Annotated in this window: 59 protein-coding genes and 1 other annotated feature (1 of these 60 running past the window's edge); of the genes, 50 read left to right on the top strand and 9 right to left on the bottom strand. The window is 41.6% G+C overall.

Annotated features, from left to right (window positions below; genetic code table 11):
• The 8 genes from murB to alaS form a co-directional block, all read left to right on the top strand.
• On the top strand, positions 1-873 hold the 3' portion of the coding sequence (gene murB / locus FD735_RS06505; protein WP_139658781.1) for a UDP-N-acetylmuramate dehydrogenase. 33 nt of this gene lie to the left of the window's left edge; only the last 873 of its 906 coding nucleotides appear in the window; its start codon lies beyond the left edge, outside the window; the stop codon is at positions 871-873.
• A 139-nt stretch (positions 874-1,012) separates the two neighbouring features.
• Entirely contained in the window at positions 1,013-2,170 is a 1,158-nt protein-coding gene (locus FD735_RS06500; RefSeq protein WP_139658780.1) for an ABC transporter ATP-binding protein, read from the top strand.
• Positions 2,151-2,957: an ABC transporter permease gene (locus FD735_RS06495; RefSeq protein WP_000754114.1), complete on the top strand. Its 807-nt coding sequence runs from the start codon at positions 2,151-2,153 to the stop codon at positions 2,955-2,957. The genes FD735_RS06500 and FD735_RS06495 overlap by 20 nt, the downstream gene beginning before the upstream one ends.
• Entirely contained in the window at positions 2,954-3,727 is a 774-nt protein-coding gene (locus FD735_RS06490) for an ABC transporter permease (protein ID WP_139658779.1), read from the top strand. The genes FD735_RS06495 and FD735_RS06490 overlap by 4 nt, the downstream gene beginning before the upstream one ends.
• Complete coding sequence (locus tag FD735_RS06485; RefSeq protein WP_139658778.1) at positions 3,724-4,794, top strand: ABC transporter substrate-binding protein; 1,071 nt, start codon at positions 3,724-3,726, stop codon at positions 4,792-4,794. The genes FD735_RS06490 and FD735_RS06485 overlap by 4 nt, the downstream gene beginning before the upstream one ends.
• Before the next feature lie 149 nt (positions 4,795-4,943).
• On the top strand, positions 4,944-5,195 hold the full coding sequence (locus FD735_RS06480; protein WP_139658777.1) for a hypothetical protein: 252 nt from the start codon (positions 4,944-4,946) through the stop codon (positions 5,193-5,195).
• Between the two features lie 254 nt (positions 5,196-5,449).
• The gene (locus tag FD735_RS06475; RefSeq protein WP_000847087.1) at positions 5,450-5,935 is read left to right on the top strand and encodes an LURP-one-related/scramblase family protein; all 486 of its coding nucleotides are present in this window, start codon (positions 5,450-5,452) and stop codon (positions 5,933-5,935) included.
• Between the two features lie 21 nt (positions 5,936-5,956).
• Positions 5,957-8,575, top strand: a complete 2,619-nt coding sequence (gene alaS / locus FD735_RS06470) for an alanine--tRNA ligase (protein WP_139658776.1) — start codon at positions 5,957-5,959, stop codon at positions 8,573-8,575.
• An 86-nt stretch (positions 8,576-8,661) separates the two neighbouring features.
• On the opposite strand, the gene FD735_RS06465 is transcribed toward alaS, so the two are convergent.
• The gene (locus tag FD735_RS06465; RefSeq protein ID WP_139658775.1) at positions 8,662-10,110 is read right to left on the bottom strand and encodes an alpha-amylase; all 1,449 of its coding nucleotides are present in this window, start codon (positions 10,108-10,110) and stop codon (positions 8,662-8,664) included.
• Positions 10,111-10,382: 272 nt separating this feature from the next.
• On the opposite strand from FD735_RS06465, the gene FD735_RS06460 reads away from it, so the two are divergent.
• The 16 genes from FD735_RS06460 (at position 10,383) to FD735_RS06385 (ending at position 28,291) form a co-directional block, all read left to right on the top strand.
• On the top strand, positions 10,383-11,546 hold the full coding sequence (locus tag FD735_RS06460) for a class I SAM-dependent rRNA methyltransferase (RefSeq protein WP_176553062.1): 1,164 nt from the start codon (positions 10,383-10,385) through the stop codon (positions 11,544-11,546).
• Positions 11,543-12,220 carry a type I 3-dehydroquinate dehydratase gene (gene aroD / locus FD735_RS06455; RefSeq protein WP_000767778.1) on the top strand — a complete coding sequence of 226 codons (678 nt, stop codon included), beginning with the start codon at positions 11,543-11,545 and terminating at the stop codon, positions 12,218-12,220. Before FD735_RS06460 ends, aroD begins: the two co-directional genes overlap by 4 nt.
• Entirely contained in the window at positions 12,210-13,064 is an 855-nt protein-coding gene (locus FD735_RS06450; protein ID WP_139658774.1) for a shikimate dehydrogenase, read from the top strand. The genes aroD and FD735_RS06450 overlap by 11 nt, the downstream gene beginning before the upstream one ends.
• Before the next feature lie 18 nt (positions 13,065-13,082).
• Positions 13,083-14,150, top strand: coding sequence for a 3-dehydroquinate synthase (aroB, locus tag FD735_RS06445; RefSeq protein WP_125414132.1), 1,068 nt, complete (start codon positions 13,083-13,085; stop codon positions 14,148-14,150).
• Between the two features lie 9 nt (positions 14,151-14,159).
• On the top strand, positions 14,160-15,326 hold the full coding sequence (aroC, locus tag FD735_RS06440) for a chorismate synthase (protein ID WP_061420721.1): 1,167 nt from the start codon (positions 14,160-14,162) through the stop codon (positions 15,324-15,326).
• 9 nt (positions 15,327-15,335) lie between these two features.
• Positions 15,336-16,439, top strand: coding sequence for a prephenate dehydrogenase (locus FD735_RS06435; RefSeq protein WP_061420722.1), 1,104 nt, complete (start codon positions 15,336-15,338; stop codon positions 16,437-16,439).
• Between the two features lie 10 nt (positions 16,440-16,449).
• Positions 16,450-16,788: a YlbF/YmcA family competence regulator gene (locus FD735_RS06430; protein WP_000065973.1), complete on the top strand. Its 339-nt coding sequence runs from the start codon at positions 16,450-16,452 to the stop codon at positions 16,786-16,788.
• 90 nt (positions 16,789-16,878) lie between these two features.
• Positions 16,879-18,162 carry a 3-phosphoshikimate 1-carboxyvinyltransferase gene (gene aroA, locus FD735_RS06425; protein ID WP_139658773.1) on the top strand — a complete coding sequence of 428 codons (1,284 nt, stop codon included), beginning with the start codon at positions 16,879-16,881 and terminating at the stop codon, positions 18,160-18,162.
• Positions 18,155-18,631: a shikimate kinase gene (locus FD735_RS06420; RefSeq protein WP_139658772.1), complete on the top strand. Its 477-nt coding sequence runs from the start codon at positions 18,155-18,157 to the stop codon at positions 18,629-18,631. Before aroA ends, FD735_RS06420 begins: the two co-directional genes overlap by 8 nt.
• Complete coding sequence (pheA, locus tag FD735_RS06415; RefSeq protein WP_139658771.1) at positions 18,628-19,476, top strand: prephenate dehydratase; 849 nt, start codon at positions 18,628-18,630, stop codon at positions 19,474-19,476. The genes FD735_RS06420 and pheA overlap by 4 nt, the downstream gene beginning before the upstream one ends.
• Positions 19,473-20,768 carry an LCP family protein gene (locus FD735_RS06410; RefSeq protein WP_139658770.1) on the top strand — a complete coding sequence of 432 codons (1,296 nt, stop codon included), beginning with the start codon at positions 19,473-19,475 and terminating at the stop codon, positions 20,766-20,768. The genes pheA and FD735_RS06410 overlap by 4 nt, the downstream gene beginning before the upstream one ends.
• A gap of 143 nt (positions 20,769-20,911) precedes the next feature.
• A complete protein-coding gene (locus FD735_RS06405; protein ID WP_139658769.1) occupies positions 20,912-21,748 on the top strand; it encodes a phosphorylcholine transferase LicD in 837 nt (278 codons plus the stop codon).
• Positions 21,745-22,713: a glycosyltransferase family 2 protein gene (locus tag FD735_RS06400; RefSeq protein WP_176553061.1), complete on the top strand. Its 969-nt coding sequence runs from the start codon at positions 21,745-21,747 to the stop codon at positions 22,711-22,713. The genes FD735_RS06405 and FD735_RS06400 overlap by 4 nt, the downstream gene beginning before the upstream one ends.
• A gap of 8 nt (positions 22,714-22,721) precedes the next feature.
• Positions 22,722-24,875: a LicD family protein gene (locus tag FD735_RS06395; RefSeq protein WP_125391219.1), complete on the top strand. Its 2,154-nt coding sequence runs from the start codon at positions 22,722-22,724 to the stop codon at positions 24,873-24,875.
• A gap of 3 nt (positions 24,876-24,878) precedes the next feature.
• A complete protein-coding gene (locus FD735_RS06390; protein ID WP_125391220.1) occupies positions 24,879-25,589 on the top strand; it encodes a LicD family protein in 711 nt (236 codons plus the stop codon).
• Positions 25,590-25,777: 188 nt separating this feature from the next.
• The gene (locus FD735_RS06385) at positions 25,778-28,291 is read left to right on the top strand and encodes an MBL fold metallo-hydrolase (RefSeq protein WP_125391221.1); all 2,514 of its coding nucleotides are present in this window, start codon (positions 25,778-25,780) and stop codon (positions 28,289-28,291) included.
• A gap of 45 nt (positions 28,292-28,336) precedes the next feature.
• On the opposite strand, the gene FD735_RS06380 is transcribed toward FD735_RS06385, so the two are convergent.
• Entirely contained in the window at positions 28,337-29,815 is a 1,479-nt protein-coding gene (locus tag FD735_RS06380; RefSeq protein WP_139658768.1) for an oligosaccharide flippase family protein, read from the bottom strand.
• A 122-nt stretch (positions 29,816-29,937) separates the two neighbouring features.
• Between FD735_RS06380 and mecA the strand changes: the two genes are divergently transcribed.
• The 11 genes from mecA to FD735_RS06320 all read left to right on the top strand — a co-directional run bounded on the left by mecA (position 29,938) and on the right by FD735_RS06320 (position 42,001).
• Positions 29,938-30,678, top strand: coding sequence for an adaptor protein MecA (gene mecA, locus FD735_RS06375; RefSeq protein ID WP_139659110.1), 741 nt, complete (start codon positions 29,938-29,940; stop codon positions 30,676-30,678).
• 148 nt (positions 30,679-30,826) lie between these two features.
• A complete protein-coding gene (locus FD735_RS06370) occupies positions 30,827-32,113 on the top strand; it encodes a homoserine dehydrogenase (RefSeq protein WP_139658767.1) in 1,287 nt (428 codons plus the stop codon).
• A 1-nt stretch (position 32,114) separates the two neighbouring features.
• A complete protein-coding gene (thrB, locus tag FD735_RS06365; RefSeq protein WP_139658766.1) occupies positions 32,115-32,984 on the top strand; it encodes a homoserine kinase in 870 nt (289 codons plus the stop codon).
• 260 nt (positions 32,985-33,244) lie between these two features.
• Positions 33,245-34,183, top strand: coding sequence for a peptide-methionine (R)-S-oxide reductase MsrB (gene msrB / locus FD735_RS06360; protein WP_139658765.1), 939 nt, complete (start codon positions 33,245-33,247; stop codon positions 34,181-34,183).
• Between the two features lie 59 nt (positions 34,184-34,242).
• Entirely contained in the window at positions 34,243-35,967 is a 1,725-nt protein-coding gene (locus FD735_RS06355; RefSeq protein ID WP_139658764.1) for an ABC transporter ATP-binding protein, read from the top strand.
• A gap of 1 nt (position 35,968) precedes the next feature.
• Entirely contained in the window at positions 35,969-37,717 is a 1,749-nt protein-coding gene (locus tag FD735_RS06350; RefSeq protein WP_139658763.1) for an ABC transporter ATP-binding protein, read from the top strand.
• A gap of 99 nt (positions 37,718-37,816) precedes the next feature.
• Complete coding sequence (locus FD735_RS06345) at positions 37,817-39,076, top strand: TRZ/ATZ family protein (protein ID WP_139658762.1); 1,260 nt, start codon at positions 37,817-37,819, stop codon at positions 39,074-39,076.
• Between the two features lie 61 nt (positions 39,077-39,137).
• Positions 39,138-39,273, top strand: a sequence feature (ribosomal protein L10 leader region).
• A 38-nt stretch (positions 39,274-39,311) separates the two neighbouring features.
• On the top strand, positions 39,312-39,812 hold the full coding sequence (gene rplJ / locus FD735_RS06335) for a 50S ribosomal protein L10 (RefSeq protein WP_001287274.1): 501 nt from the start codon (positions 39,312-39,314) through the stop codon (positions 39,810-39,812).
• Between the two features lie 74 nt (positions 39,813-39,886).
• Positions 39,887-40,255 (top strand): 50S ribosomal protein L7/L12, encoded by a 369-nt coding sequence (gene rplL, locus FD735_RS06330; RefSeq protein WP_001196964.1) that lies wholly within the window; start codon positions 39,887-39,889, stop codon positions 40,253-40,255.
• A gap of 412 nt (positions 40,256-40,667) precedes the next feature.
• Complete coding sequence (locus tag FD735_RS06325) at positions 40,668-41,570, top strand: DUF2268 domain-containing protein (RefSeq protein WP_139658761.1); 903 nt, start codon at positions 40,668-40,670, stop codon at positions 41,568-41,570.
• 62 nt (positions 41,571-41,632) lie between these two features.
• Complete coding sequence (locus FD735_RS06320; RefSeq protein ID WP_125457225.1) at positions 41,633-42,001, top strand: EXLDI protein; 369 nt, start codon at positions 41,633-41,635, stop codon at positions 41,999-42,001.
• A 160-nt stretch (positions 42,002-42,161) separates the two neighbouring features.
• Here FD735_RS06320 and FD735_RS06315 read toward each other — a convergent pair whose 3' ends face one another.
• A complete protein-coding gene (locus FD735_RS06315) occupies positions 42,162-42,647 on the bottom strand; it encodes a GNAT family N-acetyltransferase (protein WP_125457252.1) in 486 nt (161 codons plus the stop codon).
• A 31-nt stretch (positions 42,648-42,678) separates the two neighbouring features.
• The gene (gene gdhA / locus FD735_RS06310; RefSeq protein ID WP_000199520.1) at positions 42,679-44,025 is read right to left on the bottom strand and encodes an NADP-specific glutamate dehydrogenase; all 1,347 of its coding nucleotides are present in this window, start codon (positions 44,023-44,025) and stop codon (positions 42,679-42,681) included.
• Between the two features lie 205 nt (positions 44,026-44,230).
• Between gdhA and FD735_RS06305 the strand changes: the two genes are divergently transcribed.
• From FD735_RS06305 to FD735_RS06275, 7 genes are all read left to right on the top strand, one after another.
• On the top strand, positions 44,231-45,166 hold the full coding sequence (locus FD735_RS06305) for a dihydroorotate oxidase (RefSeq protein ID WP_139658760.1): 936 nt from the start codon (positions 44,231-44,233) through the stop codon (positions 45,164-45,166).
• A 32-nt stretch (positions 45,167-45,198) separates the two neighbouring features.
• Positions 45,199-46,236: a DNA polymerase III subunit delta gene (gene holA / locus FD735_RS06300; RefSeq protein WP_139659109.1), complete on the top strand. Its 1,038-nt coding sequence runs from the start codon at positions 45,199-45,201 to the stop codon at positions 46,234-46,236.
• Between the two features lie 69 nt (positions 46,237-46,305).
• Positions 46,306-46,911 (top strand): superoxide dismutase SodA, encoded by a 606-nt coding sequence (gene sodA / locus FD735_RS06295; protein ID WP_139658759.1) that lies wholly within the window; start codon positions 46,306-46,308, stop codon positions 46,909-46,911.
• Positions 46,912-47,065: 154 nt separating this feature from the next.
• A complete protein-coding gene (locus FD735_RS06290) occupies positions 47,066-47,596 on the top strand; it encodes a YutD family protein (RefSeq protein ID WP_001224366.1) in 531 nt (176 codons plus the stop codon).
• Between the two features lie 20 nt (positions 47,597-47,616).
• Complete coding sequence (gene rlmN, locus FD735_RS06285) at positions 47,617-48,702, top strand: 23S rRNA (adenine(2503)-C(2))-methyltransferase RlmN (protein ID WP_000804762.1); 1,086 nt, start codon at positions 47,617-47,619, stop codon at positions 48,700-48,702.
• A gap of 1 nt (position 48,703) precedes the next feature.
• Positions 48,704-49,183 carry a VanZ family protein gene (locus FD735_RS06280; RefSeq protein WP_000163106.1) on the top strand — a complete coding sequence of 160 codons (480 nt, stop codon included), beginning with the start codon at positions 48,704-48,706 and terminating at the stop codon, positions 49,181-49,183.
• Between the two features lies 1 nt (position 49,184).
• Entirely contained in the window at positions 49,185-50,726 is a 1,542-nt protein-coding gene (locus tag FD735_RS06275) for an ABC-F family ATP-binding cassette domain-containing protein (protein WP_084880811.1), read from the top strand.
• A 42-nt stretch (positions 50,727-50,768) separates the two neighbouring features.
• On the opposite strand, the gene FD735_RS06270 is transcribed toward FD735_RS06275, so the two are convergent.
• Complete coding sequence (locus FD735_RS06270; RefSeq protein WP_000600214.1) at positions 50,769-51,008, bottom strand: zinc-ribbon domain-containing protein; 240 nt, start codon at positions 51,006-51,008, stop codon at positions 50,769-50,771.
• 27 nt (positions 51,009-51,035) lie between these two features.
• Positions 51,036-51,842, bottom strand: a complete 807-nt coding sequence (locus FD735_RS06265) for a peptidylprolyl isomerase (RefSeq protein ID WP_000731941.1) — start codon at positions 51,840-51,842, stop codon at positions 51,036-51,038.
• Between the two features lie 217 nt (positions 51,843-52,059).
• Between FD735_RS06265 and rpsP the strand changes: the two genes are divergently transcribed.
• The 7 genes from rpsP (at position 52,060) to FD735_RS06230 (ending at position 55,462) form a co-directional block, all read left to right on the top strand.
• A complete protein-coding gene (rpsP, locus tag FD735_RS06260) occupies positions 52,060-52,332 on the top strand; it encodes a 30S ribosomal protein S16 (protein ID WP_000268760.1) in 273 nt (90 codons plus the stop codon).
• Between the two features lie 19 nt (positions 52,333-52,351).
• Positions 52,352-52,591, top strand: a complete 240-nt coding sequence (kphA, locus tag FD735_RS06255) for an RNA-binding protein KphA (protein WP_000379617.1) — start codon at positions 52,352-52,354, stop codon at positions 52,589-52,591.
• Between the two features lie 43 nt (positions 52,592-52,634).
• Entirely contained in the window at positions 52,635-52,967 is a 333-nt protein-coding gene (locus FD735_RS06250; protein WP_000654125.1) for a MazG nucleotide pyrophosphohydrolase domain-containing protein, read from the top strand.
• A gap of 98 nt (positions 52,968-53,065) precedes the next feature.
• Entirely contained in the window at positions 53,066-53,854 is a 789-nt protein-coding gene (locus FD735_RS06245; protein ID WP_070567582.1) for an alpha/beta hydrolase, read from the top strand.
• Positions 53,855-53,884: 30 nt separating this feature from the next.
• Positions 53,885-54,403, top strand: a complete 519-nt coding sequence (gene rimM / locus FD735_RS06240; protein WP_139658758.1) for a ribosome maturation factor RimM — start codon at positions 53,885-53,887, stop codon at positions 54,401-54,403.
• A complete protein-coding gene (gene trmD, locus FD735_RS06235; RefSeq protein ID WP_139659108.1) occupies positions 54,393-55,112 on the top strand; it encodes a tRNA (guanosine(37)-N1)-methyltransferase TrmD in 720 nt (239 codons plus the stop codon). The genes rimM and trmD overlap by 11 nt, the downstream gene beginning before the upstream one ends.
• A gap of 11 nt (positions 55,113-55,123) precedes the next feature.
• Positions 55,124-55,462, top strand: coding sequence for an ATP cone domain-containing protein (locus FD735_RS06230; protein WP_001196045.1), 339 nt, complete (start codon positions 55,124-55,126; stop codon positions 55,460-55,462).
• A gap of 27 nt (positions 55,463-55,489) precedes the next feature.
• Here the strand turns inward: FD735_RS06230 and FD735_RS06225 are convergent, their stop codons facing one another.
• Positions 55,490-55,810 (bottom strand): hypothetical protein, encoded by a 321-nt coding sequence (locus FD735_RS06225; RefSeq protein ID WP_001250030.1) that lies wholly within the window; start codon positions 55,808-55,810, stop codon positions 55,490-55,492.
• Between the two features lie 103 nt (positions 55,811-55,913).
• Here FD735_RS06225 and FD735_RS06220 point away from each other — a divergent pair, with 103 nt between their 5' ends.
• Entirely contained in the window at positions 55,914-56,132 is a 219-nt protein-coding gene (locus FD735_RS06220; protein WP_049490154.1) for a YdbC family protein, read from the top strand.
• 33 nt (positions 56,133-56,165) lie between these two features.
• Here the strand turns inward: FD735_RS06220 and FD735_RS06215 are convergent, their stop codons facing one another.
• Both FD735_RS06215 and FD735_RS06210 read right to left on the bottom strand, forming a co-directional pair.
• Positions 56,166-56,723, bottom strand: coding sequence for a TetR/AcrR family transcriptional regulator (locus tag FD735_RS06215; RefSeq protein WP_139658757.1), 558 nt, complete (start codon positions 56,721-56,723; stop codon positions 56,166-56,168).
• Positions 56,724-57,114: 391 nt separating this feature from the next.
• A complete protein-coding gene (locus FD735_RS06210; protein WP_139658756.1) occupies positions 57,115-57,651 on the bottom strand; it encodes a biotin transporter BioY in 537 nt (178 codons plus the stop codon).
• Between the last annotated feature and the right edge of the window lie 20 nt (positions 57,652-57,671).

The following is a 57,671-nucleotide window of genomic DNA, read 5'->3' as shown; positions in this document are numbered from 1 at the left end:
GAAGGAATCGATATTCGTTTTAAGGAACCTTTGAAGACCTATACCTATACAAAGGTAGGAGGTCGAGCGGATTATCTAGTTTTGCCACGCAATCGCTATGAGATGGCCCGTGTCGTCCAATTTGCCAATCAAGAGAGTATTCCCTGGATGGTGCTTGGGAATGCCAGCAATATCATTGTTCGTGAAGGTGGAATCCGTGGTTTTGTCATCTTGTGTGATAAGCTTAATAACGTTTCGGTTGATGGCTATACCATCGAAGCAGAAGCTGGAGCTAACTTGATTGAAACGACACGTATTGCCCTCCGTCATAGTTTGACTGGTTTTGAGTTTGCTTGTGGGATTCCAGGGAGCGTCGGTGGAGCTGTCTTTATGAATGCGGGTGCCTACGGAGGAGAGATTGCTCATATCTTGCAGTCTTGTCAAGTTTTGACCAAGGAAGGGGAAATCGAGACCTTGTCAGTCAAGGACTTGGCTTTTGGTTACCGTCATTCAGCTATTCAGGATTCTGGGGCCATTGTCTTGTCAGCTAAATTTGCCTTAGCTCCAGGAAATCATCAGGTTATCAAGCAAGAAATGGATCGCTTGACGCACCTACGTGAACTCAAACAACCTCTAGAATACCCATCATGTGGGTCAGTCTTTAAGCGTCCAGTGGGGCATTTTGCAGGACAGTTGATTTCAGAGGCTGGCTTGAAAGGCTATCGTATCGGTGGTGTGGAAGTATCTGAAAAACACGCAGGTTTCATGATCAATGTTGCTGACGGAACGGCCAAAGACTATGAAGACTTGATCCAATCTGTTATCGAAAAAGTCAAGGAACACTCAGGTGTCACTCTTGAAAGAGAAGTCCGAATCTTGGGTGAACACGAATAACATTATTTTTACATAGCATTCAAAGATTGGGATTTTATCGCTAAATGAGGTTTAGGTCATTTTATTTCCTACGCTTGTGTCTAGCATTCTAACAAGGTCCCAATCTGTTAATTTATGAAGAAGAAGGAATTTAGAGGAATTGAAAAAACCAATTATTGAATTCAAAAACGTCTCTAAAGTTTTTGAAGACAGCAACACCAAGGTTCTCAAAGATATTAACTTTGAGTTGGAAGAAGGGAAATTTTACACTCTTTTGGGCGCATCTGGTTCAGGAAAGTCAACCATCCTGAACATCATTGCAGGTTTACTGGATGCGACGACAGGAGATATTTTGCTGGATGGGGTACGGATCAACGACATTCCAACCAACAAGCGAGACGTCCATACGGTCTTCCAATCCTATGCCTTGTTTCCACATATGAATGTGTTTGAAAATGTTGCCTTTCCACTCCGTTTGCGTAAGGTCGATAAGAAAGAAATCGAAAAACGTGTGCTAGAAGTTCTCAAAATGGTACAGTTGGAAGGTTTCGAGAAACGTTCCATTCGTAAGCTTTCGGGAGGACAACGTCAACGTGTGGCGATTGCGCGTGCGATTATCAACCAACCACGTGTGGTCCTCTTGGATGAACCTCTGTCAGCCCTTGACCTGAAGTTGCGAACCGACATGCAGTACGAATTGCGTGAATTGCAACAACGATTGGGTATTACCTTTGTTTTCGTTACCCACGATCAGGAAGAAGCCCTTGCTATGAGTGACTGGATTTTCGTTATGAATGATGGCGAGATTGTCCAGTCTGGAACACCAGTGGACATCTATGATGAGCCAATCAACCACTTTGTTGCTACCTTTATCGGCGAGTCCAACATCTTGCCAGGAACTATGATTGAAGACTACTTAGTCGAGTTCAATGGCAAACGCTTTGAAGCGGTTGATGGAGGGATGAAGCCAAATGAGCCAGTTGAGGTTGTCATTCGTCCAGAGGACTTGCGCATTACCCTTCCTGAAGAAGGCAAGCTCCAAGTCAAGGTTGATACCCAGCTTTTCCGTGGGGTTCACTATGAGATCATCGCCTATGACGGACTCGGAAATGAATGGATGATCCACTCGACTCGTAAGGCCATCGTTGGCGAGGAAATCGGTCTGGACTTTGAACCAGAAGATATCCATATCATGCGTCTCAACGAAACCGAAGAAGAGTTCGATGCTCGTATCGAAGAGTACGTAGAAATCGAAGAGCAAGAAGCAGGTCTGATTAACGCGATCGAGGAGGAAAGAGATGAAGAAAACAACCTCTAAACTCTTTGTAGTGCCCTATATGCTTTGGATCGCCCTCTTTGTTCTCGCACCCTTGGTCCTGATTTTTGGACAATCCTTTTTCAACATTGAAGGCCAGTTTAGTTTAGAAAACTATAAATCCTACTTTGCATCACAAAACTTGACCTATCTCAAAATGAGCTTCAACTCTGTGCTTTATGCAGGGATTGTCACCTTGGTAACACTGCTCATCAGCTATCCAACAGCCCTCTTTTTGACCCGTCTCAAGCACCGTCAGCTCTGGCTCATGCTGATTATCTTGCCAACCTGGATCAATTTGCTCCTCAAGGCCTATGCCTTTATTGGGATTTTTGGTCAAAATGGCTCTATTAATCAATTTTTGGAATTTATCGGAATCGGTTCACAGCAGTTGCTCTTTACGGATTTCTCCTTTATCTTTGTCGCAAGCTACATCGAGCTTCCCTTTATGATTTTGCCGATTTTCAATGTCTTGGATGATATGGATAACAATCTCATCAATGCCAGCTATGACCTCGGTGCGACCAAGTGGGAGACCTTCCGCCATGTCATCTTCCCTCTATCGATGAATGGAGTGAGAAGTGGAGTTCAGTCGGTCTTTATCCCCAGTTTGAGTCTCTTCATGCTGACACGTTTGATTGGTGGGAACCGTGTTATCACGCTGGGAACGGCCATTGAGCAGAACTTCCTGACCAATGACAACTACGGTATGGGTTCTACCATCGGTGTAATCCTCATCCTGACCATGTTCATCACCATGTGGGTGACCAAGGAAAGGAGAGAACGATGAAAAAATTTGCCAATCTCTACCTAGCCTTTGTCTTTATCGTCCTTTATTTGCCAATTTTTTACTTGATTGGCTATGCCTTTAATGCAGGGGATGATATGAACAGTTTTACCGGCTTTAGCTTGAGCCATTTTAAAACTATGTTTGGTGATGGTCGTCTCATGTTGATCCTCACCCAAACCTTTTTCTTGGCCTTTCTGTCTGCCTTGATTGCGACCGTTATCGGGACTTTCGGAGCTATTTACATCTACCAGTCTCGTAAGAAATACCAAGAAGCCTTTTTATCACTCAATAATATCCTCATGGTTGCGCCTGACGTTATGATTGGTGCTAGCTTCTTGATCCTCTTTACACAGCTTAAGTTTTCACTCGGCTTTTTGACGGTTTTATCTAGTCACGTGGCCTTTTCCATCCCTATCGTGGTCTTGATGGTCTTGCCTCGTCTCAAGGAAATGAATGATGATATGATTCACGCGGCTTATGACCTTGGTGCCAGCCAGTTTCAGATGTTTAAGGAAATCATGCTTCCTTACCTGACACCGTCTATCATTGCAGGTTATTTCATGGCCTTTACTTACTCGCTGGATGACTTTGCCGTGACCTTCTTTGTAACGGGAAATGGCTTTTCAACCCTGTCAGTCGAGATTTACTCTCGCGCTCGTAAGGGGATTTCGTTAGAGATCAATGCACTGTCTGCACTTGTCTTTCTCTTTAGTATTATCCTAGTTGTTGGCTATTACTTTATCTCACGTGAGAAGGAGGAGCAAGCATGAAAAAACTCTATTCATTTTTAGCAGGAATTGTAGCGATTATCCTTGTCTTATGGGGGATTGCGACTCATCTAGATAGTAAAATCAATAGCCGAGACAGTCAGAAATTGGTTATCTACAACTGGGGGGACTATATCGATCCCGAACTCTTGGAGAAATTCACCGAAGAAACAGGAATCCAAGTCCAGTACGAGACCTTTGATTCCAACGAAGCTATGTATACCAAAATCAAGCAGGGTGGAACAACCTATGATATTGCTATTCCTAGTGAGTACATGATTAACAAAATGAAGGATGAGGACCTCTTAGTCCCTCTGGATTATTCAAAAATTGAAGGAATCGAAAATATCGGACCTGAGTTCCTCAACCAGTCTTTTGACCCGGGCAATAAATTCTCCATCCCTTACTTCTGGGGGACCTTGGGAATTGTCTACAATGAAAACATGGTAGATGAGGCGCCTGAGCATTGGGATGACCTCTGGAAGCCAGAATATAAGGATTCCATCATGCTTTTTGATGGAGCACGTGAGGTGTTGGGACTCGGGCTTAACTCACTCGGTTACAGTCTCAACTCCAAGGATCCTCAGCAGCTGGAAGAAACAGTGGATAAGCTCTACAAATTGACTCCAAATATCAAGGCCATTGTGGCAGACGAGATGAAGGGTTACATGATTCAGAACAACGCTGCTATCGGTGTGACCTTCTCAGGGGAAGCCAGCCAGATGTTGGAGAAAAATCCTAACCTCAAGTATGTCGTTCCGACTGAGGCCAGCAATCTCTGGTTTGATAACATGGTCATTCCAAAAACCGTGAAAAACCAAGATGCGGCCTATGCCTTTATCAACTTTATGTTGAAACCCGAAAATGCTCTGAAAAATGCGGAGTATGTAGGTTACTCAACACCAAACCTACCAGCTAAGGAAATGCTCCCAGAGGAGACTCGTGAGGACAAATCCTTCTATCCAGACGCTGATACCATGAAACACCTAGAAGTTTATGAAAAGTTTGACCATAAATGGACAGGAAAATACAGCGACCTCTTCCTACAATTTAAAATGTATCGGAAGTAGGAGTAGATACAAAGAAAACGAATCAGTCAAGCTGGTTCGTTTTCTTAATAGAAGTTAACTTTTACAGCCTTATCTTTTTCTATTCTAGTTGCTTATTTGCTTGTCTAGTAGTATACTAAGTTTATACGAATAGAAAGCGGTAACAAATCATGAAAATGTCTACTTTTTTCAAAAAAAGTTACTGGCCAACCTTTTTAATTGTTAACGAAACAATTATACTATTTCATTTAAAGGATGGCTTGGATCGGCAATATCTAACAACGGATTCCATATATTTGGTGATAGGTTACTTTATATTTGCAAATGTTTTCATAGCTATCTTTAGCAATTCAAAAACTTGGAATAAAAGTTGGGATAAAAAGAAAAATGGCAGTAAGAAAAAATATATCCTGAAAAAGTAATCAGGGATGTAGGGAATCATTCCTAGTTGACGCAGAACCCAAAAAACGATATAATAATAAAGTTGAGAATTGATTTTCAATCATCTTAGTCCAGAGAAATGGCGGTGCTGCGAGCCATCTAAGGTAGGAAGTCATGCTACTCAATCATACAATTGCATAAGAATAAGAGAATGACAAGTTCATTGAATGAAGGTGGTACCGCGGTTTTTCGCCCTTCGTGATGTGAGCTTGTCTTTTGATTTTTGGAGGTGTTTATGAAGACATTTCTTGTCAAACAAAAGTTTCGTCTTGGAGGCGAACGCTTCGATATCAAGGATGATAGAGGAGTAGTGAACTATCAGGTGGAGGGATCATTTTTCCAAATTCCTAAGACCTTTACCATCTATGACGCCTATGGTGAGCAAGTCAGTGAGATTAGTAAAGAATTTTTCACTTTGCTTCCTCGCTTTACTATCCAGTTACGAAACGGTTCCAATTTCGTCATTCGCAAGAAGTTGACCTTCTGGCGAGATAAGTATGAGTTTGACAATCTAGGGCTTCGTATCGAGGGCAATATCTGGGATTTGAATTTCAAATTGCTGGATGACCGCGACCAAGTGATTGCCGAGATTCGGAAAGAAATTTTCCATTTGACCTCAACCTACACCGTAACCGTCTATGAAGACTCGTATGCAGATTTGGTCATTTCCCTTTGTGTCGCGATTGACTATGTGGAGATGCTGGAAAGCCAATCAAATTAAACAAGTAAATAAGGAGATATTATGAAACAACTATCTAGTGCTCAAGTTCGCCAAATGTGGCTAGATTTCTGGGCAAGCAAAGGTCACTCTGTAGAACCATCAGTGAGCTTGGTTCCAGTAAACGATCCAACTCTTTTGTGGATCAACTCTGGGGTAGCAACCCTTAAGAAATACTTTGACGGAACCATTATCCCTGAAAACCCACGTATTACCAATGCGCAAAAAGCAATCCGTACCAACGACATCGAAAATGTCGGGAAAACGGCTCGCCACCATACCATGTTTGAAATGCTGGGGAACTTCTCTATCGGTGATTACTTCCGTGATGAAGCTATTACTTGGGCTTATGAGCTTTTAACAAGCCCTGAATGGTTTGACTTCCCAGCTGAAAAACTCTACATGACCTACTATCCAGATGATAAAGATTCTTACAACCGCTGGATTGAAGTAGGAGTGGACCCAAGCCACTTGATCCCAATCGAAGACAACTTCTGGGAAATCGGTGCGGGACCTTCTGGACCAGATACAGAGATCTTCTTTGACCGTGGAGAAGCCTTTGACCCAGAAAATATCGGTATTCGTCTGCTTGCAGAGGATATCGAAAACGACCGTTACATCGAAATCTGGAACATCGTTTTGTCACAATTTAACGCTGACCCTGCTGTACCTCGTAGTGAGTACAAGGAATTGCCACACAAGAATATTGATACGGGTGCTGGTTTGGAGCGTTTGGTGGCCGTTATCCAAGGGGCTAAGACAAACTTTGAAACAGACCTCTTCATGCCAATCATCCGTGAAGTTGAGAAATTGTCTGGTAAGGTTTATGACCAAGATGGCGACAACATGAGCTTCAAGGTCATTGCTGACCATATCCGTTCTCTTTCATTTGCCATCGGTGATGGTGCCCTTCCTGGAAATGAAGGTCGTGGCTACGTCCTTCGTCGTCTTCTCCGTCGTGCTTCTATGCACGGTCAAAAATTGGGTATCAACGAGCCTTTCCTTTACAAACTCGTTCCAACTGTTGGAAAAATCATGGAAAGCTACTACCCAGAAGTGCTTGAAAAACGTGACTTTATCGAGAAAATCGTGAAGAGCGAAGAAGAGTCATTTGCTCGTACCCTTCACTCAGGTCAACACTTTGCTGAAACCATTGTAGCTGACTTGAAAGAAAAAGGTCAATCTGTTATCGCTGGGCAAGATGTCTTCAAACTCTACGATACATACGGATTCCCAGTAGAATTGACTGAAGAAATCGCTGAAGAAGCCGGTATGACGGTAGACCGCGAAGGATTTGAAGCAGCCATGAAAGAGCAGCAAGAACGTGCGCGTGCGTCAGCTGTCAAAGGTGGCTCAATGGGAATGCAAAATGAGACCCTTCAAAACATCACAGTGGAAAGTGTCTTCAACTACAATGCCAGTCAATTGCCTTCTAAGTTGGTGGCTATCGTAGCGGACAATGCTGAAGTAGAAGCTGTATCTGAAGGAACTGCCTCTCTGATCTTTGCAGAGACTCCATTCTACGCTGAAATGGGTGGACAAGTAGCTGACCACGGTCAAATCTTGGATGCTAAAGGAAATGTCGTAGCGACTGTAACGGACGTGCAAAAAGCACCAAACGGACAAGCTCTTCATACTGTCGAAGTTCTTGCACCACTTGCTTTGAATCAAGAATATACCTTGGCAATCGATACTAATCGCCGTCATCGTGTCATGAAGAACCACACAGCCACTCACTTGCTCCATGCGGCTCTTCACAATATCCTTGGCCACCATGCGACACAAGCAGGATCTCTGAACGAAGTTGAATTTCTTCGCTTTGACTTCACTCACTTCCAAGCCGTGACTCCAGAAGAATTGCGCGCCATTGAACAGCAAGTCAACGAAAAAATCTGGGAAGCAATTGCTGTAGAAACTGTTGAGACAGATATTGACACGGCTAAAGAAATGGGAGCTATGGCCCTCTTTGGTGAGAAATACGGTAAGGAAGTCCGTGTTGTAACCATTGGTGACTACTCAGTGGAACTTTGTGGTGGTACCCACGTTGGCAACACTTCTGAGATTGGTCTCTTCAAGATTGTCAAAGAAGAAGGAATCGGTTCAGGTACCCGCCGTATCTTGGCAGTAACTGGTAAGGAAGCCTTTGAAGCTTATCGTGAACAAGAAGACGCTCTGAAAGCCGTCGCAGCAACCTTGAAAGCACCTCAACTCAAGGAAGTTCCTCATAAGGTTGAAGGACTTCAAGAACAACTTCGTCAGCTTCAAAAAGAAAATGCAGAATTGAAAGAAAAAGCCGCAGCTGCAGCTGCAGGTGATGTCTTCAAGGATGTGAAGGAAGTCAACGGACACCGTTACATTGCTAGTCAAGTTTCTGTATCAGATGCCGGTGCCCTTCGTACCTTTGCGGATAACTGGAAACAAAAAGACTACTCTGATGTGCTTGTCCTAGTTGCCGCTATCGGTGACAAAGTCAATGTTCTTGTAGCTAGCAAGACAAAAGATGTGCATGCAGGAAATCTTGTCAAAGAATTGGCTCCAATCGTCGATGGACGTGGTGGTGGTAAACCAGACATGGCCATGGCAGGAGGAAGCAACCAAGCGAAAATTCAAGAACTCTTGGATGCAGTAGCAGGTAAATTGTAAGACAATAAAGATCTATCCATTTGGGTAGGTCTTTTTGCCTACTTAAAAAGCCAAATCCGCTTGGATTTGACTTGTAACTGATAGGTTTATTTTGTTGCCCAAACACTGACTGAACCCGCTGCTACTGGAAATTCTCCATAACCTTCAGCGTTGATTGTAACTTGTGCTGGATGATTTTCAAGGAGGTCAACAAAGGTTTGGTCAGCCCATTCTTGCCCGACAAACATAGATTTGCTGTTTTCTTGGTCATTTGAGATGAGGACAGCGATTGGAGATTGATGTTCAGCACCTGAACGAACCCAACCGATACAGTTGGCATCGTCAAAGTAGTCTGTTTGCTCCCCATATGCCCTGTCTTTTCGGATGGCTAGGAGACGATCAAGAACTTCTCTGAAATCTTGTTGAGCAAATTGCCCTGAAATGCCGTAATAGTCTCCGTAAAAGACACATGGAAGACCATCTTGGCGTAATAGAATGAGGGCATAGGCTACTGGCTTGAACCATTCTTCAACAGTAGACTCAAGGGCTTGTCCTCGTTGGGTATCATGGTTGTCAACGAAAGTGACTGCTTTGTCAGGCTTGAGTTCAACCAAGCTATCTGTGAAAATGTTACGAAGGTCGTAACTTGCTCCAGCTTGACTGGCTTCAAAGAGGTTCTGGTGGAGACGAACATCGACAAGATCAAAGCGTTCTTCTGTTTTCTCGAGATAGTCTAGATTGGCTTCCTTGTCTGGATTCCAAAATTCACCAAAAACATAGAAATCTTGACCGTATTTTTCCTTCATATCACGGATGAAATTGCCCATAAAGAAGGAGTCGATGTGCTTAACGGCATCCAAGCGGAAACCAGCAACACCAGTCGTTTCCATGAACCAGTCAGCCCAGTCATAGATGTTTTGGATGACTTCAGGATGCTTAAAGTCTAGGTCAGCATACATGAGGTAGTCGTAGTTACCGTTTTCGTTATCGACCAATTCCTCATTTGCCCAGCCTTTATTGTCTCCCTGGATCAGGTAAATGCCAGACTTACGTCGCTTGGCATCGTAGTCCGTACCTGTGAAGTGGTACCAGTGCCAGTGGAAGTCATTGTAGGTATCTTGGCGACCATCGAAGGTGAAGTGAGTCCAGCCGTTGATAGTAAAGGGCTCGCTTAGTTGAACGGTACGGTCCTCAGGGTCCACTTCAATAACCTGAAAGGCTTCCATATGATCGGCAGCAGCCTTGTGATTGAGCACCACATCGGCCATAGGTTGAATTCCCTGTGCCTTTAGGGTTTGAATGGCTTGAAGATAATCTTCTTTAAACCCATACTTGGTACGGACAGTCCCTTTTTGCTGAAATTCTCCTAGGTCAAAAAGATCGTAAACACCATAGCCGACATCTTTTTCGTTGGTTGCCTTGAAGGCAGGTGGCATCCAGACATGGCTGATACCAAGGTTTGCTAGGTGCTCTGCATCATTTGTCAGTCGCGTCCAGTGTTGGCCGTCGTGAGGCAAATACCATTCAAAGTATTGCATAAGTGTCTGATTTTGCATTGTTTTTCCTCTTGCTTATCAATGTTGTGTTTTATTCTACCATAAAGTTTAGAACTAGGCAAACGTTTGCGCAAGATTCTATACTCATTTCTGTTTTTGTCTATTTTTAGCGAATAGAATCTCTCTTTCCATCACAAGGGAGAGGATGTTTTGGTGAAAAAGTAAATGGAATAAACTTATTTTAACAAAAATGACACTCAGTAAACTAAAGTACAACTGGTTAAACGGTTTCTTTTTTGAGAATTGTCACAAAATTTGCTATAATAGTAACTATGAATAGAATTAGGGTCAGCAGACGTGTTGAAAAAAAGCTAGCTAAGGGTCTAGTTCTTTTGGAAGCAAGTGATTTAACAGATATTGATCTGACGGATCAGGCAGTAGAAGTTCTTAGTCAAGACGGGAAGTTTTTAGGGAGTGCCTATCTTTCTCAGCAGAACAAGGGCATTGGCTGGTTGGTCAGCAAGGAAAAGGTTGGTTTCAACCAATCCTTCTTTGAAACTCTGTTTCGTAAGGCTAAGGAAGCTAGAAAGCCTTATTATCAAGATGACTTGACTACTGCCTTTCGCCTTTTTAACCAAGAGGGGGATGGTTTTGGTGGTCTGACTGTTGATCTCTATGGAGATTATGCTGTCTTTTCTTGGTACAACTCCTTTGTTTACCAGATTCGTAAGCTGATCGTAAAGGCTTTTAAGGAAGTTTTTCCTGAGGTCTTGGGGGCTTATGAAAAGATTCGTTTTAAAGGTCAAAACTACGAGTCTGCCTATGTTTATGGTGAGGAAGCGCCAGATTACTTTACTGTTCTTGAGAATGGCGTGCTCTATCAAGTCTTTATGAATGATGGCTTGATGACCGGGATTTTCCTAGACCAGCATGAGGTTCGTGGGAGTCTGGTTGACGGTCTAGCCATGGGCAAATCCTTGCTCAATATGTTTTCCTATACGGCGGCCTTTTCAGTTGCTGCAGCTATGGGAGGTGCCAGTGAGACGACTTCAGTTGACTTGGCCAAACGGTCTAGAGAGCTGTCAGAAGCTCATTTTCAGGCAAATGGACTCAGCACGGACAATCATCGTTTTATTGTCATGGACGTCTTTGAATACTTCAAGTATGCCAAGAGAAAAGGCTTGACCTATGATGTGATTGTTCTTGATCCGCCGAGCTTTGCCCGCAATAAAAAACAAACATTCTCTGTAGCTAAGGACTATCACAAGTTGATTTCCCAGAGTCTAGAGATTTTAAATCCGGGAGGCATTATCATTGCCAGTACCAATGCTGCCAATGTTTCCCGCCAGAAATTTACAGAACAAATTGATAAAGGTTTTGCAGGAAGAAGGTATCAGGTCTTGAACCAATACGGTCTTCCAGCAGACTTTGCCTATAATAAAAAAGATGAAAGCAGTAATTACCTCAAGGTGATTAGTATGAAGGTTAGTAGATGAAATTAATCGTTTCAGTAATGCCAAGAAGTTTAGAAGAAGCGCAAGAACTGGATGCCACTAGGTATGAAGATGCCGATATCATTGAGTGGCGTGCGGACTTTCTTACAAAGGACGCTATTTTACAGGTAGCACCCGCTATCTTTGAAAAATTTGCAGGACGCGAACTTGTCTTTACCCTTCGGACCCGCGCTGAGGGAGGAGAAATCGAACTTTCCTCAGAAGAGTATGTTCAAATCATCAAGGAAGTTACTCAGCTCTATCAGCCGGATTATGTAGATTTTGAGTATTTCAGCTACAAGGATGTTTTTGAGGAAATGTTGGATTTTCCAAATCTTGTTTTGAGTTACCATAATTTCCAGGAGACACCTGAAAACATGATGGAAATTTTGTCTGAGTTGACCAGTCTCTCTCCGAAAGTGGTCAAGGTATCAGTTATGGCCCATACGGAGCAGGATGTTTTAGACCTGATGAACTACACTCGAGGATTTAAGACACTCAACCCTGAGCAAGAGTACGTGACCATTTCCATGGGGAAAATGGGCAAGGTATCCCGTATTACTTCAGATGTGACGGGTTCAAGTTGGTCATTTGCTAGTCTGGATGAAGCGAGTGCCCCAGGTCAGATTTCGCTATCAAACATGAAGAAAATCAGGGAGATTTTGGATGAAGCTTGATGGCTATACGCGTTTAGCTGCAGTTGTTGCCAATCCCATTAAACACTCTATTTCACCCTTTATTCACAATAGGGCCTTTGAGGCGACAGCTATTAATGGTGCCTATGTAGCTTGGGAGATTGAAGCGGGTGATTTGGCAGAAACAGTCGCCAATATTCGCCGTTACCAGATGTTTGGCATCAACCTGTCTATGCCTTACAAGGAGCAAGTGATTCCTTATCTGGATGAGTTGAGTGATGAGGCTCGTTTGATTGGGGCAGTCAATACTGTAGTCAATCATAATGGCACTTTAATTGGATATAATACAGATGGCAAGGGATTTTTTAAGAGCTTGCCTTCTTTTACAATCTCAGATAAGAAAATGACCATTCTGGGAGCAGGTGGTGCGGCCAAATCCATTTTGGCGCAGGCTATTTTGGATGGGGCCAGTCAGATTTCAGTCTTTGTTCGTTCAGCTTCTATAGAAAAAACAAGACCTTACCTAGATAAGTTGCAGGAGCAAACAGGCTTTAAAGTGGACTTGTATGCTTTAGAAGATCTTTCTGAACTGCAATCAAGGATTGCCGAGTCGGACCTGCTCGTCAATGCGACTAGTGTAGGGATGGATGGCAAATCATCGCCAGTTCCAGAAAGCATCAATTTGCCAGAGAATCTCTTGGTTGCAGATATCATTTACCAACCCTTTGAGACGCCATTTTTGAATTGGGCTAGAAGTCAGGGAAATCCAGCCGTCAATGGCCTGGGGATGTTGCTCTATCAAGCTGCTGAAGCTTTTCAACTGTGGACAGGTAAAGTAATGCCGACAGATGAGATTTGGCAGTCCTTAACAGAAAAATATAAATAGTGAAAAGGAGACCCTCCTATGAAAATCAGAATCGATATTCCGCATCATCCTTATGATATTCAGATTGAAAAAGGTTGTCTAGCTCAGGCTGGTCAATGGTTGCGAGAACTCTGGCAACCTCAAAAAGTGGTTATTGTAACCGACAACCATGTAGCCTCTCTCTATGCAGAGAGGGTTAAACTCAGCCTAGAAGATGCTGGTTTTCAGGTAGCTGTTTTTGACTTTTTAGAAGGCGAAGAAAGAAAGAATTTAACAACTGTTCAGAAGGTCTATGAATTTCTAGTCAAGCAAGGTCTGACTCGTAGCGATGGGATTGTGGTTCTTGGTGGAGGTGTCGTTGGGGACCTAGCTGGTTTTGTGGCCTCTACTTATATGCGGGGCATTCACTTTGTTCAGATTCCGACTAGTTTGACTGCCCAGGTTGATTCTTCTATCGGTGGAAAGACAGGGGTCAATACTCCTTTTGCTAAAAATATGGTGGGTACCTTTGCCCAACCAGATGGGGTTCTGATTGACCCGCTTGTCCTTGAAACACTCGGGAAAAGAGAGTTGATTGAGGGAATGGGTGAGGTTATCAAGTACGGCTTGATTGAGGATCCAGAACTATGGGCTCTCTTGATGGAGCTAGATGGTTCTGTAGAGAGCATTTTGGAGCATGCAGAGACCTTGATTGAACATTCTTGTCAGGTGAAGCGCAAGATGGTGGTTGAGGATGAGTTAGACAATGGTGTTCGCCTCTACCTCAACTTTGGACACACTATTGGTCATGCCATCGAAGCGACTGCTGGTTATGGCAAGGTCATGCATGGAGAAGCTGTGGCCATGGGGATGGTACAGATTTCCAAGGTTGCTGAGGAAAAAGGTCTTATGCCAGAAGGAATAACCCAGTCCATTACAGAGATGTGTCAGAAATTTGGACTACCTGTTGAGTATGAAAACTGGGATGTAGACAAGCTCTATCAGGCACTTACTCATGATAAGAAAGCACGTGGCAATACCTTGAAATTGGTCTTGGTACCAGAGCTTGGTTCAGCGACCATTCACCCAGTTTCTCTGGAAGAGATGAAAGACTACTTGGTAAAATAAGGAGAACGTATGAGATATTTAACTGCAGGAGAATCACACGGTCCTCGTTTGACGGCTATCATTGAAGGAATTCCCGCTGGACTTCCTTTGACAGCTGAGGATATTAATGGAGACCTTAAACGCCGTCAGGGTGGCTATGGTCGTGGTGGCCGTATGAAAATTGAGAGTGACCAGGTTGTCTTTACTTCAGGTGTTCGCCACGGGAAGACGACAGGGGCTCCTATTACCATGGATGTCATCAATAAGGACCACCAAAAATGGCTGGATATCATGTCTGCAGAGGACATTGAAGACCGCCTTAAAAGCAAACGAAAAATTACCCATCCTCGCCCAGGTCATGCCGATTTAGTTGGGGGCATCAAGTACCGTTTTGATGATTTGAGAAATTCTTTGGAGCGTTCATCAGCTCGTGAAACCACCATGAGAGTGGCAGTTGGGGCAGTAGCTAAACGTCTCTTAGCTGAACTGGATATGGAGATTGCTAACCATGTCGTGGTCTTTGGTGGCAAGGAAATCGATGTTCCTGAAAATCTGACAGTCGCTGAGATTAAGGAACGAGCTGCCCAGTCTGAAGTTTCTATTGTCAACCGAGAGCGGGAACAGGAAATCAAGGACTATATTGACCAAATCAAACGTGACGGTGATACCATTGGTGGGGTTGTGGAGACAGTCGTCGGAGGTGTTCCAGTTGGTCTTGGTTCCTATGTCCAATGGGACAGAAAATTGGATGCGCGATTGGCACAAGCAGTTGTTTCTATCAATGCCTTTAAAGGGGTGGAATTTGGTCTCGGATTTGAAGCTGGTTACCGAAAAGGCAGCCAGGTTATGGATGAAATTCTCTGGTCTAAAGAAGACGGCTATACTCGTCGTACCAATAATCTAGGTGGTTTCGAAGGTGGTATGACCAATGGGCAACCAATTGTTGTTCGTGGTGTTATGAAACCCATTCCCACTCTTTACAAACCATTGATGAGTGTGGATATCGAAACCCACGAACCTTACAAGGCAACCGTGGAGAGAAGTGATCCGACCGCCCTTCCAGCTGCAGGTGTGGTCATGGAAGCCGTTGTTGCCACCGTTTTGGCGCAGGAAATTCTTGAAAAATTCTCATCAGATAATCTTGAAGAATTAAAAGAGGCAGTTGCCAAGCACCGAGACTATACAAAGAACTATTAAGGAGTCCTTATGGCAAAAACCATCTATATCGCAGGTCTCGGTTTGATTGGTGCTTCGATGGCACTCGGTATCAAGCGTGATCATCCGGATTATGAAATTTTGGGTTATAATCGCAGTCAGGCTTCGAGAGATATTGCCTTGGAGCGGGGGATGATTGACCGTGCGACGGATGATTTTGCCAGTTTCGCTCCCCTAGCAGATGTCATCATCTTGACCTTGCCAATCAAACAGACCATTGCTTTTATTAAGGAGCTGGCAAACTTAGACTTGAAGGAAGGCGTCATTATCTCGGATGCCGGCTCGACCAAGTCAGCCATTGTGGAAGCAGCGGAGAAGTATTTAGCTGGCAAGCCTGTTCGCTTTGTTGGGGCCCATCCCATGGCTGGTAGCCACAAGACAGGGGCTGCTTCTGCGGATGTTAATCTCTTCGAAAATGCCTATTATATCTTTACGCCTTCGAGTCTGACAAGTCCTGGCACGCTTGAGGAAATGAAGGATCTGCTTTCAGGCCTTCATGCTCGTTTTATCGAGATTGATGCCAAGGAGCATGATCGGGTGACTTCTCAGATTAGTCATTTTCCTCATATTCTGGCTTCCAGCCTCATGGAGCAGACAGCGGTCTATGCACAAGAACATGAGATGGCAAGGCGCTTTGCGGCGGGTGGTTTTCGAGATATGACTCGCATTGCGGAAAGCGAGCCAGGTATGTGGACTTCCATTCTCTTGTCCAATCGTGAGACTATTCTAGATCGGATTGAGGATTTCAAGGAGCGCCTAGATGAGGTTGGACAAGCCATCAGCAAGGGAGATGAAGAGCAAATCTGGAACTTTTTCAATCAAGCGCGTGAGCAACGTCAGGCCATGGAAATCCATAAACGTGGAGGCGTGGACAGTTCTTATGACCTCTATGTTGATGTTCCCGACGAGGAAGATGTTATCTTGCGGATTTTGGAATTGCTACGTGGAACTTCCTTGGTCAATATCCACATCAACGAAGAAAATCGTGAGGATATTCACGGGATTCTACAAATTTCCTTTAAAAATGCTCAAGATTTAGAACGAGCGGAACGCTTAATTACAGAAAATACAGACTATACAGTCGTCATCAAATAAGGAGAAAATCATGTCAAATATTTACGATAGTGCAAACGAACTTAGCCGCGGGTTACGTGAATTACCAGAATACAAGGCGGTTAAGGCAGCAAAAGATGCCATCCAAGCTGATGAACAAGCTAGCAAGATTTTTGCAGACTACCTCGCTTTCCAGCAAGAAATCCAAGTCATGGCGCAAACGGGACAAATGCCAGACGCCTCTTTCCAAGAAAAGATGCAGTCTTTCAGCAAACAAATCCAAGAGAACGCTCTTTTGTCAGATTTCTTTGCCAAACAGCAACAATTGTCCATTTACCTTTCAGACATTGAAAAAATTGTCTTTGAACCTGTTTCAGAATTATTGAAATAGTATTTTATCTGTATAAAAGCCAGAAATTTCAGGAATTTCTGGCTTTTTTGTGATAAAATAAGAAAAAGTATTGCAAGTATGAGGTCAACTATGAAACTAAAAACAAACATTCGCCACTTACATGGCAGTATCCGGGTTCCAGGTGACAAGTCTATTAGCCATCGTTCGATTATTTTTGGAAGTTTGGCTGAGGGCGAGACTAAGGTTTATGATATTTTGCGTGGAGAGGATGTACTTTCAACCATGCAGGTTTTTCGTGACCTTGGTGTTGAAATTGAGGACAAAGATGGGGTTGTTACCATTCAAGGTGTTGGAATGGATGGCTTAAAAGCTCCGCAAAACGCCTTGGATATGGGGAATTCTGGAACCTCGATTCGCCTGATCTCAGGTGTCCTTGCTGGTGCAGACTTCGAAGTAGAGATGTTTGGAGATGATAGTCTTTCCAAACGTCCTATGGATCGCGTGACGATTCCACTGAAAAAAATGGGCGTTAGCATCTCAGGGCAAACTGAGCGAGACCTGCCCCCTCTTCGCCTAAAAGGGACGAAAAATTTAAAACCGATTCACTATGAGTTGCCAATCGCCTCTGCGCAAGTCAAGTCTGCCTTGATATTTGCAGCCTTGCAGGCTCAGGGGGAGTCCGTTATTATCGAGAAAGAATGTACTCGTAACCACACCGAAGATATGTTGCAGCAATTTGGTGGCCATTTAAGTGTGGATGGCAAGAAAATCACAGTTCAAGGGCCGCAAAAACTGATCGGACAAAAGGTAGTTGTTCCAGGAGATATTTCCAGTGCAGCCTTTTGGTTGGTCGCTGGTTTGATTGTTCCAAACTCTCGTGTGGTGCTGCAGAATGTGGGCATCAATGAAACGCGTACTGGTATTATTGATGTCATTCGTGCTATGGGTGGGAAATTGGAAATAACTGAAATCGATCCAGTCGCTAAATCAGCAACCCTGACTGTCGAGTCTTCAGACTTAAAAGGAACAGAGATTGGTGGAGCCTTGATTCCCCGTTTGATTGATGAATTACCCATTATTGCCCTTCTAGCGACACAAGCGCAAGGTGTAACAGTCATTAAGGATGCTGAAGAACTTAAGGTCAAGGAAACCGACCGCATTCAGGTGGTGGCTGACGCCTTAAATAGCATGGGGGCGAATATCACTCCTACAGAAGACGGGATGATTATCAAAGGGAAATCCTCCCTTCATGGCGCTAGAGTCAATACGTTTGGTGACCACCGAATTGGAATGATGACAGCCATCGCAGCCCTCTTGGTTGCGGATGGAGAAGTGGAACTTGATCGTGCTGAAGCCATCAATACCAGCTATCCTAGCTTCTTCGATGATTTGGAGAGCTTGATTCATGGCTAAGGTATTACTCGGATTTATGGGGGCAGGCAAGTCGACAATAGCCAGAGGATTGGACCCAGACTACATCGATATGGATGCCTTAATCGAGGAACGTTTGGGCATGTCCATTGCGGATTTCTTCGCTGAAAAAGGAGAAGTGGCATTTCGTCAAATAGAGTCAGAAGTCCTAGCTGACTTACTAAAAACGGACCGAGTTGTGTCAACTGGCGGAGGAGTTATCATTTCTCAGAGAAATCGTGACTTGCTCAAAACCAATCCTGATAACATCTACCTAAAAACAGATTTTGAAACCCTCTACCAACGTATCGCAGCTGATAAGGACAATCAACGGCCACTTTTTCTCAACAACAGTAAGGAAGAGTTGCGAGAGATTTTTCAAGAAAGACAGGCTTGGTATGAGGAAGTAGCCAGTCGTGTTCTAGATGTAACCAAGCTAAGCCCAGAGGAAATTATAGAGGAACTGAGATGAAAATTGCCTATCTAGGTCCCAAGGGATCATTTTCACACCACGTTGTGCAGACTGCTTTTCCTAATGAGGAATTACAAGCCTTTGCCAATATCACAGATGTCATCAAGGCCTATGAACAAGGCTTGGTGGACTATTCGGTGGTGCCAGTTGAAAATTCTATCGAGGGTAGCGTTCATGAAAGCTTGGATTACCTTTTTCACCAGGCTTGCATCCAAGCAGTTGCAGAAATCGTTCAACCCATTCACCAGCAGTTGATGGTAGTTCCAGGTCAGTCAAAAATTGAGAAAATCTTTTCCCATCCTCAGGCTCTGGCTCAAGGAAAGAAATTCATCGATGAACACTATCCCGAGGCTCAAATCGAGGTGACTGCTAGTACAGCCTATGCGGCTCGCTTTATTTCGGAACATCCAGACCAACCTTATGCAGCTATTGCTCCTAAAAGTTCAGCTGAAGAATATGGCTTGGAATTAATTGCAGAGGATATTCAGGAAATGGAAGCCAATTTCACACGTTTTTGGGTGTTAGGGGCAGAGATACCGAAGATTCCTTTGAACTCGCAAGCTGAAAAAATGAGTTTGGCCTTGACCTTGCCAGACAACTTACCTGGTGCTCTTTACAAGGCACTTTCGACCTTTGCTTGGAGAGGGATTGACTTAACAAAGATTGAAAGTCGCCCCCTTAAAACAGCCTTAGGAGAATACTTTTTCATTATCGATGTAGACTATAGTGACAAAGAACTGGTTCATTTTGCAAGACAAGAACTAGAAGCCATTGGGATCCAGCACAAGATACTGGGAACCTACCCGATTTTTACCATAACTGATATAGAAAAGGAGAGTCAATGAGCAAAGAAAATCCTTTAAGTCATCATGAGCAGTTACGTTATGACTATCTCTTCAAAAATATCCATTACCTCAACGACCGTGAACGGAGGGAGTTTGATTATCTGCAACAGAAGATGGCAGGTCTCAAGTCTGAAGTTCACCATTTCTACCAAGAAGAAAAAGAAGAAACTTGGGGTAGAGATATTGATCTTCCGACTTATGGCAGTAGAAGTCGGTCTAAGAAACGTGAAAAGGTAGCTCCTCAACCTAAAGTCAAAAAGAAAAAGAGAAGAATTGGCTTCAAACGAATACTGACTTGGTTCTTGCTGTTGATTACCTGTGTGGCTGCAGGGATGATTTTCATGTTTCTTCGAGGGTTCCAGTCAGCAGCCAATCCAACAAATAAGCCAGCTGACGCCAAGGCAGCTCAAGTAGAGGTCTTTAACGGTCAGGATACCAAAGATGGTGTGAATATTTTAGTGATGGGGACAGATGGCCGTATCGGTCAAAATAGTGCAGAAACCCGTACCGACACAATCATGGTACTGAATGTCAGTGGATCGGATAAGAAGATCAAACTAGTCAGCTTTATGCGTGACAACTTAGTTTATATCGACGGGTACAGTAAGATTGTAAATGGCCAGAAACAGACGGATAACAAACTAAATGTTGCCTATGAACTTGGGGAACAAGAAGGGCAAAAAGGTGCTGAAATGGTCCGCAAGGTTCTAAAAGACAACTTTGATTTGGATATTAAGTACTATGCCCTGGTCGACTTCCAGGCCTTTGCAACAGCTATTGATACCCTCTTCCCTGACGGAGTAACGATTGATGCCCAATTCTCAACATTGAATGGTCAACCTTTGACAGAAGCCACAGTTGGAGATGACCTTCATGCAACAGAGACAGAATCGCCAACCCAAACCATCAAAGTTGGAAAACAGCAGATGAATGGATCCACCTTGCTCAACTACGCTCGCTTCCGTGATGATGATGAGGGAGACTATGGCCGTACCAAACGTCAACAACAAGTGATGTCAGCTGTTCTTGAGCAAATCAAAGATCCAACCAAGCTCTTTACGGGATCAGAGGCACTTGGAAAAGTCTTTGGCATGACATCAACAAATCTACCATATAGCTTCTTGTTGACCAATGGTTTATCTGTCCTAGAAGGTGCTCAAAATGGCATTGAAAGACTCACCGTCCCAGAACTTGGTGACTGGGTGGACGCTTATGATATCTATGGTGGACAAGGACTTCTAGTTGATCAAAATAAATACCAGACCAAACTCGCCCAAATGGGAATGAGATAGAATACTATAAAAAAATCAAAGTTTGAATCACCAGTGAAAAAGTGGTTTAGGCTTTGATTTTTCTTAGTATCTGATGGATTTTTAGGGCTTTTTTATGGTATAATAAAACGATATAACTCGTTATTGGACAGAAGAGGAGAGACATGAGTGATTTGAAAGCGATTCAGGCTCGTAGTCTGGAAATGGCTGAATATTTCGTCGCATTTTGTAAAGAACATGATTTGTTGTGCTATCTCTGTGGTGGAGGAGCTATTGGTGCCCTTCGTAACAAAGGTTTCATTCCTTGGGATGATGATTTGGACTTTTTCATGCCACGTAAGGACTATGAAAAATTAGCAGAACTGTGGCCACGTTATGCAGACGAGCGTTATTTCTTGTTAAAGAGTAACAAAGATTTTGTAGACCGTAACCTTTTTATTACCATTCGTGATAAGGAAACCACTTGTATCAAGCCTTATCAGAAGGATTTGGATTTGCCACACGGTTTGGCCTTGGATGTTTTACCTTTAGATTATTATCCTAAAAATTCAGCTGAGCGTAAGAAACAAGTTCGTTGGGCCCTGATTTATTCACTCTTTTGTGCGCAAACTATCCCAGAAAAGCATGGTGCAGTCATGAAATGGGGAAGTCGTATCTTACTCGGCCTGACTCCAAAATCTCTACGTTATCGCATTTGGAAAAAAGCTGAAAAAGAAATGACCAAGTATGGTCTGGCTGAGAGCGATGGAATTACGGAATTATGCTCAGGTCCCGGCTACATGCGAAACAAGTACCCAATCGCATCCTTTGAAGACAATCTTTTCTTGCCATTTGAAGGAACTGAGATGCCCATTCCAGTCGGCTATGATGCCTATCTCAGCACTGCTTTTGGGGACTATATGACACCGCCACCAGCGGACAAGCAAGTACCGCATCATGACGCCATTATAGCAGACATGGACAAAAGCTACACAGAGTATAAGGGAGAATATGGAGCATGATGGGAGAAAAAATAAGCGTTATCGTTCCAGTCTATAATGTAGAAGCCTATTTGGAAAAGTGTGTAGAATCCATTTTAAAACAGACCTATACCAACTTGGAAATTCTTCTTGTCAATGATGGTTCGACGGATAATAGTGGAGAACTGTGTGATCAATTAGCTCAAAGAGATCAACGGATTCGTGTCATTCACAAGGAAAACGGTGGCTTGTCTGATGCTCGAAATAGAGGGATTGAAGAGGCAAGTTCTGATTTGATCGGTTTTATCGATAGTGATGACTACATTGACGAAGATATGTATGAGACTCTTTACCGCCAAATGCTAGAATCCAATGCTGATCTTTCTATGTGTGGACATTATGATGTTTATCACCAAATTCCGGAAAAGCAGGTTGCAACGATTCAGACTTGGAAATTAACTCCCCAAAAGGCCATTAAAATGGTCATGGAAGCTAAGATTCTCTCGGTCACAGCTGTCAACAAACTTTATAAAAAAGAACTCTTTGAACAACTACGATTTGAAATTGGCAAAATAGCAGAGGATGCCTTTATTATGATCGCCTTGATTCATCAATGTCGCAAGGTTGTTGCAACAAATGAAAAAAAATACTACTATGTTCACCGTGAAAATAGTATCACGACTCAAAAATTCTCCTTGAAATTCTTAAACGTTATTGAGGCTTATGAGCAAAACGCAAATATTATCAGAGAGAATTACCCTGAACTAGCAGATGTTGCAACCATGCGTTTAAACTGGGCTTACTTCTATGTATTGGATAGGCTCTTGGTTGATGCAGATTTCAAGGATAAGGTCTTAGAATACCGTTTAATTGCCTATCTAAAGAAAAACACAAAGAACATTCTTTCAGATAGTCGTTTTACAAGAGCAAGAAAAATGAGCTTTTTAGCTTTGTGCCTGAGTCGAAAATTGTATACGAAAATCTTGCTTGCACAAACTAAGCGTTAGGAGAAACAATGATTTCATTTATTGAAAAATACTATTTTAAAATCAATCTGCTGTTTTTATCAGTTATATCTTTTTACTGTATGGCAGGCTTGATTGTTCCACTGCAATCAATCTCAGCCAATAAATTTGTCACTCTATGCATGACCCTCATGGGTGTTTTGTTGGGATTTTATAATTTCTTTATCAAAAAAGCCTATCTGACTGTCAGAAAAATTGAGTATTTGATTCTCTTTTTTCTAATGAATATCCTGACTGCGATCTTAGTTGTAAAATATGGATTTTCAACAAACATAAAGAACTTAGTTGTCTTTTTCATCTATTTCTTTGCAATCTATCCAGTCTTTCAATCTTTTACTGTGAAAAAAGCACGTGCCCTCTTTGATGTCTTCTTCTCAGTTATCACTGTTGCAAATACTATAGGTGTACTTGTATCAATTTGGCAATTCTTCATGTTGCAGGGTTACCGCGTATTTGATTACAAGGGGTTATTGATCCGCCAAGGATTTGTAGAGTCTCGTCTATTTGGTATTCTAGCCAGTCCCAACTATCTCTCTATTATTTCTCTGATGGTGGTTATTTACTTGTGGATGCGCTTGTCAATCTACAAACCAGTACTTAAAACTCTGGCTATTTCATCGATTCTGCTTAATTTTGCTTACATTGTACTGTCTGGTTCCAGAACAACCTACATCTGTTTGCTAGTAGTTGCCCTCTTATATGCTTTGATGACGGCTAACTGGACTAAAAAAAGCAAGTCACTTCTTACTGTTCTAGTAATAGTAGGATTGGTATTTGTTGGCTATAATGGTATCAAATATAGTAGTGACATTTACTTAAAAGCTCACTCAGCTCAAATCCAAAAGAACCGAGAAAACGGACAAAATGGAGACAACAATCTTTCTCTTGAGAGAACTGACACCAGTGAAGAGAATATCTCCAATAACCGTTTTGCCATTTGGCAGTCAACAGCTTCCTTTATCCCTAGACGTCCTCTGTTTGGATATTCAGGAGGAAACTGGTATGAGTTAGGTAAAGAATATGATGCTTCAGCCTACATCATCAAACAACATTACCTTACTCACAACGGCTACCTTGAGTTGTTATTCTATGATGGTATCACAGGTTTTATCCCTATGGCCATCTTTATGCTTTCCTTCATCGTTTCAAGTCTCAAGAAATATAAAAAAGACCTTCAAGAAGGTCGCCGCAATCATGAATTGATTACCATTCTCTTGATGACTGTAGTTATTCTCATCTCTAATTTGTTCTTGAGTTCAACCTTCTATGGAATTTCTCTACAGGGTTGTATCTTGTTTGTGATTTCAGGTTACTATTTCTCTGTTCTCTATAAAAAAAGAGACGGCTATAGAAAACTAGATGAAGCGGAGATCAAAGAAGTTGAACTAGGTGTCATGGATTATATCCACAATCTCTGTCAAAAAGAGAATATCAACTATTCACTGGCTTATGGAACCTTGCTGGGAGCAGTGAGACACAAGGGATACATTCCTTGGGATGACGATATTGATATCTCTTTGAAACGCGATGAATACGATAAATTGTATCAAGCTATTTTGCAAGATAATGATCCTGTCTACAAGGTTGTTTCTTGGGAAAATGACGCTCGGTATCCTTACCCATTTTACCGAGTCTATGACGCGCGAACAGTCTACGATAACAACTACATCGAAAATGATATCGATTTAGGAATTTGTGTGGATGTGTTCCCATTTGACTATTATGCTGATGTTAACAAGGACATGGTAAAACTAGATACTTACCGTCGTTTATCAGTCTATACCCTTTATGGCATCCATAATAAGAATGCGAAATTCAAGAATATCGTCCGATATATACTTGTCCTTGTATTTCGTCTGACTCGTGTCAAAACTTGGAACCAAAAGATGAACATCCTATCTATGCAAGAAAAAGATGGAGACTTCATTGACTACCTCATGGAGAACAAAAGAGTTTCTACGAAGTTTGACAAGTCCTTCTTGGATACAACGATTGACAGTCCATTTGAAGATAGAGTTTACAAAATTCCTGCGGCTTATCAGCAAATCCTTTCTGCCATCTACGGGGATGATTTTATGGAAATTCCTCCTCTAGAAAAACGAGTGAAGCACGATGACTTCCTTGCATACATAAAGGAGGGATAGGACGTGTTACAATGGTTAAAAAGAAGTTTAGCCAGTCTCTTAGGAGATAAGAAAGACCTGGTTAAAAACCTACCTATTATCAAAAGTTTAAATCAAAAAGCCAATATCGATTTGGATTCCAAGAGAAGTAATCTGCTCAAAGAAAATTTTGAAGATATTCTAAAGGCCATCTATCAATCGAATCTGAAATCCTATGATATCTGGTTAGATTTTGGAACTTTACTTGGTTTCTACAGAGAAAATGATCTGATTCCGCATGATTTAGATATGGACTTTGGGATTATTATCCCAGACTACGAAGCCTTTTTAAAGGATGAGAAAGTTCTTTTTGAGAAAGGCTTTGTCAGAACAAAAGAGTTCTATTACAATGATAAACTTGTAGAATTATCCTATAGTTACAAGGGCCTCAATGTTGATTTTATTGTCTATGATAAAAAAGAGGGGAGCATTTCCTCAGACACTATTTTCTACATGACAAACCCCTTGGGAAATCCTACAAGATATGAAGTTTACCACTATGAATTGCCGTTTACAGCACTAAGTGAATGCAGTTTTAAAGAGATTCTAGTAAAAGTTCCAGAAAATACAAGAGAATACATCAGTCACTTGTATGGGGAGGATTTTGAAATCCCTAATACTCATTACAACTGGAAAGAAAATCCAATTTACAAACAAAGAGATGCTAAATTGGCTAAAGTACTTTTGAAAAAGTAAACTTAGAAATACAAGAAAAGAGGGGATGGTGAAGTTCTTCCTTGTTAACTCTAGTCCCTATTCTAGTGTGACAATCAGACTTCTCGTTCCCTCTTTTTGTCTTATATTGACGGAAAGAAGCTAGAAAAGTTACTACCAGGATGAATCTTCCATCCTAGTTTCCGCTACCAAAGAAAGAAGTGGTTTAGATGAAAAAGAAACAGATAAAAGAAACACTTGTATTTACTTCCCTATTCTTGTTGCTCGTATCTGGACTATTTATACCAGCAGTTCAGGCAGATACTTCAAGCAACCGAATCCATTTTATCAATACCAAAGGAGTATCAGGAAGTGATGCCATCATTCTTGAGAGTAATGGTCATTATGCCTTGATTGACATGGGTGAAGACTATGATTTTCCAGATGGCAGTAATCCGCGTTATCCAAGTCGTGTAGGAATTAGTATAAACAATGAGTATGTATTAGAAGACAGACTGTTCAGACATATGCAACAGCTCGGTATTAAGAAGCTTGACTTTATTCTAGGAACTCATGTTCATAGCGATCACATTGGTTCTGCGGATGAAGTTCTTAAACGTTATCTTGTAGATAGATTTTATTTGAAGAGATACTCAGATGAGCGCATCACATCAAAATGGCGATTGTGGGACAATCTTTTCAATTATGACAATGCTGTTAAGACAGCTCTAGAGCGAGGTGTAACTCTTGTGCAAGACATCACTGAGAAGGAAAGTCACTTCACTCTAGGGGACATGGATATTCAGCTTTATAACTATAAAAACGAATATGACAGTAACGGCAAACTCAAGAGAGTCTATGATGACAATTCCAATTCTCTTGTGGCAGTAGTAACTGTAGAAGGGAAAAAGATCTATCTCGGTGGTGACTTAGATAATGCTGAGGGGGCAGAGGATAAATTAGGTCCGGAGATTGGAAAAGTCGATATGATGAAATGGAACCATCACTATGATGCTCAAATTTCAAATACGATTCCTTTCTTAGACTCTCTATCTCCTAGTATGGTAGTTCATACATCTGCAGCAGATGCTAATCTTGCTACAACAAGAGACTATCTTAAGAAACATGGTATCGAAGTTGTTCACGCTTATAGCCAAACGAAAGATGCAACTGTGTTTGACATCAGTCAACGTGGATTCGCCAACATATCAAATGATTTTCCTGATATTCCTTCGGCAAGAAAGGTTTGGTATAAAGAAGATGGTTACTGGAAATATCGTTTATCAGATAATCAGATGGCTATCGGTTGGCAACGAATTGATGGATTTTACTATTTCTTTAATGGTCAAGGACAAATGCAGGCAGGTAAATGGCTTCATTTGAACGACTCTCGTGAAAAAACTGATGGTAACTGGTATTATTTGAACAACAATGGACAAATGCAAGATACTGGTTGGTTTAATCAAGATGGTACTTGGTATTACATCACATCAAGTGGAGCAAGAAGTTACAGTCAGTTAATTGAAATTGATGGTCAGAAATATCTATTTGACAAAGAAGGTAAGATGCTGACAGGTCCTCAGGTTTATAATGGTAAGAAACTATTCTTTGCTAGTAGTGGTGCCCTACAGTCGGAAAGAAAAGCATCATCTTGGCAAAAGATTGCCTCAAATTGGTACTATTATGATGAGGATAGTATTCTAACTGTTGGTAAAAAAGACATCAAGGGTACAACTTATTACTTTGACAAAGAAGGTATTATGCAAACTGGCTGGGTGTTGGTAGATGGCCACTGGAACTATTTTGCGAACTCTGGCGCCATGCAAACTGGCTGGGTTAAGGACAAAGAAATTTGGTTCTATCTTGATAAAGACGGCAATATGCTAACTGGAAATCAAGAAATCAATGGCTCTCGTTACTATTTCAAGGCAAGTGGTGCCATGCAAACTGGTTGGCAATGGCAGGATAAGGGTTGGCAGTATTATACTAGCTCTGGTACCATGAAGACGGGTTGGTTAAAATTGGGCGAATCTTGGTATTACCTGGATCCAGAAACTGGTATCATGGCAGTCGGATCGCAAGAAATTAATGGAAAGAACTACTTCTTCAGCTCTGCAGGTACTATGCAAGTTGGATGGCAGAGGTCAAATGATTCTTGGCATTATTACGCTACGTCTGGCGCACTCCAAACTGGTTGGTTGAAAGATGGTGATGCCTGGTATTATCTTGAAGGTAAGGAAGGCGTTATGTTAATCGGCCTCCATCAAGTAGATGGTAAGCAATATTACTTTAGCAAATCTGGAGCCATGCAAACTGGCTGGAAATGGTTTGATAATCATTACCGTTACTTTGAATCAAATGGAGCCATGAAAACTGGTTGGATAAAAGACAAAGGTGTCTGGTATTATCTAAATCCTGAAGATGGTATCATGTTGGTTGGCCTTCATAAAGTAAATGGTGATCATCATTACTTTGATGAATCAGGAGCAATGCAGACAGGTTGGAAACAGCTTGATGGTAATTGGTACTATTTCCAAGCTGATGGTTCTTTGTTGAAGAACGCAACAACACCTGATGGTTACAAAGTAAACGAAGAAGGTATCTGGAAACAGGCTGTTGTTGCTGTAAATAGCGATGCAGTCAAGCCAGAACAGAAACAAGAAGCTAATTCCTCTATTGTTGAACAACCTAAACAAGATTCAAATCTAGAAGCCAACGCTTCTGAAAAGAAAGAAAAAGAATAAAGAAGAAATCCCCTACTGGCAACTAATTTATCAGTAGGGGATTTTTTAATTTCGTTTTAATTTAGCAAGTACAAGGTTCAGTGCATAGTGGAGTGTTTTGTCTTTGGTGATAAAGAGGGTCAAGAGGTAATAGATACCACAAGTTGCTACGGTAGACAGAACCATGAGAACCATATTGAAGTTGACCGTATAAGAGTTGATTTGGAAAATCATCTTGAAAATATAGAAGATTGGGATAAAACCAAGGGATATGAGGCTATAGCGTGTTAAGGTTATAAAAATTTCTTTTAAACTAATCAGTTGGTGTTTCTTGATAAAATGAATTTCAAGTAAAACAACGATAGTTTCTGCGATAATGGTCGTAGCGATGTAATACTCAGGTGCAAAAATATTATTGAAATACAAGATGCTATTTAATAGTATATTGGTACCACCACCAAGGAAGTAGAAGGCAGTTAAGCGATTTTCATGGTCGTTGATAAAGATAATCTGTTTACCAAGAATCAACTCTATAGCCCAAATGATGGTACGAAAAGCGAAGACGCTAGTTACGATACCCGCTTCAAGATATTTTTCAGAAGAATAAATAACAGTTGCGTACCGTCCCAATATCATAATCCCGATGCTAGTTGGAACCATAAGGAAATAGAATAAGGATGCCGCTTGATTCACGAGATAATTATAGGACTTGTAATCCTTTTTACCAAGATAATAGCCAAGGCGAGGAATACTGACGTTGATAGCTCCACTCAATACACTAGCAATCAACATGACAATACTATAGGCAATTGTATAATAAGAAATGTAGTTTTCATCTGGTCCCTTGGTGATAAACATTCTATCTAGCAAGGTATAAAGCATATTAGCGTTTGCTAAGAGAAGCATAGTGAAGAGCGGTTTAGAAGCTTTAGCAAGTTCTACGAAACCAATCTTAACAAAAGAAACTTCTCTCTTAATCCAAAGAAAACTGAGCAGGTAGTTGAGGATAGTGGTCGCTGTCATAACGATAGCATAAGGAACAATATCATCTGCCGTTTTAACGAAGGCGAAGATAGCGACCAGCATGGTAATTCGAATAATTAATGTTTTGTAGAGGATGAAGGCATAGTTTTCATAAGCCTCGTTCATCCATTCGATATTGAGAAATTGGAAGAGTGCTTGGGCCCCTAGGATGTAGTAGAGGACCTTCAGATTCTCAATGCTGGTGTCAAAGAAGATAATGAGGAAGTAGATACCTGTCGTCAGAAGAGAGGTGAAAACCGAGATATAAAACAACTTAGAAAAGACGTAGTTGATTTTATTCTTGTCATCCTTGACCTTACTGATAGCTCGAATCCCGTAGTTGTATATTCCAAAGGCTGCAAGTGGAATAACGAAACTTGCCCAAGTATTGGCCGTATTGAAATAACCGTAATTGGATTTGCTGAGAATCCGCGTCAGATAAGGATTGGTTATCAGTGGAAAAACGATATTGAGAATATTGACCAGCAAGCTGGCCAAGGCATTTACTTTTATATTTTTCATTGAACTTTCTTTCTTAAATCTAAAATCATATCTAGTATTATATCACATTCTCGCTTCATTCTTTTGATAAAATCGTAAAAATCTAGTATAATAGATAGACTGAAAGTATGAGGTTACTAGATATGAAGATGAAACAAATTAGTGATACAACACTGAAAATCACAATGACTTTAGATGATTTGATGGATCGGGGAATGGAGATTGCAGACTTTCTCGTTCCTCAGGAAAAAACCGAAGAGTTTTTCTATGCTATTTTAGATGAGTTAGAGATGCCAGACAATTTCTTGGATAGTGGCATGCTGAGTTTCCGCGTGACGCCAAAACCTGATAAGGTCGACGTCTTTGTGACCAAGTCCAAGATTGACCAAAATTTGGATTTTGAAGATTTGGCGGATCTACCAGACATGGAAGAATTAGCCCAAATGTCGCCAGATGAATTTCTCAAAACCTTGGAAAAGAGCATTGCAGATAAGACCAAGGACGATATTGAGGCCATCCAATCTCTAGAGCAGGTCGAAGCAAAGGAAGAAGAGCAAGAGCAGGCAGACAAGGAGACGGAGAATAAGAAAGAACCTTATATCTACTATATCCTACGCTTTGCAAGCCTTGCTGACTTAGTTGCTTTTGCAAAGACGGTTAACTACCAGATGGAAACATCTGAACTCTATAAGATGAATGACCACTATTATTTGACAATCTTAGTTGATGTGGAGAATCATCCTAGTCCGTATCCAGCCTGGCTCTTGGCTCGTATGCGTGAGTTTGCAGACGACAGTGATATCAGTCGTTCGGTTTTACAAGAGTATGGTCACATCTTGATCAATCACGACGCTGTGTTCGGTCTTCAAAAAATTAATTCATAGTTTTTAGAAATCAATTTTTACTTATCAGAAAAGGCGAATCATGGGATTCGTTTTTTCTTTACTAGACTGAAATAGTGATTTACTATAATAGGAATTTTCATAAAATTCTGTTATAATGGCTATATCAGAAAATTTCTAGGAGACAAACATGACAGTTAAAATTGCTTTACTTGGATTTGGTACCGTTGCAAGTGGTGTGCCATTCCTCCTAAAGGAAAATGGAGAAAAAATCGTTCAGTCAGCTCATTCGGAGATTGAAGTAGCTAAGGTATTGGTCAAGGATGAAGATGAAAAGAACCGCTTGCTTGCAGCAGGAAATGACTTTAACTTTGTAACCAATGTAGATGATATTTTAGCAGACAAGGACATTACTATCGTAGTGGAATTGATGGGGCGTATCAAACCAGCTAAAACCTTTATCACTCGTGCCTTAGAAGCTGGGAAACACGTTGTTACTGCCAACAAGGACCTTTTGGCTGTCCATGGTGCAGAATTGTTAGAAATTGCTAAAGAGCATAATGTAGCACTTTACTACGAAGCAGCAGTTGCTGGTGGGATTCCAATTCTTCGCACTCTAGCAAATTCATTGGCTTCTGACAAAATTACGCGCGTTCTTGGTGTCGTTAATGGAACTTCTAACTTCATGATGACCAAGATGGTGGAAGAAGGCTGGTCTTATGATGATGCTCTGGCTGAAGCTCAAAGACTTGGTTTTGCAGAAAGCGACCCTACAAATGACGTGGATGGGATTGACGCAGCCTACAAGATGGTGATTTTGAGCCAATTTGCTTTTGGTATGAAGGTTGCTTTTGACGATGTAGCACACAAGGGAATCCGCAACATCACACCAGAAGACGTAGCTGTAGCCCAAGACCTGGGCTATGTAGTGAAATTGGTTGGTTCTATCGAGGAAACTCCTTCTGGTATTGCTGCGGAAGTAACTCCAACCTTCCTTCCTAAAGCACATCCACTTGCCAGTGTGAATGGGGTAATGAACGCTGTTTTTGTAGAATCTATCGGTATCGGTGAGTCTATGTACTACGGACCAGGTGCGGGTCAAAAACCAACTGCAACAAGTGTTGTGGCGGATATCGTCCGTATCGTTCGTCGCTTGAATGATGGTACCATTGGTAAAGACTTCAACGAATACAGCCGTGACTTGGTCTTGGCTAATCCAGAAGATGTCAAAGCAAACTACTACTTCTCAATCTTGGCTCCAGACTCAAAAGGTCAGGTCTTGAAATTGGCTGAAATCTTTAATGCTCAAGATATTTCCTTCAAGCAAATCCTCCAAGATGGCAAAAAGGGTGACAAGGCGCGTGTAGTGATTATCACTCATAAGATTAATAAAGCGCAGCTTGAGAATGTTTCAGCTGAGTTGGCCAAAGCTTCAGAATTTGACCTCTTGAATACCTTCAAGGTGTTAGGAGAATAGGATGAAGATTATTGTACCTGCAACCAGTGCCAATATTGGGCCAGGTTTTGATTCGGTCGGTGTAGCTGTAACCAAGTATCTTCAAATTGAGGTCTGTGAAGAACGGGATGAGTGGTTGATTGAACACCAGATTGGTAAATGGATTCCCCATGACGAGCGTAATCTTTTGCTTAGGATTGCCTTGCAAATTGCGCCTGACTTGCAACCGAGACGTTTGAAAATGACCAGCGATGTTCCCTTGGCGCGTGGTTTGGGTTCTTCTAGCTCTGTTATCGTTGCTGGGATTGAACTAGCTAATCAACTGGGCAAGCTCAACTTATCTAACCACGACAAATTGCAGTTGGCGACCAAGATTGAAGGGCATCCTGACAATGTGGCTCCAGCAATTTACGGCAATCTCGTTATTGCAAGTTCTGTTGAAGGGCATGTTTCAGCAATTGTGTCTGACTTCCCGGAGTGTGATTTTCTAGCTTATATTCCCAACTATGAATTGCGCACTCGCGACAGCCGTGGTGTCTTACCTAAAAAATTGTCCTATAAGGAAGCTGTTGCGGCTAGTTCTATCGCCAATGTGGCCGTTGCATCCTTGTTAGCAGGAGATATGGTGACAGCTGGTCAAGCAATCGAGGGGGACCTCTTCCACGAGCGTTATCGTCAAAGTCTGGTCCGTGAATTTGCGACGATTAAGCAAGTAGCTAAAGAGAATGGTGCCTATGCGACCTACCTCTCTGGAGCAGGGCCGACAGTGATGGTCTTGGCTTCTCATGACAAGATGCCGAAGATTAAAGCTGAATTGCAAAAGCAGCCTTTCAAAGGCAAACTTCATGATTTGAAAGTTGATACCCAAGGTGTCCGTGTCGAAACAAAGTAAAGAAATAGAAGATAGGATGGGGAAACTCTCGACCAGAGGGCTTCCTGTCCTTTTTTTGAAAAGAAGTTTATACTCAATGAAAAATCAAAGAGCAAATTAGGAAGCTAGCCACAGGTTGCTCAAAACATGGTTTTGAGGTTGTGGATAGAACTGACGAAGTTAGCTCAAAATACTGTTTTGAGGTTGCAGATGTAAGCTGACGTGGTTTGAAGAGATTTTCGAAGAGTATTGGTTAAAAATTTGATAAAGGAGAAATAAAGATGGCAGAAATTTATCTAGCAGGTGGTTGTTTTTGGGGCCTAGAGGAGTATTTTTCACGAATTTCAGGCGTATTAACAACCAGTGTCGGCTACGCTAATGGCCAAGTCGAAACAACCAATTACCAGTTGCTCAAGGAAACAGACCATGCAGAGACTGTTCAAGTGATTTATGATGAGAAAGCAGTGTCACTTAGAGAGATTTTGCTTTATTATTTCCGTGTCATTGATCCCTTGTCTATTAACCAACAAGGGAATGACCGTGGTCGCCAATATCGAACGGGAATCTATTATCAGGATGAAGCAGACTTGCCAGCTATCTACACAGTGGTGCAGGAGCAGGAGCGTATGCTGGGTCGAAAGATTGCAGTAGAGGTGGAGAAACTTCGTCACTACATTTTGGCTGAAGACTACCATCAAGACTATCTCAAGAAGAATCCTTCCGGTTATTGTCATATCGATGTGACCGATGCTGAGAAGCCATTGATTGACGCAGCCAACTATGAAAAACCTAGTCAAGAGGTGTTGAAGGAAAGCTTAACTGAAGAGTCTTACCGTGTTACGCAAGAAGCTGCTACAGAGGCTCCATTTAGTAATGCTTATGACCAGACCTTTGAAGAAGGGATTTATGTAGACATCACGACGGGTGAACCGCTTTTTTTCGCTAAGGATAAGTTTGCCTCAGGTTGTGGTTGGCCAAGTTTTAGTCGTCCGATTTCTAAGGAATTGATTCACTATTACAAAGATCTGAGTCATGGAATGGAGCGAATCGAGGTTCGTTCTCGGTCAGGAAATGCTCACTTGGGTCATGTTTTCACAGATGGACCTCGGGAGTTAGGTGGCCTGCGTTACTGTATTAATTCTGCTTCCTTACGCTTTATAGCCAAGGATGAGATGGAAAAAGCAGGATATGGCTATCTATTACCTTGCTTAAACAAATAAAACTGAGAGGGTGGGGCTTCCCACTTTCTTCATTTCTAGAATATGAATAGAAGGGATTTATGAAACACTTACTATCTTACTTCAAATCCTATATCAAGGAATCAATTTTAGCACCCTTGTTCAAGTTACTTGAAGCTGTTTTTGAACTCTTGGTTCCCATGGTGATTGCTGAGATTGTTGACCAATCCTTGCCCCAGAGAAATCAAGGACATCTCTGGATGCAGATTGGCCTGCTCCTTGTCTTTGCAGTGATTGGCGTTTTAGTGGCCTTGATTGCTCAATTCTATTCAGCAAAGGCAGCGGTAGGTTTTGCCAAGGAATTGACAAACGACCTCTATCGTCATATTCTTTCCTTACCCAAGGACAGCAGAGATCGTTTGACAACTTCTAGCTTGGTGACTCGCTTGACTTCGGATACCTACCAGATTCAGACTGGTATCAATCAATTCCTGCGCCTCTTTTTGCGAGCGCCTATTATCGTTTTTGGAGCCATTTTTATGGCCTATCGCATCTCGGCTGAGCTGACTTTCTGGTTCTTAGTTATGGTTGTCATTTTGACGATTGTCATTGTCGGTCTCTCTCGACTGGTCAATCCTCTCTACAGCAGTCTCAGAAAGAAAACGGATCAGCTGGTTAAGGAAACGCGTCAGCAATTACAAGGCATGCGAGTTATTCGTGCTTTTGGTCAGGAAAAACGAGAGTTACAGATTTTTCAAACCCTTAACCAAGTTTATGCTAGATTGCAAGAAAAGACGGGTTTCTGGTCTAGTTTGTTAACACCTCTGACCTATCTGATTGTTAATGGAACTCTTCTCGTCATCATCTGGCAGGGATATATTTTAATTCAAGGAGGTTTACTCAGTCAAGGTGCCCTGATTGCTCTTATCAACTACCTCTTGCAGATTTTGGTGGAATTGGTTAAGCTCGCCATGCTGATCAATTCCCTCAACCAGTCCTACATCTCAGCCAAGCGAATCGAGGAAGTCTTTGACGAGGCTCCAGAGGATATCCATTCAGAATTAGAAGAAAAGCAAGTTACCGGTGATCGGGTTTTGCAAGTCAAAGAATTAACCTTTACCTATCCTGATGCGGCCCAGCCTTCTCTGAGAAACATTTCCTTTGATATGAATCAAGGGCAAATCCTTGGTATCATCGGAGGAACTGGTTCTGGTAAGTCAAGCTTGGTGCAAGTCTTACTTGGTCTTTATACAGCAGACAAGGGGAGCATTGACCTTTATCGAAATGGACGTAGTCCTCTTAATCTTGAGCAGTGGCGGTCTTGGATTGCCTATGTGCCCCAAAAGGTCGAACTCTTTAAGGGAACTATTCGTTCCAACTTGACTCTAGGTTTCAATCAAGAAGTGTCTGATCAGCAACTCTGGCAGGCCTTGGAGATTGCGCAAGCTAAGGGTTTTGTCAGTGAAAAGGAAGGACTTTTGGATGCCCTAGTTGAGGGAGGAGGGCGAAATTTCTCAGGCGGACAAAAACAAAGGCTATCTATTGCCCGAGCAGTCTTGCGTCAAGCTCCATTTCTCATCCTAGATGATGCGACCTCGGCCCTCGACACCATCACCGAGTCCAAGCTCTTGAAAGCTATTAGAGAAAATCTGCCAAATACGAGCTTAATCTTGATTTCTCAACGGACTTCGACACTTCAGATGGCTGACCAGATTCTCCTTTTGGAAAAAGGTGAGCTCCTAGCTGTTGGCAAGCACGAGGACTTGATGAAAACTAGCCAAGTCTATCGCGAAATCAATGCATCTCAACATGGAAAGGAGGACTAGCATGAGACGACAAACCGCAAACCAGACGCTCAAACGTTTAGCCGTAGATTTAGTAAGCCATCCATTTCTCCTTTTCCTTGCCTTTCTAGGAACTATTGCCCAAGTTGCTTTATCGATCTACCTACCTATTCTAATTGGGCAGGTCATTGACCAAGTCCTAGTGACTGGTTCTTCACCAGTTTTTTGGCAGATTTTTCTCCAGATGATCTTGGTGGTGATAGGAAATACTCTGGTACAATGGGCTAATCCTCTTCTTTATAATCGCCTAATCTTCTCTTATACCAGAGACTTGCGAGAGCGAATTATCCATAAGCTCCATCGTTTACCGATTGCTTTTGTGGACCGGCAGGGCAGTGGAGAGATGGTTAGTCGTGTGACCACAGACATAGAACAGCTGGCAGCCGGCTTAACCATGATTTTCAATCAATTTTTCATTGGTGTCTTGATGATTTTGGTTAGTATTCTAGCCATGCTCCAAATTCATCTCCTTATGACCCTCTTGGTCTTGCTGTTGACGCCCCTGTCCATGGTGATTTCACGCTTTATTGCCAAACGGTCCTATCATCTCTTTCAGAAGCAAACAGAGACCAGGGGGATTCAGACTCAGTTGATTGAAGAATCACTTAGCCAGCAGACTATTATCCAGTCCTTCAATGCTCAAACAGAGTTTATCAAAAAACTGCATGAGGCGAATGCCAACTACGCAGGTTATTCTCAGTCAGCTATCTTTTATTCATCAACGGTTAATCCTTCGACTCGCTTTGTTAATGCACTCATCTATGCTCTTCTTGCTGGAGTGGGAGCCTATCGTATCATGATGGGGTCCACCTTGACCATCGGACGTTTAGTGACTTTTTTGAATTACGTCCAACAGTACACCAAGCCCTTTAATGATATTTCTTCTGTTTTAGCCGAGTTGCAAAGTGCTCTCGCTTGTGCAGAGCGCGTCTATGCTGTATTAGAAAGTCCTGAGGTTGCTGAAACAGGTAAAGAAGTCTTGACCAGTGACCAAGTCAAGGGCGCCATTTCCTTTAAGCATGTTTCTTTTGGATACAATCCTGAAAGGATCTTGATTAAGGATTTGTCTATCGATATCCCAGCTGGTAGCAAGGTGGCTATCGTTGGTCCGACAGGTGCTGGTAAGTCAACTCTTATCAATCTCCTCATGCGTTTTTATCCTATTAACTCGGGAGATATCTTGCTAGACGGTCGTTCCATTTACGACTATACCCGAGCGTCATTGAGACAGCAGTTTGGCATGGTACTCCAAGAAACCTGGCTCAAGCAAGGAACCGTTCATGACAATATTGCCTTTGGGAATCCTGATGCTAGTCGGGAGCAGGTGATTGCTGCTGCCAAAGCTGCTAACGCAGACTTTTTTATCCAACAGTTACCACAAAGCTATGATACCAAGCTAGAAAATGCAGGAGAATCCCTCTCTGTCGGACAAGCCCAGCTCTTGACCATCGCCCGAGTCTTTCTAGCTATTCCAAAGATTCTTATCTTAGACGAGGCGACTTCTTCCATCGATACACGGACAGAAGTGCTAGTACAGGATGCCTTTGCCAAACTCATGAAGGGGCGCACAAGCTTTATCATTGCTCACCGTTTGTCAACCATTCAGGATGCGGATTTAATTCTTGTCTTGGTAGATGGAGATATTGTTGAGTATGGTAACCATCAGGACCTCATGGCTAGAAAGGGCAAGTATTACCAAATGCAAAAAGCTGCGGCTTTTAGCTCTGAATAATCCTTTCTATTTTAAAATCTTATGAACGAAAAAAGTTGCCTTCGGGTGACTTTTTTGTTACAATAGCTAGAAAAATCAGGGTCTTAGAAGGAGAAAACAATGAAAGTCTATCAGCATGTAAATATCGTGACTTGTGACAAAGATTTCCATGTTTATTTGAATGGTGTCTTAGCCGTTAAGGACTCTCAAATCGTCTATGTCGGCCAAGAGGAGCCTGAGATTTTAGAGCAAGCTGAGCAGATTATAGACTATCAGGGAGCCTGGATTATGCCTGGTTTGGTTAATTGCCATACCCATTCTGCTATGACAGGTTTGCGAGGGATCCGGGATGATAGTAATCTCCACGAATGGCTCAATGACTATATCTGGCCAGCAGAAGCAGGATTTACTCCCGACATGACTACCAAGGCGGTCAAAGAGGCTCTGACGGAGATGCTCCAGTCAGGGACAACAAGCTTCAACGATATGTATAATCCCAATGGTGTGGATATTGAGAGAATTTATCAGGCAGTCAAGGCATCTAAGATGCGTTGTTATTTCTCACCGACCCTCTTTTCTTCAGAGACAGAAACAACTGCTGAGACTATAAGCAGAACACGAGCCATCATAGAAGAAATCTTAGGATATGAAAATCCAAATTTCAAAGTTATGGTAGCTCCTCATTCTCCCTATAGCTGTAGTAGAGACTTGCTGGAAGCGAGCTTAGAAATGGCAAAAGAGCTAAATATCCCTCTCCATATCCATGTGGCTGAGACCAAGGAGGAATCAGGAATTATCCTCAAACGCTATGGCAAACGTCCCCTCGCCTGTCTAGAAGAACTGGGTTATTTAGATCATCCGTCTGTCTTTGCTCATGGGGTCGAGTTAAACGATCGAGAAGTTGAACGCTTGGCAACTTCTCATGTGGCTATCGCCCATAATCCTATTAGTAACCTCAAACTGGCCTCAGGAATCGCTCCCATCCTCCAACTGCAAAAAGCAGGAGTAGCAGTGGGGATTGCGACTGACTCAGTTGCTTCCAATAATAATCTAGATATGTTTGAGGAAGGACGGACTGCAGCCCTTCTTCAAAAGATGAAAAGTGGAGATGCCAGCCAATTTCCTATTGAAACAGCCCTCAAAGCTCTGACGATAGAGGGTGCTAAGGTTCTTGGAATGGAAAAGCAGATAGGAAGCCTAGAAGTTGGCAAGCAGGCAGATTTTCTGGTCATTCAACCACAAGGAAAAATCCATCTTCAACCTCAGAAAAATATGCTCTCTCATCTGGTTTATGCTGTCAAATCCAGTGATGTTGATGATGTTTATATCGCTGGAGAACAGGTGGTTAAGCAAGGCAAAGTTTTGACAGTAGAGATTTAAAAAAATTTAAAAAAAGTTTGCAAAAATCTTGCATTCTTTTTTTGTCTATGCTATACTTATAGACGGTTTGAAAAAACTGCCTAAGACAGTAGGGGAGCTCGACTCATAAAGATCCTACCGAGGACAAAACGTATCATGTAAAAAGAAGCGTATTGTACTTTCGTGTCTAGGTTTGGGCGCGTTTTTCTTTTGGAAAAATTCCCCAAGCAAAATAATTACGGAGGTGAACACACTAATGAGTGAAGCAATTATTGCTAAAAAAGCGGAACTAGTTGACGTAGTAGCTGAAAAAATGAAAGCTGCTGCATCTATCGTCGTTGTAGACGCTCGTGGTTTGACAGTTGAGCAAGATACAGTTCTTCGTCGTGAGCTTCGTGGAAGCGAAGTTGAGTATAAAGTCATTAAAAACTCAATCTTGCGTCGTGCAGCTGAAAAAGCTGGTCTTGAAGATCTTGCATCAGTATTTGTTGGACCATCTGCAGTAGCATTTTCTAACGAAGATGTTATCGCACCAGCGAAAATCTTGAACGACTTTGCTAAAAACGCTGAAGCACTTGAAATCAAAGGTGGTGCAATCGAAGGCGCTGTCGCATCTAAAGAAGAAATCGTTGCTCTTGCAACTCTTCCAAACCGCGAAGGACTTCTTTCTATGCTCCTTTCTGTACTTCAAGCGCCAGTGCGCAACGTTGCTCTTGCAGTCAAAGCGGTTGCAGACAACAAAGAAGACGCAGCTTAATCTTAAGCTACGCAGCGTAGCCTAGCTACGGAAAAACGATTATAAAATTAAAAACTTATTTGGAGGAAATAACAATGGCATTGAACATTGAAAACATTATTGCTGAAATTAAAGAAGCTTCAATCCTTGAATTGAACGACCTTGTAAAAGCTATCGAAGAAGAATTTGGTGTAACTGCAGCTGCTCCTGTAGCTGTTGCTGCAGCTGGTGCTGCTGACGCTGGTGCTGCTAAAGACTCATTTGACGTTGAGTTGACAGCTGCTGGTGACAAAAAAGTTGGCGTTATCAAAGTTGTACGTGAAATCACTGGTCTTGGACTTAAAGAAGCTAAAGAACTTGTTGATGGTGCACCAGGTGTCATCAAAGAAGGCGTTCCAACTGCAGAAGCTGAAGAAATCAAAGCTAAATTGGAAGAAGCTGGAGCTTCAGTTACTCTTAAATAATAGAGCGACTACATTAGTAGCTTAAAAAACATATAAAACCGCTATTCTTAGGAGTAGCGGTTTTTTCTTTTGGTTCAAGAAGGGGCAAAAAAGGGGCGAACTAATTATATAGTTTATCTAGGAGACAAACAAGTTTTGAATAATAGGCTTTCCATAAAAAATGATACAAGTTTTTACCCTTCAGGATTTATTTTTTTCTAGTATCATCATTCCTATGAACAGTAGAAAAGTAAGTTTTTAATTTATTGATACTCTGGATATTATAATCTCAGTATTAAAGAACTTTATTGAAGGTAATTTTCGAACGGTTTGAGGTAATTTCAATGAAATTTTAATAGATATTTTAATTTTCTTCTTGACTCTGACCTTAGGGAAGGGATTATACTAATAATAGATAAGAAAGGAGATTATTATGCAAATCAATATGATTCGTTCAGATAAAGTTTACCAAGAGATACTCGAGCTTCCTTTAGAAAAGAGAGAAGGCTGTTTTCGAGCGAAAATATTAGCACCTTTTGCAACCAAATACCAAACGCAACACATCCCTCTGAAAGCAAAGTATCCTGGAGGATTTGACGCTCTATTCCTACTTGGTTTTATGAATCAGTTACCCTCAACTCTCTCAGAAAAGGATAGACCAGCTATAGACGCTCTGAGCTCTGATCAACTCTGGCAAAATTGTCAAGATACCATCAAGAGGAGTATTGGGCTTTTTGAGCAGGCTGGCTATGACTTAGAGGTTGAGGATTACCATTTTACTATTTTATTGGGCAATCCAGAAAAACCTATGCTACAGCTCAATAAGGGTTATAGCGGAGATGGCGGAATTCCAGGCTACCTCATGCTTAGTCTGCTACCAAATGACTATACTTTACCACGTGTGCAGGCTGCGTTGGCTCATGAGTGCAATCACAATGTCCGCTTTCAATTTGTCAAATGGAATCAGCAGACGACACTAGCAGACTGGGTAGTCAGTGAAGGCTTGGCAGAGTCTTTTGCGGCTGAGCTCTATGGTAAGGATCTCATTGGGCCTTGGGTTACTTCAACCAGTCCAGAGCAGTTAGAAGAGATTAAGCCCATCATCTCCAGTCAGCTTCAGCTAACGGGGATGGCGGAAATGGCTCCTTATCTATACGGTGATGAAATCGCGAAGATACAGGGTCAAATTCCGGTTGGTATGCCCTATGCTGCGGGCTATGCTTACGGCTATCATCTGATACAAGCTTATCTGAAAAGGACAGGCAAGAGCATTGTTGAGGCCACAGTAACACCAACAGAAGAGATTTTAGAGGCGACGAAAGACTTTTGGAAATGACACTTTTGTTTGAAAATTTGCCAGAACATGATATAATGTAGGTGATTTCAGGAGGTGATAGTATGCACTATAAAAGAATTGAATTGAAGCTGACAGATCAAGGAATTCATGAGCGTAAGATTTTTCAAGGTGTTAAGATTTTCAGCCGTAGCAAGTTATCTAAAGATCAGAAAAGCATTCTAACACAGAAGATTTACCTGACACCGAAGCAAAACATCGTTTACTATCAACGGACAGATATCAACTATGACCAGAACTGGCAGCATAATAAGGACTATTACGAACTAGTTTATGGTCAGTTGGACAGAGAGACTGTTTTTAAGGTTTGTCAAGATTTTGACGAACTAAGTCCTTTTCTGGAAAATGAGCTGCTTGAGAAGCTAAAAGAAAAGCAGTCTGCAGGCAAATTTTTTGAAAAATTAGATATATAAAAATCCGGCTGCTTTTATAAGCAGTCGGATTTATTCTAGTGTGATAGTGCTGAAACAATACCTTTACTATCATAGCCTTGGCTACATTTTTAAAAGTTGTTTTAGCTGTCTTGAGGAGCTTGATACTGATGTCCTCAAGTCGACCATAGTATACTGCCATCTATTCACCTGATGAGAGAGATTTTATCATCCAGATATTCATAGCTGGGTGGCCGGCGGCGTTAGAAAGTGGTTGTTGCAATGCTGTAAAACCATAGTGTTGATAGATGGCCACAGCCGTAACCAGCTCAGTAGAGGTTTCTAGATAAAGCTGTTCATAACCAGCTAGACGGGCTTCCTGGAATATGCGCTTTATCAACCTACTGGAATAACCTTTGCCACGACTGTTTTTAGTGACATACAGTTTTTGTAATTCAGCAATCTTATCGGACACTGGTGCAAAGCCACCACAGCCTACCAGCTGATCTTCATCTTCCAGAACAAAGTAAGCTGCTCTCTCTTGCTGTTGATAATAGTCGGCCAAATGATCTAGATGAGAATCAAAGTAGACAGTTCCTGGTTTGTCAAGCCCGAATTCTTCAAGGCTAGCTCGAATGAGTTGTGCTACAGCTGGATTGTCTTTTACTTCCATTGGCCGTAAGTTCATCATTTGTCCTCCGATAGGATGTATTGACTAATTAAACAATACCTTGTGCAATCATAGCGTTTGCTACGTTTTCGAAGGCAGCGATATTTGCTCCTGCAAGGTAGTCGGTACCAAGTCCGTATGTTTCAGCAGTTGTTTTAGCTGTGTTGAAGATGTTGGTCATGATGTCTTTGAGGCGTCCATCAACTTCTTCACGAGTCCATGAAAGGCGAAGGCTGTTTTGGCTCATTTCAAGCGCTGATACAGCTACACCACCAGCGTTGGCAGCTTTGGCAGGTCCGTAAAGGATTCCGTTTTCTTTGTAGACTTTAATCGCATCAAGGTCACTAGGCATGTTAGCACCTTCAGATACACAGATAACGCCTTGAGCAACCAAACGTTTAGCTGCTTCACCGTTGATTTCGTTTTGAGTCGCACATGGAAGAGCGATGTCGTAGTTTCCAGCGTAAGTCCATACAGAACCTTCATGGTAAGTAGCAGTTGCTTTCTCAGCTGCGTACTCAGTCAAACGAGCACGGCGTTTTTCTTTAACATCAACCAAAAGATCAAAGTCAATACCATTTTCGTCGATGACATAACCGTTTGAGTCAGATACAGAGATAACAGTTGCACCAAGTTCAGTCGCTTTTTGAAGAGCGTATTGAGCTACGTTACCAGAACCTGAAATAACCACTTTCTTACCAGCAAAACTGTTACCATTAGCTTTGAGCATTTCTTCAGTGTAGTAAACCAATCCATAACCAGTTGCTTCTGGACGAATCAAGCTACCACCAAATCCAAGAGGTTTACCAGTCAAGACACCAGCATCAAATTGGTTGAGGCGTTTGTATTGTCCGTAAAGGTAACCAATCTCACGTCCACCGACACCGATATCACCAGCAGGTACGTCAAGTGATGGTCCGATGTATTTTTGCAATTCTGTCATAAAGCTTTGGCAGAAGCGCATCACTTCAGCGTCAGTCTTTCCTTTAGGATCGAAGTCTGATCCCCCTTTACCTCCACCGATTGGAAGTCCAGTCAAGACGTTTTTAAAGATTTGTTCGAAGCCGAGGAATTTCAAGATCCCTTGGTTTACAGTTGGGTGGAAACGAAGTCCGCCTTTATATGGTCCAACAGCTGAGTTGAATTGAACACGGTAACCACGGTTGACTTGGACTTTACCTTCACGGTCAACCCAAGGAACACGGAAAGAAATCACGCGCTCAGGCTCAGTGATACGTGCCAAGATGTTTTCTTCGATATACTCGGGATGTTTTTCAAATACAGGTTCCAAAGTGCTGAAGAATTCTTCAACCGCCTGGAGAAATTCAGCCTCATGCCCGTTACGAGCTTTCACAGTTGCAAACACGCTTTGGATATAGTCTTTAGCAGATGTCATATCGTTCTCCTTTTTGTTGTTATATTTTATTACATGAGCCATTATAGCAGAATTTTTTTTGAGTGTAAAGAAAAAAACAGAAATTTTCTAAAAATTCTTTCAATTTACAAAACCGAACGTTTTATATAGAAATTAGTTTCTCAAAGAGAAAATCTTAAAGTATGGTATAATATTAGAAATAAAAGGAATCTGGAGGATCAGAATCATGGTATCAACGAAAACACAAATAGCTGGCTTTGAGTTTGACAATTGCTTGATGAATGCAGCGGGTGTGGCTTGTATGACGATAGAAGAGCTTGAAGGGGTCAAAAACTCAGCGGCGGGTACTTTTGTTACGAAGACTGCGACCTTGGACTTTCGTCAGGGCAATCCTGAGCCACGCTACCAGGATGTTCCACTTGGTTCTATCAACTCCATGGGCTTACCAAATAATGGCTTAGACTACTATCTGGACTATCTTTTGGACTTGCAGGAAAAAGAGCCAAACCGAACTTTCTTACTATCTTTAGTTGGCATGTCTCCAGAAGAAACACATGCCATCTTGAAAAAAGTTCAAGAGAGTGAATTCAAAGGACTGACAGAGCTTAATCTCTCTTGTCCAAACGTTCCAGGAAAACCTCAGATTGCCTATGATTTTGAAACAACAGACCGTATCTTGTCAGAGGTATTTGCCTACTTTACCAAACCTCTTGGAATCAAGTTGCCACCATATTTTGATATTGTCCACTTTGACCAAGCGGCAGCTATTTTTAACAAGTATCCACTCAAATTTGTTAACTGTGTTAACTCTATCGGGAATGGTCTCTATATCGAAGATGAGTCTGTCGTTATTCGCCCTAAAAACGGTTTTGGAGGCATTGGTGGAGAGTATATCAAACCGACTGCTCTAGCGAATGTGCACGCCTTTTACCAACGTTTAAATCCCCAAATCCAAATCATCGGAACGGGTGGCGTTCTTACGGGTCGTGATGCCTTTGAACATATCCTCTGCGGTGCGAGTATGGTGCAAGTAGGGACCACTCTTCACAAAGAAGGTATCAGTGCTTTTGAACGCATTACCAATGAACTAAAAGCAATCATGGCGGAAAAAGGATACGAGAGCCTAGAAGATTTCCGTGGGAAATTGCGCTATATTGATTAAGTTTAATAAAAAATCAGAAGAAAGGAGAGATGATGCTTGCCATTGAAGACAGTCAGACGTTGACTTTATCAAATCTATCTAGCTTGAATCTATTTACAGGGACAGATCAGGGCCAGTTTGAAGTTATGAAGAGTCAAGTGTTGAAACAGATTGGTTATGATCCAGCTGATCTCAATTTTGCTTACTTTGATATGAAAGAAGTAGCTTATAAAGACTTAGAGTTGGAGCTGGTCAGTCTCCCTTTATTTGCGGATGAGAAAATCGTGATATTAGACCATTTTGTCGATATCACAACAGCCAAGAAACGCTTTTTAGCAGATGATGAGCTCAAGTCGTTTGAGGCATACCTTGATAACCCTTCGCCAACAACCAAGTTATTGATATTTGCAGAAGGAAAGCTAGATAGTAAGAGACGGCTGGTCAAATTGCTCAAACGAGATGCGACTGTATTTGATGCTATTGAACCCAAGGAACAAGAACTGCGCCAGTATTTCCAAAAATGGAGTCAGACACAAGGTCTGCAGTTTGTGGGGCAATCCTTTGAAAATCTACTTCTCAAATCTGGTTTTCAATTTAGTGAAATCCAGAAAAACCTCCTTTTTTTACAGTCTTATAAATCAGACGGCGTGATTGAGGAGAAGGATATTGTCGAAGCTATTCCTAAGACTCTGCAGGACAATATTTTTGATTTGACTCAGTTTATTTTAGCTAAGAAAATTGATCAGGCCCGTGACTTGGTTAGAGACTTGACATTGCAAGGGGAAGATGAAATCAAGCTCATAGCTGTCATGTTAGGACAGTTCCGCACCTTTACCCAAGTGAAGATTTTATCAGAATCTGGTCAGACGGAATCGCAGATCGCAAGCAGTCTGGGAACTTACTTGGGGCGCAACCCTAATCCTTATCAAATCAAGTTTGCATTGAGAGATTCGAGAGGGATTTCCTTGGCCTTTCTCAAGCGAGCGATTTTTTATTTAATTGAAACGGACTACCAGATTAAGACAGGTGTCTATGAAAAAGGGTACCTGTTTGAAAAGGCACTTTTGCAGATCGCGGCAGAAGCAAATTGAGCAAAAAACTTGAAAAAAGAGGATGATTGCGTTATCATTTTCTTATAGAAAGAAAAAGAGGTATTACAGATGGCTATTATCTTACCAGACCTTCCATACGCATACGATGCTTTGGAACCATACATCGATGCAGAAACAATGCACTTGCACCATGACAAACACCACCAAACTTATGTAAACAATGCAAATGCAGCTCTTGAAAAACACCCTGAAATTGGTGAAGACCTTGAAACCTTGCTTGCTGATGTAGAATCTATCCCAGCTGATATCCGTCAAGCACTTATCAACAATGGTGGTGGACACTTGAACCATGCTCTTTTCTGGGAATTGATGACTCCTGAAAAAACTGCTCCATCAGCAGAACTTGCAGCAGCAATCGACGCAACATTTGGTTCATTTGAAGAATTCCAAGCAGCCTTTACAGCAGCAGCTACAACTCGCTTCGGTTCTGGATGGGCATGGTTGGTTGTCAACAAAGAAGGGAAGCTTGAAGTAACTTCAACAGCAAACCAAGACACGCCAATCTCAGAAGGTAAAAAACCAATCTTGGGATTGGACGTTTGGGAACATGCTTACTACGTGAAGTACCGCAACGTGCGTCCTGACTACATCAAAGCTTTCTTCTCAGTGATTAACTGGAACAAAGTAGACGAGCTCTACGCAGCAGCAAAATAATGAATAGGAAGGGAAGAGTCATTCTTCTCTTTTTTGCTTTATATGGCAGAAGTCTGACAAAATCGTCAGACTTTTTTCATTTTTATGAGAAACGTGCTAACTGCTAGAAATTATGGTAAAATAGAGTGTTAAGTAATCGTGGAAAAGGAAGACTATGCGTAAAGAAATTGCACCTGAATTATACAACTATAACAAGTTTCCTGGCCCAGAATTTCATGTAAATGGGGATAAGGTTGAGACTGAAGGGATTGCATTTACCTTGGTTGAAAATATCAAGGATGCTTTCGATGTGACAGTCTTTAATCAACGCTTTTCAGAGGTGTTGACCAAGTTTGATTATGTCGTGGGGGACTGGAGCAATGAACAGCTCCGTCTACGTGGCTTTTATAAAGATGACCGAACAGAGGAAAAAATTGAAAAAATCAGTCGCTTACAGGATTATCTTTTAGAGTATTGTAGTTATGGTTGTGCTTATTTTGTCCTAGAAAATCAAGCACCGAAACGGGCTTCATTTGACAAAAAAATGCGTAAAAAAGAGGAGGAAAACCTTCCTAGAAGAGGCAAGAAACCTTCGCAAAATAAGAGAAAACCAAATGCCGATAAGCGAAATAGACGTCGTCATAAGGACCAAAAGTCTCAGAAAGAGGACAAGGGACAGCGCCATTTTGTCATTCGTCAGAAATAGATAGAGAATAAGGAGAAGAGATGAAACCGTCTATTTATAGTTTAACACGTCAAACCATGCAAGAATGGGTATTAGAACAAGGAGAAAAGAAATTCCGAGCAGATCAAATCTGGGAATGGCTTTACCGTAAACGTGTCCAGTCATTTGAAGAAATGACCAACCTTTCCAAGGATTTGATTGCTAAGCTCAATGACCAGTTTGTGGTAAATCCTTTGAAACAACGGATTGTACAAGAGTCAGCTGACGGTACTGTTAAGTATCTTTTCGAGTTGCCAGATGGCATGTTGATTGAGACAGTACTCATGCGTCAACACTACGGTTTGTCAGTCTGTGTGACCACTCAGGTCGGTTGTAATATCGGTTGTACCTTCTGTGCGTCAGGCTTGATTAAAAAGCAACGTGATCTTAATAACGGGGAAATCGTAGCGCAGATTATGCTGGTTCAGAAATACTTTGATGAGCGTGGTCAGGACGAACGTGTCAGCCATATCGTTGTCATGGGAATTGGTGAACCATTTGATAACTACAACAATGTTTTGAATTTTGTCCGTACCATCAATGATGACAAGGGAATGGCTATCGGTGCTCGTCACATCACGGTTTCAACCTCAGGTTTGGCCCATAAAATTCGTGACTTTGCTAATGAAGGCGTACAGGTCAATCTGGCTGTTTCTCTTCACGCACCAAACAATGAATTGCGTTCAAGCATCATGAAGATCAACCGTGCCTTTCCGATTGAAAAGCTCTTTGCAGCTATTGAGTACTATATCGAAACAACCAATCGTCGTGTAACTTTTGAATACATCATGCTCAATGAAGTCAACGATGGTGTAGAACAAGCCTTGGAATTGGCTGAATTGCTCAAAAACATCAAGAAATTGTCATATGTCAACTTGATTCCCTATAACCCAGTTAGTGAACATGACCAATATAGCCGTAGTCCTAAAGAGCGCGTGATGGCCTTCTACGATACCCTCAAGAAAAAAGGGGTCAACTGTGTTGTTCGTCAAGAGCATGGTACAGATATTGATGCAGCTTGTGGACAATTACGCTCCAATACAATGAAACGTGACCGCCAGAAGGCAGTCGCAGCGGTAAATCCATAAAATGACTAAAAAAAGAGAATTAATCTTAAGATTGGGAGTGGCTGTTTACAGCCTATGCATTGTCTGTTTTTGCTTCACTCCCCAGCCTCAACTTCCTACAGGAGTGGAAACTCCAGGTATTCAAACTTTTGGACGCCTGGTTTTTCTTTTAACTCCCTTAAACTCCCTTTGGAATCTGGGTGAAGTGACTAGTTTGGGACAAGTCCTTTGGATCTTTTTGCAGAATATTTTAAATGTCTTCTTGCTTTTCCCGCTGATTTTCCAACTTCTCTATCTTATGCCTGGTCTAAGAAATACTAAGAAAGTGATTTTGTTCAGTTTTTTACTAAGTCTAGGAATTGAGTGTACGCAACTAGTTTTAGATTTTTTCTTCGACTTTAATCGCGTCTTTGAGATTGATGATTTGTGGACCAATACCTTGGGAGGCTATTTGGCTTGGCTCCTCTATAAAGGACTGCATAAAAACAAGATAAGGAATTAGAATGAGTATTTTAGAAGTTAAAAATTTGAGTCACGGTTTTGGTGATCGTGCAATTTTTGAAGATGTCTCCTTCCGTCTCCTCAAGGGAGAACATATCGGCTTAGTCGGTGCCAATGGTGAAGGAAAATCAACCTTTATGAGTATCGTGACTGGTAAGATGTTACCTGACGAAGGAAAGGTGGAGTGGTCTAAGTATGTGACTGCTGGCTATCTGGATCAGCATGCTGTGCTAAAGGAAGGTCAAACTGTGCGTGATGTCTTGCGTACAGCCTTTGATGAGCTATTTAAAGCAGAAACTCGTATCAATGAGCTCTATATGGAAATGGCAGAGGACGGAGCGGATATTGATGCACTGATGGAAGAAGTTGGCGAACTCCAAGACCGTTTGGAGAGTCGAGATTTCTATACTTTGGATGCTAAGATTGATGAAGTGGCGCGTGCCCTCGGTGTCATGGACTATGGTATAGATACAGACGTAACAGCCTTGTCAGGTGGACAAAGAACCAAGGTACTCTTGGCTAAACTTCTCCTTGAAAAGCCTGATATCTTGTTGCTGGACGAGCCAACCAACTATCTGGATGCCGAACACATTGACTGGCTCAAGCGTTATCTCCAAAACTATGAGAATGCTTTTGTCCTTATTTCGCATGATATTCCTTTCCTCAACGACGTGATCAATATCGTTTATCATGTGGAAAATCAACAGTTGACACGTTACTCTGGTGACTACTACCAGTTCCAAGAAGTCTATGCCATGAAGAAATCTCAGCTAGAGGCGGCTTACGAACGTCAGCAGAAAGAGATAGCGGACCTCAAGGACTTTGTCGCTCGAAACAAAGCGCGTGTTGCAACACGAAACATGGCCATGTCCCGTCAAAAGAAACTCGACAAGATGGATATCATTCAACTCCAAAGCGAGAAACCAAAGCCATCCTTTGATTTCAAACCAGCTCGTACGCCAGGGCGTTTTATCTTCCAAGCCAAGGACTTGCAGATTGGTTATGACCGTCCTCTGACCAAACCCTTAAATCTTACCTTTGAACGCAATCAAAAGGTTGCAATAATTGGAGCCAATGGTATCGGGAAAACAACTCTCCTGAAGTCTCTCTTGGGCATTATCCCACCAATCGCTGGAGAAGTCGAACGTGGCGACTACCTAGAACTTGGTTATTTTGAGCAAGAAGTAGAAGGTGGCAATCGTCAAACACCTCTTGAAGCTGTTTGGAATGCTTTTCCTGCACTTAACCAAGCAGAAGTCCGTGCGGCCCTTGCTCGTTGTGGTTTGACAACTAAGCATATCGAAAGCCAGATTCAGGTCTTATCAGGTGGAGAACAAGCCAAGGTACGCTTCTGTCTCTTGATGAACCGTGAAAACAACGTTTTAGTGCTGGATGAGCCGACCAACCACCTAGATGTGGATGCTAAGGAAGAACTCAAACGGGCGCTTAAAGAATACAAAGGAAGCATTCTTATGGTTTGTCACGAACCAGACTTCTATGAAGGCTGGATGGACCAAATCTGGGACTTTAACAAGCTAACTTAAAAGCAGTAAAAAAGCCAAGTCGAAATGACTTGGCCTTTTTGACTAGTAATTTAAATAGTTTTCAACTTCAGATTTCTCAATTTCTTTACCGTAGTGGCAAATCGGACAAGAAACGAAGTAACTCTTACCATAAGGGAAAAGTGGAATCCAGTAGAGGGTGAACTTGCGTCCAGTTTCTACAATCTCCCAAGTGTCAACATTGTTACAGTGACCACATTCGATCGCAGTTTGCGTATGTCCCAAATCTTTCTGATAACCTTTAGAACCCCAAAATAAAATCATGTCATCGTCTCCTTATCTGTTGATGGCTTATTTTTTGCTGAAGTCGTAGTCTTTCACGACTTCTATACTATCAATGGTGATAGCAGACGTTGGTTTGTCTTTCTCATCTTTTTCAGCTTTGGCAATCTTGTCAACAACATCCATACCATCAATGACTTGACCAAAGACGGGGTGTTTGCCGTCTAGACTTGGATTTCCACCTTCTTTATAGGCTTCAATGATTTTCTTTGGATACTTGCTTGTAGGGAGTTTAGCTGAAATATCTGTTGAGTTTTGATTGACGAAGAACTGGCTACCGTTGGTGTTTGGTTGACCAGTGTTAGCCATAGCAAGGGCTCCTCGGATATTGTATAGGTAAGGAGAGATTTCATTTTTGAAACCAGTTCCCTTGTCCTTTGTTTTATCCTTATCATGCCAGATAGATTGGCCCCCTGTACCATCTCCCTTAGGATCTCCAGTTTGGACCATAAAGCCATCGATGACACGGTGGAAGGTGATGCCGTTATAGTAGCCTTCCTTAGCGTGAGTAAGGAAGTTTTCAACCGCAAGAGGTGCTAGTTTTGGAAAGAGTTTGATGCGGATATCGCCTTGATTTGTGTGTAAAATGACCTCAGCTTCATCTTCAGCAACTTCCTTAGAAAGTTGAGGGAAGTTGGCATTTTCATTGGTCAATGCGTCATTCAAATCTTTGGCAGCCTGAGCAGCTGCTTTTGAGCTTTCTTCAGCTGAGATGCTGGAGTCGACATATTCATCACCACGGAGACTACGTTGGATACTAGTACATCCAACAAGGGCTACAGTTGATAGTAAAAGAAGGGTTGCTAGTTTTTTCATTGTTTTCCTCTCAAAAATTCATTTCTACCATTGTACCCTAAAAGGGAGGTGATTTCAAATGTTAATGATTTTACTAAAAATTTCTAGGAGTTAAAAAAATTAAAACTCTGTCAAGTTTTTTTCTTGACACCTGTCAGAAATCTGCTATAATAGAACATGTGCTAAATAGCTCAGCTATTTCACCGAAATAAAAAAATAAGAAAAGAGACATTAAAAAATGGCAGTTAAAATCCGTTTGACTCGTATGGGTTCTAAGAAAAAACCTTTCTACCGTATCAACGTAGCAGACTCACGTTCACCACGTGACGGACGTTTCATCGAAACAGTTGGTACTTACAACCCACTTGTTGCTGAAAACCAAGTAACTTTGAAAGAAGACCGCGTTCTTGCATGGTTGGCTGATGGAGCTCAACCTTCAGATACAGTTCGCAACATCCTTTCAAAAGAAGGCGTATTGAAAAAATTCCACGATTCTAAATTCTCAAAATAAGTTTAAAGTAGGTTGACAGATGGATACGATTGAAAATCTCATTATTGCGATTGTGAAACCTTTGATTTCACAACCTGATGCCTTAACTATCAAGATCGAAGACACACCAGAGTTTTTGGAGTATCACTTGGATCTTGACCAAAGCGATGTCGGTCGTGTTATCGGTCGTAAAGGTCGCACTATCTCAGCGATAAGAACGATTGTCTACTCTGTCCCAACTGAAGACAAGAAAGTAAGAATCGTTATCGACGAAAAATAAGAAAAGCGGGACAGAAGTCTCGCTTTTTTGTGAGGAGGAGAAGATGAAGGATTTAACGTTTAGACAATTACAAGCTTACTTACTCGAACATTACCAGCAATCTCGGACTGAGGAAGGTCTCTTTATCAAGCTAGTGGAGGAAGTCGGAGAAGTAGCCGAGGTCTTGAACGGGCGCTCTGGTCGAAAAGAGTCTGTCCAGGACTCAAATGAGGAACTAGCCAAAGAACTAGCTGATATCATTCACTACACCGTCGCAATCGCGACCATAAACGACATTGATCTAACCAAAACCATCTTTGACAAAGATAAGAAGGCTGCCATTAAGTACCAACATGAACGAGATTTGGAAGAATTTTTGGAGGGAAAATATCTATAGTGTCTTTTTTCTTCAACTTGTGAAAATCCCTAGAACGTGATAAAATAAAGGATAAGGGTTTTTAATAAATCATTGTTATAGAATGAGTGGATTTCTTTATGAAACGATTTGAAGTAACTACAAAAATTGGCAGCCTCTCTGTTACTTATAAAAAGCAAAAGAAAGTGCTTGTTTGTTTAAATGGCGCAGGTTTGCTACCAAGTTATGAAAATTTTTCACTTATACTTGAAAAACTTCCTCCCACAATTGGTTATTTGACAATTGATTTTCCAAACACAGGTAGGAGTCCGATTCATGACCAATCTGGAAAAAATCTGGACAATCTTGTAGACGCGGTTTATGAAGTACTTGAAGAATTGGCGATTTATGAATATATACTTTGTGCACATAGTTTGAGTGGAATTTTAGCTTGCAAATTGATGAACAAATCAATTAAGTGTCAGGCTTTAGTAGCAATTGAACCAACAACTAAAAAAGTAATGTTTTCTGATTTTTCAGAAAATCCTTATCCAGAAATGGAAGAGCAAATGAGACTGATTGAAGAGTGTGGCCCCGAAGTCTATTTTAAGAACATAACTCAAGCAGCATTTAGCTCTGAAACTAATGAAGAAATCTGGGATTTAGTGCAAGAAAAAGATTCAGAGTTGGAAAGACAAGTTCCAGAATTTCATATATATTGTGAGATTACTGAGAAAGATTTTGAGAATGTATCTATAGAAGCTCATATTCCCGTTTTTATTTTTTGTCAGGCTTATAGAGAAAAAGAGTACAGAGAATCAGAGTATTGGACTTCCAATACTAAGCTCATTTTAGGAGGGAATCACCATTATTTACAATGGTCAGAATCAGAAAAAATTGCGAATATTATTCGAGAATTGTCAGAATAAGATGGAAAGAAGGAGAGTACAGGAGACAAGATGAACTACTTTAATGTTGGAAAAATCGTCAATACGCAGGGTCTACAGGGTGAGATGCGAGTCTTGTCTGTGACGGATTTTGCTGAGGAACGGTTTAAAAAAGGGGCAGAGCTGGCTTTATTTGATGAAAAAGATCAGTTTGTCCAAACAGTGACCATCGCAAGTCACCGTAAGCAGAAGAACTTTGACATTATCAAGTTCAAAGATATGTACCATATCAATGCGATTGAAAAGTACAAGGGTTATAGCCTCAAGGTTGCTGAAGAAGATTTGAACGATTTAGACGATGGAGAATTCTACTATCACGAGATTATCGGTTTGGAAGTTTACGAGGGAGAGAACTTGATTGGAACTATCAAGGAAATCCTACAACCAGGTGCCAATGATGTCTGGGTGGTCAAGCGAAAAGGTAAGCGTGATTTGCTTTTACCTTATATTCCGCCAGTAGTTCTCAATGTTGATATTCCAAACAAGCGGGTTCAAGTGGAAATCTTAGAAGGGTTAGATGATGAAGATTGATATTTTAACCCTCTTTCCAGAGATGTTTTCTCCGTTGGAACACTCGATTGTTGGGAAAGCTCGAGAAAAAGGGCTCTTGGATATCCAGTATCATAATTTCAGAGAATATGCTGAAAAGGCCCGTCATGTTGACGATGAGCCATACGGAGGCGGTCAGGGGATGTTGCTCCGGGCTCAACCTATTTTCGATGCCTTTGATGCTATTGAAAAGAAAAATCCCCGTGTCATTCTTCTTGATCCTGCTGGAAAACAGTTCGATCAAGCTTACGCTGAGGATTTGGCTCAGGAAGAGGAACTAATCTTTATCTGTGGTCACTATGAAGGGTATGACGAGCGTATCAAGACCTTGGTAACCGATGAAATTTCCCTAGGAGACTATGTTTTGACTGGAGGAGAATTGGCGGCCATGACCATGATTGATGCGACCGTGCGCTTGATACCAGAAGTGATTGGTAAGGAGTCTAGCCACCAGGATGATAGCTTTTCTTCAGGTCTTCTCGAATATCCTCAGTATACACGCCCTTATGACTATAGAGGCATGGTCGTGCCAGGTGTGCTCATGAGTGGGCACCATGAAAAGATTCGCCAGTGGCGGCTCTATGAGAGTCTAAAGAAAACCTACGAGCGCAGACCTGACCTGCTAGAAAACTATCAACTGACAGCCGAAGAAGAAAAGATGCTGGCTGAAATCAAAGAAAACAAAGAATAAAGGAGAACCTTATGCAAGTAATCAAACGTAATGGAGAAATTGCTGAATTTGATCCAGATAAAATTTACCAAGCTGTCCTAAAAGCAGCTCAAACAGTTTATGTTTTGACTGATGACTTACGTCAAAACTTAGCTCAAGTTACTAAGAAAGTCGTTTTGGACTTGGAAGAAGCAAAAGTGGAACGTGCCACTATCAGCATGATCCAATCAATGGTTGAACACCGCTTACTTGGAGCTGGCTACATTACCATTGCAGAACACTATATCTCTTATCGCTTGCAACGCGATTTGGAGAGAAGTGGCTATGGTGACCATATCGCAGTTCATCTTCATTTTGAACAAATCCGTTAAGAAAAAGAGTGGGATGCAAAGAACATCTCACTCTTTCTTAAATAGACTTTTCTGAGCTTTTTGTACAGTTGAGGGAACAAAACGAAGTCGTTTAATATCACTGATACGAATGATTCGGGTCACGTTTTTTGAAAAATTTTTGACGATAATTTGTTGGCGATTAGCATCGTGTTTGACAATATCACCTGTAAAACTTGTCTCGGCAAGTATGACATGAACAGCCGTCTTTTTCTGGATGGCTTGTTCAATCATAGCAGTGAGGGAGTTGTCCTCAATTTGAGGATGATCATCATTCCCATTGAGAAAACCATGTAGTTTATCTAGAACTAGTTTGAATGTCTGTCTCATAGAATCCTCCCTTCTTATATATCCACATTATATAAAATTTTCTTAAAAACCACAAGATTTTTACGAATAGACTATAGAAAGCATATCACATAAAGGAGTTAAAATGGCAGAATTTACATTTGAGATCGAAGAACACTTGCTCACCTTGTCTGAAAATGACAAAGGATGGACAAAAGAACTAAATAGAGTCAGCTTTAATGGTGCTCCAGCAAAGTTTGACATTCGCGCTTGGAGCCCCGACCATACCAAAATGGGAAAAGGAATCACCCTTTCCAATGAAGAATTTCAGGTAATGGTCGATGCCTTTAAAGGGGGACAATAAAAAGAATCTTGAGTAGAACTCAAGATTCTTTTTTTAGGACACAATATAGTCACAGAGAGAAGTCTTAGCCAATTGAATGAAAGTCTCTCTATACTCTTCAGGTGGCATTGGATTATCTTTACGAATCCAGACTTCAATAAAAGAGATGGCCATGGTCGTAATGATATAAGCGATGTCCTCTTTATTAAAATTATATTTCAGTTGGTAATTGACATTCTTTAGTACCCACTCTGAGTATGTTCCACGCAGAAATTCCTTCCAACATGGGTCGGCTTGTGTGGTATACAAGGTGTTAATAACTTCCCTTTTTTCGTATATGAGAGGAAGTATATGGTCTGCTAAAAAGCTGATAGGATCTCCATCATTGTTAGGGCAGTACTTATTAAAGACGCTAAAAATGTGCTGATTGGTCTCTTCGTGAATGTACTCAATAATATCTTCAAAGTTGTTAAAGTGCTTTTGATAAATCGCTTGTCGTGAAATACCAGCTTCAGCAGCAATTTCAGTCATTGTAAAGGAACTACGTTGAGGATTTTTCTTAGCTAGTGTGATGAGAGAACTAATGATTAGCTCACGAGTATTCTTTGCCATAGAATTACCTTTCTGTTTATAATTATTTATAATTATTTTTGTATTAAAAGAAATCAAAATGTTCAAGTTAATATAAATAATCAATGAACATTGAATTTTCTAAATCTTTTAGGTAGCTCTATTGTATCACAAATAATTTATAAAATATAGCTCTATTATTGAAAATGCGTTTTCTGAAAATATACAGTTATTAACCTTTCAAAATCAATGAAAGCTTATTTGGGTTGAATCAATTAGAATACTTTTCTACTTTGCATATCGTGAATAGCTATAATTTGAAGAATAAAACGATTAATATTCATACCGGTATAAGAATAGTCAAGTAGCTAAATAGTGTACAGTTGATTCTTAGAAAGGAAATAGTCCAGAACAATTGTTCTGGACTATTCTTTTATCTTGAAAAATATGGAAGGCTTTTCAATCGTTCTAGTAGGGGACGACCAATGAAACTAATGGCAATGATCTTACCAAGGTCAGGGAGGATAAAGGGAAGGACACCTACTGCAAGCGCCTTATCAAATGGCATCCCAGCAAGGAAGTGGAGGCTGAGAATACCTCCGACAAAGACGAGGGAGTCACCCAAGAGGTTGGCCAGGAAAATGCGAATGTAGCCACTATTTTGATGAATGAGATAAGATGTAAGTCCAGCATAAACAAGGTCGAACCAAAGATAGCCTGCACTTGGACCGAATAAAACGTGAAAACCAGCTCCTCCCCCTGCAAAAACAGGTAAACCAATGGAACCAAGCAGGAGATAGAGAGCTACAGATAGAACAGCTTCTCTGGGTCTAAAAACAGTAGCAATCAGACCGATTGCAAAGTTTTGCAAAGTAAAGGGTACAGGACCGATAGGGAGACTGATTTGTGCCAAAACGGCAATGAGAGCAGCACCGATAGCAGGGATAGCATAGATATGAGCTTTTTTCAAAACTGTTAACCTCTTTTCAA

It is taken from the genome of Streptococcus sp. 1643 (genome assembly GCF_006228325.1).
Classification (GTDB): Bacteria; Bacillota; Bacilli; order Lactobacillales; family Streptococcaceae; genus Streptococcus.
The sequence above is the reverse complement of the archived record's forward strand: the minus strand, read 5'-3'. Positions and strand labels throughout refer to the sequence as shown.

Coding starts and splice junctions, on each gene's coding strand:
- FD735_RS06495 (WP_000754114.1), top strand. CDS start 2,151: ATGAAGAAAACAACCTCTAAACTCTTTGTAGTGCCCTATATGCTTTGG.
- FD735_RS06490 (WP_139658779.1), top strand. CDS start 2,954: ATGAAAAAATTTGCCAATCTCTACCTAGCCTTTGTCTTTATCGTCCTT.
- FD735_RS06485 (WP_139658778.1), top strand. CDS start 3,724: ATGAAAAAACTCTATTCATTTTTAGCAGGAATTGTAGCGATTATCCTT.
- FD735_RS06480 (WP_139658777.1), top strand. CDS start 4,944: ATGAAAATGTCTACTTTTTTCAAAAAAAGTTACTGGCCAACCTTTTTA.
- FD735_RS06475 (WP_000847087.1), top strand. CDS start 5,450: ATGAAGACATTTCTTGTCAAACAAAAGTTTCGTCTTGGAGGCGAACGC.
- alaS (WP_139658776.1), top strand. CDS start 5,957: ATGAAACAACTATCTAGTGCTCAAGTTCGCCAAATGTGGCTAGATTTC.
- FD735_RS06465 (WP_139658775.1), bottom strand. CDS start 10,110: ATGCAAAATCAGACACTTATGCAATACTTTGAATGGTATTTGCCTCAC.
- FD735_RS06460 (WP_176553062.1), top strand. CDS start 10,383: ATGAATAGAATTAGGGTCAGCAGACGTGTTGAAAAAAAGCTAGCTAAG.
- aroD (WP_000767778.1), top strand. CDS start 11,543: ATGAAATTAATCGTTTCAGTAATGCCAAGAAGTTTAGAAGAAGCGCAA.
- FD735_RS06450 (WP_139658774.1), top strand. CDS start 12,210: ATGAAGCTTGATGGCTATACGCGTTTAGCTGCAGTTGTTGCCAATCCC.
- aroB (WP_125414132.1), top strand. CDS start 13,083: ATGAAAATCAGAATCGATATTCCGCATCATCCTTATGATATTCAGATT.
- aroC (WP_061420721.1), top strand. CDS start 14,160: ATGAGATATTTAACTGCAGGAGAATCACACGGTCCTCGTTTGACGGCT.
- FD735_RS06435 (WP_061420722.1), top strand. CDS start 15,336: ATGGCAAAAACCATCTATATCGCAGGTCTCGGTTTGATTGGTGCTTCG.
- FD735_RS06430 (WP_000065973.1), top strand. CDS start 16,450: ATGTCAAATATTTACGATAGTGCAAACGAACTTAGCCGCGGGTTACGT.
- aroA (WP_139658773.1), top strand. CDS start 16,879: ATGAAACTAAAAACAAACATTCGCCACTTACATGGCAGTATCCGGGTT.
- FD735_RS06420 (WP_139658772.1), top strand. CDS start 18,155: ATGGCTAAGGTATTACTCGGATTTATGGGGGCAGGCAAGTCGACAATA.
- pheA (WP_139658771.1), top strand. CDS start 18,628: ATGAAAATTGCCTATCTAGGTCCCAAGGGATCATTTTCACACCACGTT.
- FD735_RS06410 (WP_139658770.1), top strand. CDS start 19,473: ATGAGCAAAGAAAATCCTTTAAGTCATCATGAGCAGTTACGTTATGAC.
- FD735_RS06405 (WP_139658769.1), top strand. CDS start 20,912: ATGAGTGATTTGAAAGCGATTCAGGCTCGTAGTCTGGAAATGGCTGAA.
- FD735_RS06400 (WP_176553061.1), top strand. CDS start 21,745: ATGATGGGAGAAAAAATAAGCGTTATCGTTCCAGTCTATAATGTAGAA.
- FD735_RS06395 (WP_125391219.1), top strand. CDS start 22,722: ATGATTTCATTTATTGAAAAATACTATTTTAAAATCAATCTGCTGTTT.
- FD735_RS06385 (WP_125391221.1), top strand. CDS start 25,778: ATGAAAAAGAAACAGATAAAAGAAACACTTGTATTTACTTCCCTATTC.
- FD735_RS06380 (WP_139658768.1), bottom strand. CDS start 29,815: ATGAAAAATATAAAAGTAAATGCCTTGGCCAGCTTGCTGGTCAATATT.
- mecA (WP_139659110.1), top strand. CDS start 29,938: ATGAAGATGAAACAAATTAGTGATACAACACTGAAAATCACAATGACT.
- FD735_RS06370 (WP_139658767.1), top strand. CDS start 30,827: ATGACAGTTAAAATTGCTTTACTTGGATTTGGTACCGTTGCAAGTGGT.
- thrB (WP_139658766.1), top strand. CDS start 32,115: ATGAAGATTATTGTACCTGCAACCAGTGCCAATATTGGGCCAGGTTTT.
- msrB (WP_139658765.1), top strand. CDS start 33,245: ATGGCAGAAATTTATCTAGCAGGTGGTTGTTTTTGGGGCCTAGAGGAG.
- FD735_RS06355 (WP_139658764.1), top strand. CDS start 34,243: ATGAAACACTTACTATCTTACTTCAAATCCTATATCAAGGAATCAATT.
- FD735_RS06350 (WP_139658763.1), top strand. CDS start 35,969: ATGAGACGACAAACCGCAAACCAGACGCTCAAACGTTTAGCCGTAGAT.
- FD735_RS06345 (WP_139658762.1), top strand. CDS start 37,817: ATGAAAGTCTATCAGCATGTAAATATCGTGACTTGTGACAAAGATTTC.
- rplJ (WP_001287274.1), top strand. CDS start 39,312: ATGAGTGAAGCAATTATTGCTAAAAAAGCGGAACTAGTTGACGTAGTA.
- rplL (WP_001196964.1), top strand. CDS start 39,887: ATGGCATTGAACATTGAAAACATTATTGCTGAAATTAAAGAAGCTTCA.
- FD735_RS06325 (WP_139658761.1), top strand. CDS start 40,668: ATGCAAATCAATATGATTCGTTCAGATAAAGTTTACCAAGAGATACTC.
- FD735_RS06320 (WP_125457225.1), top strand. CDS start 41,633: ATGCACTATAAAAGAATTGAATTGAAGCTGACAGATCAAGGAATTCAT.
- FD735_RS06315 (WP_125457252.1), bottom strand. CDS start 42,647: ATGAACTTACGGCCAATGGAAGTAAAAGACAATCCAGCTGTAGCACAA.
- gdhA (WP_000199520.1), bottom strand. CDS start 44,025: ATGACATCTGCTAAAGACTATATCCAAAGCGTGTTTGCAACTGTGAAA.
- FD735_RS06305 (WP_139658760.1), top strand. CDS start 44,231: ATGGTATCAACGAAAACACAAATAGCTGGCTTTGAGTTTGACAATTGC.
- holA (WP_139659109.1), top strand. CDS start 45,199: ATGCTTGCCATTGAAGACAGTCAGACGTTGACTTTATCAAATCTATCT.
- sodA (WP_139658759.1), top strand. CDS start 46,306: ATGGCTATTATCTTACCAGACCTTCCATACGCATACGATGCTTTGGAA.
- FD735_RS06290 (WP_001224366.1), top strand. CDS start 47,066: ATGCGTAAAGAAATTGCACCTGAATTATACAACTATAACAAGTTTCCT.
- rlmN (WP_000804762.1), top strand. CDS start 47,617: ATGAAACCGTCTATTTATAGTTTAACACGTCAAACCATGCAAGAATGG.
- FD735_RS06280 (WP_000163106.1), top strand. CDS start 48,704: ATGACTAAAAAAAGAGAATTAATCTTAAGATTGGGAGTGGCTGTTTAC.
- FD735_RS06275 (WP_084880811.1), top strand. CDS start 49,185: ATGAGTATTTTAGAAGTTAAAAATTTGAGTCACGGTTTTGGTGATCGT.
- FD735_RS06270 (WP_000600214.1), bottom strand. CDS start 51,008: ATGATTTTATTTTGGGGTTCTAAAGGTTATCAGAAAGATTTGGGACAT.
- FD735_RS06265 (WP_000731941.1), bottom strand. CDS start 51,842: ATGAAAAAACTAGCAACCCTTCTTTTACTATCAACTGTAGCCCTTGTT.
- rpsP (WP_000268760.1), top strand. CDS start 52,060: ATGGCAGTTAAAATCCGTTTGACTCGTATGGGTTCTAAGAAAAAACCT.
- kphA (WP_000379617.1), top strand. CDS start 52,352: ATGGATACGATTGAAAATCTCATTATTGCGATTGTGAAACCTTTGATT.
- FD735_RS06250 (WP_000654125.1), top strand. CDS start 52,635: ATGAAGGATTTAACGTTTAGACAATTACAAGCTTACTTACTCGAACAT.
- FD735_RS06245 (WP_070567582.1), top strand. CDS start 53,066: ATGAAACGATTTGAAGTAACTACAAAAATTGGCAGCCTCTCTGTTACT.
- rimM (WP_139658758.1), top strand. CDS start 53,885: ATGAACTACTTTAATGTTGGAAAAATCGTCAATACGCAGGGTCTACAG.
- trmD (WP_139659108.1), top strand. CDS start 54,393: ATGAAGATTGATATTTTAACCCTCTTTCCAGAGATGTTTTCTCCGTTG.
- FD735_RS06230 (WP_001196045.1), top strand. CDS start 55,124: ATGCAAGTAATCAAACGTAATGGAGAAATTGCTGAATTTGATCCAGAT.
- FD735_RS06225 (WP_001250030.1), bottom strand. CDS start 55,810: ATGAGACAGACATTCAAACTAGTTCTAGATAAACTACATGGTTTTCTC.
- FD735_RS06220 (WP_049490154.1), top strand. CDS start 55,914: ATGGCAGAATTTACATTTGAGATCGAAGAACACTTGCTCACCTTGTCT.
- FD735_RS06215 (WP_139658757.1), bottom strand. CDS start 56,723: ATGGCAAAGAATACTCGTGAGCTAATCATTAGTTCTCTCATCACACTA.